Annotated in this window: 40 protein-coding genes (1 of these 40 running past the window's edge); 23 read left to right on the forward strand and 17 right to left on the reverse strand. The window is 43.2% G+C overall.

The genetic code is table 11. The features are described 5' to 3' along the window. The first annotated feature begins 358 nt into the window (after positions 1-358). Both J7545_RS17475 and J7545_RS17480 read left to right on the forward strand, forming a co-directional pair. Positions 359-625 carry a hypothetical protein gene (locus J7545_RS17475; protein ID WP_318719926.1) on the forward strand — a complete coding sequence of 89 codons (267 nt, stop codon included), beginning with the start codon at positions 359-361 and terminating at the stop codon, positions 623-625. 30 nt (positions 626-655) lie between these two features. Continuing rightward, entirely contained in the window at positions 656-1,240 is a 585-nt protein-coding gene (locus tag J7545_RS17480) for a Uma2 family endonuclease (RefSeq protein ID WP_318699275.1), read from the forward strand. A gap of 146 nt (positions 1,241-1,386) precedes the next feature. Here the strand turns inward: J7545_RS17480 and ileS are convergent, their stop codons facing one another. Beyond that, positions 1,387-4,896, reverse strand: a complete 3,510-nt coding sequence (ileS, locus tag J7545_RS17485) for an isoleucine--tRNA ligase (protein ID WP_413039295.1) — start codon at positions 4,894-4,896, stop codon at positions 1,387-1,389. Between the two features lie 118 nt (positions 4,897-5,014). Next, positions 5,015-6,457, reverse strand: coding sequence for a Ycf66 family protein (locus J7545_RS17490; protein WP_318719929.1), 1,443 nt, complete (start codon positions 6,455-6,457; stop codon positions 5,015-5,017). Positions 6,458-6,629: 172 nt separating this feature from the next. Between J7545_RS17490 and gnd the strand changes: the two genes are divergently transcribed. From gnd to J7545_RS17505, 3 genes are all read left to right on the forward strand, one after another. Next, positions 6,630-8,048, forward strand: coding sequence for a decarboxylating NADP(+)-dependent phosphogluconate dehydrogenase (gene gnd, locus J7545_RS17495; protein WP_318699269.1), 1,419 nt, complete (start codon positions 6,630-6,632; stop codon positions 8,046-8,048). 282 nt (positions 8,049-8,330) lie between these two features. Next, on the forward strand, positions 8,331-13,718 hold the full coding sequence (locus J7545_RS17500; protein WP_318699268.1) for an AAA family ATPase: 5,388 nt from the start codon (positions 8,331-8,333) through the stop codon (positions 13,716-13,718). A 53-nt stretch (positions 13,719-13,771) separates the two neighbouring features. Continuing rightward, positions 13,772-14,533, forward strand: a complete 762-nt coding sequence (locus tag J7545_RS17505; RefSeq protein ID WP_318699267.1) for a Uma2 family endonuclease — start codon at positions 13,772-13,774, stop codon at positions 14,531-14,533. A gap of 28 nt (positions 14,534-14,561) precedes the next feature. Here the strand turns inward: J7545_RS17505 and hisA are convergent, their stop codons facing one another. Both hisA and J7545_RS17515 read right to left on the reverse strand, forming a co-directional pair. Then, a complete protein-coding gene (gene hisA / locus J7545_RS17510; protein ID WP_318699266.1) occupies positions 14,562-15,335 on the reverse strand; it encodes a 1-(5-phosphoribosyl)-5-[(5-phosphoribosylamino)methylideneamino]imidazole-4-carboxamide isomerase in 774 nt (257 codons plus the stop codon). Positions 15,336-15,471: 136 nt separating this feature from the next. Further along, positions 15,472-16,323 (reverse strand): Npun_R2479 family HD domain-containing metalloprotein, encoded by an 852-nt coding sequence (locus J7545_RS17515; protein ID WP_318699265.1) that lies wholly within the window; start codon positions 16,321-16,323, stop codon positions 15,472-15,474. Positions 16,324-16,744: 421 nt separating this feature from the next. Here J7545_RS17515 and fbp point away from each other — a divergent pair, with 421 nt between their 5' ends. The 3 genes from fbp to opcA all read left to right on the forward strand — a co-directional run bounded on the left by fbp (position 16,745) and on the right by opcA (position 20,842). Further along, entirely contained in the window at positions 16,745-17,785 is a 1,041-nt protein-coding gene (gene fbp / locus J7545_RS17520) for a class 1 fructose-bisphosphatase (protein WP_318699264.1), read from the forward strand. Between the two features lie 59 nt (positions 17,786-17,844). Beyond that, positions 17,845-19,374, forward strand: coding sequence for a glucose-6-phosphate dehydrogenase (zwf, locus tag J7545_RS17525; RefSeq protein WP_318699263.1), 1,530 nt, complete (start codon positions 17,845-17,847; stop codon positions 19,372-19,374). 133 nt (positions 19,375-19,507) lie between these two features. After that, on the forward strand, positions 19,508-20,842 hold the full coding sequence (gene opcA, locus J7545_RS17530; protein WP_318699262.1) for a glucose-6-phosphate dehydrogenase assembly protein OpcA: 1,335 nt from the start codon (positions 19,508-19,510) through the stop codon (positions 20,840-20,842). Positions 20,843-21,012: 170 nt separating this feature from the next. Here opcA and J7545_RS17535 read toward each other — a convergent pair whose 3' ends face one another. Further along, complete coding sequence (locus tag J7545_RS17535) at positions 21,013-21,417, reverse strand: thioesterase family protein (RefSeq protein ID WP_318699261.1); 405 nt, start codon at positions 21,415-21,417, stop codon at positions 21,013-21,015. A 12-nt stretch (positions 21,418-21,429) separates the two neighbouring features. Further along, a complete protein-coding gene (locus J7545_RS17540; RefSeq protein WP_318699260.1) occupies positions 21,430-22,260 on the reverse strand; it encodes an ATP-grasp domain-containing protein in 831 nt (276 codons plus the stop codon). 303 nt (positions 22,261-22,563) lie between these two features. Here J7545_RS17540 and pcrA point away from each other — a divergent pair, with 303 nt between their 5' ends. From pcrA to J7545_RS17555, 3 genes are all read left to right on the forward strand, one after another. Next, complete coding sequence (pcrA, locus tag J7545_RS17545; protein ID WP_318699259.1) at positions 22,564-24,942, forward strand: DNA helicase PcrA; 2,379 nt, start codon at positions 22,564-22,566, stop codon at positions 24,940-24,942. Positions 24,943-25,144: 202 nt separating this feature from the next. Continuing rightward, a complete protein-coding gene (locus tag J7545_RS17550; protein WP_318699258.1) occupies positions 25,145-26,026 on the forward strand; it encodes a hypothetical protein in 882 nt (293 codons plus the stop codon). A gap of 70 nt (positions 26,027-26,096) precedes the next feature. After that, complete coding sequence (locus tag J7545_RS17555) at positions 26,097-28,802, forward strand: SMC family ATPase (RefSeq protein ID WP_318699257.1); 2,706 nt, start codon at positions 26,097-26,099, stop codon at positions 28,800-28,802. A gap of 37 nt (positions 28,803-28,839) precedes the next feature. On the opposite strand, the gene J7545_RS17560 is transcribed toward J7545_RS17555, so the two are convergent. Then, on the reverse strand, positions 28,840-29,283 hold the full coding sequence (locus J7545_RS17560; RefSeq protein ID WP_318699256.1) for a heavy metal-responsive transcriptional regulator: 444 nt from the start codon (positions 29,281-29,283) through the stop codon (positions 28,840-28,842). 198 nt (positions 29,284-29,481) lie between these two features. Between J7545_RS17560 and J7545_RS17565 the strand changes: the two genes are divergently transcribed. Beyond that, positions 29,482-30,795, forward strand: a complete 1,314-nt coding sequence (locus J7545_RS17565; protein ID WP_318699255.1) for an ATP-binding protein — start codon at positions 29,482-29,484, stop codon at positions 30,793-30,795. Continuing rightward, entirely contained in the window at positions 30,788-31,492 is a 705-nt protein-coding gene (locus J7545_RS17570) for an RloB family protein (RefSeq protein WP_318699254.1), read from the forward strand. The genes J7545_RS17565 and J7545_RS17570 overlap by 8 nt, the downstream gene beginning before the upstream one ends. Positions 31,493-31,522: 30 nt before the next feature. Here the strand turns inward: J7545_RS17570 and J7545_RS17575 are convergent, their stop codons facing one another. From J7545_RS17575 to J7545_RS17585, 3 genes are all read right to left on the reverse strand, one after another. Continuing rightward, complete coding sequence (locus tag J7545_RS17575) at positions 31,523-33,985, reverse strand: ATP-dependent helicase (RefSeq protein ID WP_318719930.1); 2,463 nt, start codon at positions 33,983-33,985, stop codon at positions 31,523-31,525. 49 nt (positions 33,986-34,034) lie between these two features. Beyond that, positions 34,035-36,116 carry an ATP-binding protein gene (locus J7545_RS17580; protein WP_318699252.1) on the reverse strand — a complete coding sequence of 694 codons (2,082 nt, stop codon included), beginning with the start codon at positions 36,114-36,116 and terminating at the stop codon, positions 34,035-34,037. A gap of 225 nt (positions 36,117-36,341) precedes the next feature. Next, on the reverse strand, positions 36,342-37,463 hold the full coding sequence (locus J7545_RS17585) for a TRAP transporter substrate-binding protein DctP (RefSeq protein WP_318699251.1): 1,122 nt from the start codon (positions 37,461-37,463) through the stop codon (positions 36,342-36,344). 11 nt (positions 37,464-37,474) lie between these two features. Here J7545_RS17585 and holA point away from each other — a divergent pair, with 11 nt between their 5' ends. The 3 genes from holA (at position 37,475) to J7545_RS17600 (ending at position 40,939) form a co-directional block, all read left to right on the forward strand. Then, positions 37,475-38,458 (forward strand): DNA polymerase III subunit delta, encoded by a 984-nt coding sequence (holA, locus tag J7545_RS17590; protein WP_318699250.1) that lies wholly within the window; start codon positions 37,475-37,477, stop codon positions 38,456-38,458. A gap of 152 nt (positions 38,459-38,610) precedes the next feature. Continuing rightward, complete coding sequence (locus tag J7545_RS17595; protein WP_318699249.1) at positions 38,611-39,120, forward strand: DUF4168 domain-containing protein; 510 nt, start codon at positions 38,611-38,613, stop codon at positions 39,118-39,120. A 325-nt stretch (positions 39,121-39,445) separates the two neighbouring features. Further along, a complete protein-coding gene (locus tag J7545_RS17600; protein ID WP_318699248.1) occupies positions 39,446-40,939 on the forward strand; it encodes a sugar transferase in 1,494 nt (497 codons plus the stop codon). Here J7545_RS17600 and J7545_RS17605 read toward each other — a convergent pair whose 3' ends face one another. From J7545_RS17605 to J7545_RS17620, 4 genes are all read right to left on the reverse strand, one after another. Then, on the reverse strand, positions 40,940-41,746 hold the full coding sequence (locus J7545_RS17605; protein WP_318699247.1) for a WecB/TagA/CpsF family glycosyltransferase: 807 nt from the start codon (positions 41,744-41,746) through the stop codon (positions 40,940-40,942). Further along, the gene (locus tag J7545_RS17610; RefSeq protein WP_318699246.1) at positions 41,747-42,823 is read right to left on the reverse strand and encodes an NAD-dependent epimerase/dehydratase family protein; all 1,077 of its coding nucleotides are present in this window, start codon (positions 42,821-42,823) and stop codon (positions 41,747-41,749) included. Positions 42,824-42,856: 33 nt separating this feature from the next. After that, positions 42,857-43,990, reverse strand: a complete 1,134-nt coding sequence (locus tag J7545_RS17615; RefSeq protein WP_318699245.1) for a glycosyltransferase family 4 protein — start codon at positions 43,988-43,990, stop codon at positions 42,857-42,859. A gap of 61 nt (positions 43,991-44,051) precedes the next feature. Continuing rightward, complete coding sequence (locus J7545_RS17620; protein ID WP_318699244.1) at positions 44,052-44,939, reverse strand: glycosyltransferase family 2 protein; 888 nt, start codon at positions 44,937-44,939, stop codon at positions 44,052-44,054. An 83-nt stretch (positions 44,940-45,022) separates the two neighbouring features. Here J7545_RS17620 and J7545_RS17625 point away from each other — a divergent pair, with 83 nt between their 5' ends. From J7545_RS17625 to J7545_RS17640, 4 genes are all read left to right on the forward strand, one after another. Further along, positions 45,023-46,669 carry a glycosyltransferase family 39 protein gene (locus J7545_RS17625; RefSeq protein ID WP_318699243.1) on the forward strand — a complete coding sequence of 549 codons (1,647 nt, stop codon included), beginning with the start codon at positions 45,023-45,025 and terminating at the stop codon, positions 46,667-46,669. A gap of 10 nt (positions 46,670-46,679) precedes the next feature. Then, complete coding sequence (locus J7545_RS17630) at positions 46,680-47,612, forward strand: hypothetical protein (RefSeq protein WP_318699242.1); 933 nt, start codon at positions 46,680-46,682, stop codon at positions 47,610-47,612. Between the two features lie 4 nt (positions 47,613-47,616). Then, positions 47,617-48,603, forward strand: a complete 987-nt coding sequence (locus tag J7545_RS17635; RefSeq protein WP_318699241.1) for a glycosyltransferase family 2 protein — start codon at positions 47,617-47,619, stop codon at positions 48,601-48,603. A 354-nt stretch (positions 48,604-48,957) separates the two neighbouring features. Next, the gene (locus tag J7545_RS17640) at positions 48,958-49,719 is read left to right on the forward strand and encodes an LEVG family PEP-CTERM protein (protein WP_318699240.1); all 762 of its coding nucleotides are present in this window, start codon (positions 48,958-48,960) and stop codon (positions 49,717-49,719) included. Between the two features lie 103 nt (positions 49,720-49,822). Here the strand turns inward: J7545_RS17640 and J7545_RS17645 are convergent, their stop codons facing one another. Together J7545_RS17645 and J7545_RS17650 are read right to left on the reverse strand one after the other, a co-directional pair. After that, entirely contained in the window at positions 49,823-52,135 is a 2,313-nt protein-coding gene (locus J7545_RS17645) for a polysaccharide biosynthesis tyrosine autokinase (protein WP_318699239.1), read from the reverse strand. Between the two features lie 32 nt (positions 52,136-52,167). After that, entirely contained in the window at positions 52,168-53,700 is a 1,533-nt protein-coding gene (locus tag J7545_RS17650) for an SLBB domain-containing protein (RefSeq protein WP_318699238.1), read from the reverse strand. Positions 53,701-53,843: 143 nt separating this feature from the next. On the opposite strand from J7545_RS17650, the gene J7545_RS17655 reads away from it, so the two are divergent. The 3 genes from J7545_RS17655 (at position 53,844) to J7545_RS17665 (ending at position 57,626) form a co-directional block, all read left to right on the forward strand. After that, on the forward strand, positions 53,844-55,232 hold the full coding sequence (locus tag J7545_RS17655; protein ID WP_318699237.1) for an O-antigen ligase family protein: 1,389 nt from the start codon (positions 53,844-53,846) through the stop codon (positions 55,230-55,232). A 54-nt stretch (positions 55,233-55,286) separates the two neighbouring features. Then, the gene (locus J7545_RS17660) at positions 55,287-56,606 is read left to right on the forward strand and encodes a flippase (RefSeq protein WP_318699236.1); all 1,320 of its coding nucleotides are present in this window, start codon (positions 55,287-55,289) and stop codon (positions 56,604-56,606) included. A 96-nt stretch (positions 56,607-56,702) separates the two neighbouring features. Next, entirely contained in the window at positions 56,703-57,626 is a 924-nt protein-coding gene (locus J7545_RS17665) for a hypothetical protein (protein ID WP_318699235.1), read from the forward strand. A gap of 2 nt (positions 57,627-57,628) precedes the next feature. On the opposite strand, the gene J7545_RS17670 is transcribed toward J7545_RS17665, so the two are convergent. After that, positions 57,629-57,671: the end of a hypothetical protein gene (locus J7545_RS17670; protein WP_318699234.1), read on the reverse strand. It continues 1,085 nt past the right edge of the window; 43 of the gene's 1,128 nt are visible here — the last part of the coding sequence; the start codon falls outside the window, past its right edge — the gene reads right to left on this strand; its stop codon occupies positions 57,629-57,631.

Consider the following 57,671-nt stretch of genomic DNA (forward strand, 5'->3'; position numbering starts at 1 on the left):
CAGATTTGAATAAAATTGAACACTTTTGGGAGCGGCTGAAGAAGGAGGTGGGAAAACTCAAGAACCAGTGTGAATCCCTTTATGATGCCATCATAGAAGCTTTTAAGATACTGTCCTAACGCTCCCTTTCTTTGCTATACAACAAAACTGTTCTCGCTCTCCTCAAAGTCTCAAAATTTGGATCGTCAGTTTTATCCTCTGCAATAGCCTACTCTTTATCTGGGGCCCAAGCCAATGGCGCACCTGGGCAAAAATCCAGGACTATGACCAATTTGTAGAAGTGCGACGCGATACCATTTACCAAAACTTTCCCCCCTCAAGCACCACTGTTCTTTCTAGTGGTCATTATGCACGATTAGTGTCCTATTATTTTCGCGACTATTTCTCTGCGACTTTGGGGATGATACTTACTGACGATTTTGCTCTCCTCGATCCGAGGGTAAATACCTTAGTCCTCTTTGATTCTAGGATCTTAGGGAATCTATCACCGGACATTGAGGTGCAAGAACTTTCCCTACCCCAGGGCGATCGCGCCAGCGATGCAGAGCATTATCGCTTGCGGTATATTCAATGGCAACCGTCCCAGGAAGTCAAGGTCAGTAACCAGAGCCTGATTATAAAATAAAGTCAGACGTAAGGAATAAGGAGTCAGAAGTTGGTTATTGCGACTGAAAAATTAACGTTTGCCGAATATCTCCAGTATGACGATGGGACAAATAGGCGCTATGAATTGGTTGAGGGGGAATTAATTGCGATGAGTTTAGGGACTGGGAAGCATGGGGCGATCGCTGAATTTATTAATGATTGCTTTAAGGCAGAAGTTTCCCGACAGGGACTTCCTTGGACATCTAAAGATATGAGAATTGGAGTGCGTTCTCCCCGTGGTGGAAGATGGGATACTTCGCGTATTCCAGATGTAACAGTCTTACCCCTAGAACAGTGGGAAGATTTAGCGAACCGAGAAGCGGTGATTGAATTAGATGAATCTCCCCCTATTTTGGTCGTAGAAGTCGTCAGTCCTTCAACTCAAACAACTGACTATCGCCATAAACGCTCAGAATATGCAGTATTAGGAATTCAGGAATATTGGGTCGTCGATCCCATTGGAGAAAAGGTGACGATCTTAACCTTGGTTTCTGGCTTTTATGATGAAGCTGTATTTCAACGAGAAGAGGAGATTGAGTCCAGGGTTTTTACTGAATTAAGGTTCACGGCTAATCAAATTTTATCAGCACGCTAAATGTCCTTAACCAAAACTGAGATTACCGTTACAGCTTGGTAGAACTCACTGATTTCACTGATATCCCTCTTTTGTCACTCTGGGAAGAGTACAATAAAGAAAAAAGGCTGACGACCCTCCCCCCATCTCCTAGATTTAGGTGTACCTTAAAATTCCCCATCTAGGGCAGAAACACACCGTTCGCATAAAGTAGGATGCTCGGCACTTTCGCCGACGTGGGTGGAATAATTCCAGCAGCGATCGCATTTTTCGCCCTCTGCTTTCACGACACCAATACCCAAATTATCCACAATTGCTTGATGCTCTAGCCCTTCTATAGCCTTGATATCGTCCACCAGTTCCACCTGGGACGTGATGAACAGATAGCGCAATTCATCGACTCCATTGCCAATGGTGACTGCTTCTGGAGTCTCAGAGGGAGCTTTTACAGCGGTAACTTTTTCGGGTTTGGCAACTGGCGAGACATCCTCCACCAGTTCGGAGGTTTTTTCTGTGCCCATAAACTCTTGTACTGCGGTATTCACCTGACTCAAGAGGGCAGAGCGCTCTTGTGCATAGAACAACCGTTGACGTACAAACCAGATGGTATAGATAATACCGACCAATTCGAGCAGTAAGGAGACAATAGGCAATTTAAGCATGGTGTAAGCCGTTGTCCAGCCCACATTTAAGGTTGCTGCGCTACCGAGTAAGGTGAACAGGATTAGGAAGGCGCGGGGATAATCTTTTACCCATTGCCGCCATTGATTCCACCATTGGATAGCAAGTTGCAGGAATTCGCCCAACGATCCCTCTGCTGGAGGGGTGGCAGAGGAAGCATCCGATCCGACAGGTTCTGTAAGGGCAGGTTTATGAAATGTTTGGTCTTCCAAGCTAGATCTTGGTGAACCTGCCCCTACCGCGCTCTCTGGTATTTCTGCCACCGGTTTCACCTGGGGTTTGAGGGCGACGGATAATTGAGGATTAAAGGCTTCTAAGTCTTCCTTGATCTTGTCATCCGACACATAGAGCAAGACTTTAGCTTCTAGAGCCGAGCCGATCGCCTTGGCATTGCGTGCCCCTTCTAACACCTTATTGACTTCTGTACGAATTTGACGCAGTTTTGTCCATTTTTCGGCTAATGGAGGATTGTGCCAATAGGGTTCAGTCACCAACCATCCGGACTGGAATACGGACTCATGGGACATTTTGTAGGGCAGATTTTGCCAGATGTCTTCTGCCATGTGTGAGAGAACCGGAGCGATCGCCCGTGCTAAGTTTTCTATAGCGATCGCCAATACCGTCTGACAACTGCGGCGACGTTTTCCCTTTTCGGCACTGATATAGAGCCGATCCTTAGCAATATCTAGATAGAAGTTGGACAAGTCCACCACGCAGAAATTCTGCACCGTTTGGAAGAAGCGGAAAAACTGATAACTTTCAAACGCTTCAGTGACTTGGGCGAACACTTCCCCCATGCGATGCAACATATACTGGTCTAATTCTGGCATTTCCTCATAGGGGACGCGATCGCGTTCTGGATCGAAATCATACAAATTCCCCAACAGGAACCGGGATGTATTGCGAATCTTGCGATAGACATCCGCCAACTGTTTCAGAATTGTCTTCCCAATGGGGACATCGGAAGAATAGTCCACCGAAGACACCCACAGACGCAGCACATCCGCTCCATAGGGAGGAGCCTCCTTCTTATTCTTACCCCCGTTAATAATATCCAACGGATCGACCACATTTCCCAGGGACTTACTCATTTTCCGTCCCTGTTCATCCAAAGCAAACCCATGGGTGAGAACATTTTTATAGGGAGCCATTCCCTGAGTTGCCACACTGGTGAGCAAACTGGACTGGAACCAGCCCCGGTGTTGATCGGAGCCTTCCAAATACAAATCCACGGGATACTTCAACTCTTGGCGTGCCGCTGCCACACCTGCCCAGGAACAGCCAGAGTCAAACCACACATCCATGGTATCCATACCTTTGCGGTAATTCTTCGCCTCTTTCCGGTATTTGGGCGGTAATAACTCTTCTACGGAAAGATTCCACCAGGCATCGGAACCCTGCTCGCGGATAATCTCCTTCACATGAGCGATCGTTTCTTCCGTTAACAGAGCTTCTCTGGTTTCCTGATGGTAGAACACGGGAATAGGCAATCCCCAACTCCGCTGTCTGGAAATACACCAGTCCGATCTCTCTTGCACCATGGATGTAATCCGGTTTTCGCCAGAAGACGGAATCCATTTCACCGACGCGATCGCCTCTAAAGCCGTTTCCCGGAACTTATCCACCGACGCAAACCATTGCTCAGTTGCCCGGAAAATCGTTGGTTTTTTGGTGCGCCAATCATAGGGATACTTATGCACATAGGGCGATTCTTTGATTAATGCACCCGCTTCAGTCAGCGCTTCAATAATCGCTGAGTTCGCATCCTTTAGCACATTTAATCCAGCAAACCTACCCGCCAACTGCGTCAAATCGCCCGCGTCATTCACTGGCGACAACACAGGCAAACCATAGCGTTGACCCACAATAAAGTCATCTTGACCATGGCCCGGAGCCGTATGAACTAAGCCTGTCCCAGACTCCGTAGTCACATAATCGCCACCAATCACAACCGGTGACTCGCGATTAAACAAAGGATGTTGATAGGTGCAATGCTCCAAATCTTTCCCCTTCACCGTTGCCTTCAGCGTCAGTTTAATCTCGAGTTCTTCACAGAGGCGGGCGATCGCCCCTTCTGCCACCAAAATATACTTCGGCAGCGTCCCCTTACCCGTAGGTTCCGGTTCTGCATCACTCCCTTTCCCAAACCCCTTACTCCGAGTCTTGCTCGTTGGCGCTTTGCCCCAAGGCGTTTCTACCACCGCATAGGTCAACCCTGGATTCACCGCTACTGCCAAATTTCCGGGAATTGTCCAAGGTGTCGTTGTCCAAATCGCTACCCCCAGATCCGGCATAAACGGATTGAGTTCCGAAAACACCCCATCATTCAGATGCACCATCCGGAACGCCCCATAAATACTATCGGACGTATGCCCCTCTGGATACTCCAACTCTGCCTCAGCCAGAGCCGTGCGAGAACTCGGACTCCAATGTACCGGTTTGAGACCTCGATAAATATAGCCCTTGAGTACCATTTGCCCAAACACCTCAATTTGGGCAGCCTCATATTCGGGAGTCAACGTTAAATAAGGATTCTCCCAATTCCCCCAAACCCCGTAGCGTTTAAAACTTTCTCGTTGTTCATCAACCGTTTTTTGGGCAAACTCAGCCGCTTTTTGCCGTAACGTAATAGGAGTCAACTGCTTGCGCTCCTCCCCTTTCATCGCTTGAAGCACCTTCAGCTCAATAGGCAGCCCATGACAGTCCCACCCCGGTACATACCGGACTTTATGGCCTTGTAGCAACTTGTATTTATTAATAATATCCTTCAGGATTTTATTCAAAGCATGGCCCATATGCAGAGAACCATTGGCGTAGGGCGGCCCATCATGGAGAATAAACATATCCCCTGGATTCTCCTGGGAAAGCTTTTCATAAACCTGATGTTCTGCCCAAAATTTTTGCAGTTCAGGTTCTTTTTTCGGTGCATTTGCCCGCATATCAAAGCCAGTTTGGGGCAAATGGACGGTAGTTTTATAGTCTTTTGCTGCTGTCACGGTGCTATTGGGAAGGGTTAGGGACAAAAGGGTTATGAGTCTGTAGTCAGATTTTAACAGGGAAGTTTATCGAGTTTGCACCACAATAGTCTTCCCCGAATTAAAAGTTTATCAGCCGTTATCTGCGTTTTTTACGTCTTGAAGACCGAGAACGAGAGGGTTTGCTCACCTGAGAGTCTGTCGATTCGGGTTCGATTTCTTCATCGGTTTCTGGTTCAGCTTCAGTTGCCGCTTCTATAGAGTACTCCAGTCCTTCTTCTTTCGTCTCCTCAGAAGAGTCTGAAACAGTCTCCGGCAAGTCCGAACCTGAAGGAGGTGGAATTTCGTCATTTTCCGGTTCAGAAGGCTCTTCTGAGGGAATTTCCTCGTCTGGGACTGGCTCCGGTTCAGCCGAGGAAACGGATGCGTCAGTCTCTTCTGTGGGCTGTTCTTCCGGTGCTTGCGCTTCTTCTGGACTGGGAGGTTCGGGCGTTTCCGGTGCTTCAGCAACGGGTTCCTCTACACTTTCGGCTTCAGGAGGTTCTGGCACTTCAGCGACGGTTTCCTCTACACTTTCGGCTTCTGGCGTTTCTGGCACTTCAGCGACGGTTTCCTCTACACTTTCGGCTTCAGGAGGTTCTGGCACTTCAGCAACGGGTTCCTCAGTTACGGGTTCTGAGGCTTCTGGTATTGGCGTAGATAACTCTGGCTCTTCTTCAGCCCAAGTTTGTGCATCTGAAGCAGGCATTTCCGAAGGCTTCGACTTTTGGAATCGACTTTTGAGACTATCAAAGAAACCGAACAACCCCGATAGAGTTTTCGATTTCGGTTGTGGAGGAGTCGGAGACGATGAAGTAACGGGCGTTTGTGCAACGACGGGTTCAGAGGATTCCTCAAATTCATCAGGCTCAGGCGCAGATTCTATCGTACTCTCATCTGGAACATCTGGGGCGATCGCCCCTTGACCCTCGATTTCCTCAGTCGCCTCTATCTCCTCTATCTCTTCATATTTCGATTCAGCTCCCCCTTGCGCCACCTCTAGTTCTGGCTGAGATTCAGGTTCTGGCGAAACCGGTAATTCGGCAGGTTCAGGCTCCGAAACGGGAAATTCCTCCACACTCAGTTCCGATTCAGTCACCGTTTCCTCACCCCCGACAGGGATAGGAGTCTCTGGAGACGTTTCTTCTTGGGTAACAGGAATTTCAGATTCTGGTGTTTCAGGGGTAGGCACAGCAACCTCTGGAGCAGGAGACCTCTTCAACAAACGATTTAAAGCACCTAAGCCATTCTGCTTTAACTGTTCCCCCTCCACAGGAGTTTGTTGACCAGCAGGAGTTAATTGGCGACGTAAGGTTAAAGTTTCCCAACCTAGATACAACAGCAGGGGAACAGCAGCCATTTGGCCGAGCATCACCGCACCCGTAAACCGTCCAGCACAAAACCATAGGGTTAGAGCATAGAGAAAGCCTAACCCACTCCAGATAAAATCACTTTTACGCCGATAAACCTCTGGAAAAAAGAAGAATGCCATATAAAAGGCGAAACTTCCTAAGCCAACGGCTAGTGCCAGAATTCGTGCCATGTCTGCTGAACCCTCTGTTTCTAAATTCTTTGTCTACAGCCTACAGGGTCATTTTACCGTGACGGCCCAGACTTAATCTCTTCTTTACGGGACAATTTTAAAGATCGGGCTAACCTTGTAGGTAATTTGCTGTTATAGCAAGCAATTGTTGGTTACGCGAGTACATAATCTTATGACACAGCCAAGTTTTGGTCTAATTGGCCTTGCGGTTATGGGTGAAAACCTGGCCCTGAATGTGGAACGCAATGGTTTTCCAGTAACGGTTTATAACCGAACTTATGCCAAAACTGAAGAGTTTATGGCCACCAGAGCCAAGGGGAAAAATTTCTTAGCTGCCCAAACTCTGGAAGAATTTGTACAAAAACTCGATCGCCCCCGCAAAATTTTGATTATGGTGAAAGCGGGTAAACCGGTTGATGCCGTAATTGATAGCCTCAAGCCCTTACTTGATGAAGGGGATATGATTATCGATGGCGGAAACTCCCTTTATGAAGATACCGAACGCCGCACCAAAGATCTCGAAGCCTCGAAATTAGGATTTGTAGGCATGGGAGTCAGTGGCGGTGAAGAAGGGGCACTCAATGGCCCCAGTTTAATGCCAGGGGGAACTCCAGCAGCTTACCAAGAGTTGGAACCCATTGTGACCAAAATTGCGGCTCAAGTGGATGATGGTCCCTGTGTCACTTTTATTGGTAAAGGGGGCGCAGGTCATTATGTGAAAATGGTTCACAATGGCATTGAATATGGCGATATGCAGTTAATCGCTGAAGCCTATGATTTGCTAAAAAATGCCGTAGGTTTAACCAATCCTGAACTCCATGAAGTGTTTAAGGAGTGGAATGAAACTGAGGAACTCAATTCCTTTTTAATTGAGATTACCCGGGATATCTTTAAACAAATTGACTCGGAAACCAACCAGCATCTGATCGATCTGATTGTAGATGCAGCCGGTCAAAAAGGAACGGGACGGTGGACTGTCGTCACTTCTTTAGAGTTGGGGGTAAGTATTCCCACAATTACCGCAGCCGTAAATGCTCGCATTATGTCTTCCTATAAAGAAGAACGGGTAGCTGCGTCTCAGGAATTAACCGGGCCAAGTGGTCAGTACGATGGAGATCTCAAAGCATTTATTCCTAAAATTCGAGATGCTCTCTATTGCTCTAAAATTTGTTCCTATGCTCAAGGGATGGCTCTGCTGAGTAAGGCTTCTCAAGAGTTTGGCTATGAGTTGAATCTGAGCGAAATTTCCCGTATTTGGAAAGGCGGATGTATTATTCGTGCGGGCTTCTTAGATAAGATTAAAGTGGCATTTAAGGAGAATCCCAGTTTACCCAATTTGTTGCTTGCTCCTGAGTTCAAGCAAACTATTTTAGACCGTCAGCAAGCTTGGCGGGAAGTGTTGGGTTTGGCTTGTCAGTTAGGGATTCCAGTTCCGGCATTTAGTGCGTCTTTGGACTACTTTGATAGTTATCGTCGCGCGACTTTGCCCCAGAATTTGACTCAAGCGCAACGGGATTTCTTTGGCGCTCATACCTATGAGCGGATTGACCGTCCGAGAGGGGAGTTTTTCCATAGTCAGTGGATGAGCTAGAATCCTCTTGTAGGGGCGAACGGCCGTTTGTCCCTACATCATGTCTAAATTTATGAATGGTTCAAGGAAAAAGCAAAACCAGCTTTTGCCTATTGCCTATTCTCTTCAACTTACAACCTTAACGGGTGACTTATTCCTATTCCCAGCGTGCAGGACTATATTTTGCTAAATTGGTGAGGTAATCTTGATCTAGAGTGGAGGCGATCGCTTCGGGTCGTCCGCTTCTTCTTTACCCAGGGTATCCTATCCGTACTTCCCCAAAGCGATTTAGAGTTTTTGATTATGATCAATCTAAGCGGCTACCAAATTCTTGCTAAGATCTACGAAAGTGACAAAACAGTAGTCTATCGGGGTTGTCAACAAAAAACGAATCTGCCGGTCATTTTGAAGGTACTCAAAGCAGATTATCCCACAGTAGAGGAGCGCAATCGATACCAGCAAGAGTTTGAACTGCTCAATCAGCTCAATCGAGAAAGTGTGGTTAAGGCTTATACTCTAGAAAGCTATCAAAACGCTTTAGTGATGATCTTAGAGGATTTTGGAGGAGAATCCTTAAAACAGTTATTAGCGTCTCAGAAATTTACACTTTTAGGCTTTCTCAACTTAGCCATTCGGATTGTCAAAAGCTTAGGCGATTTACATCAAGCGAGTATTATTCATAAAGATATCAATCCGGGCAATATTATCTTTAATCCCGCCACAGGAGAAGTCAAACTGGTCGATTTAAGTATATCTGTCACCTTTAACCGAGAATCTTCATCATCAGGTCATGCTCCGACGATTGAAGGAACCTTAGCCTATATGTCTCCTGAGCAAACCGGACGACTCAATCGGAGCTTAGACTATCGCACAGATTTCTATTCCTTGGGAGTCACCTTTTATGAGTTGCTCACCCACAAGCTTCCCTTTGAAAGTAAGGAAACAATGGAACTCATCCATTGTCACATTGCCAAGCAACCCATTGCTCCCCATGTCGTTAATTCTGAAATTCCCCCAGTTGTCTCTGACTTAGTGCTGAAGCTATTAGCCAAAAATGCAGAAGAGCGCTATCAAAGCAGTTGGGGATTACTGGCAGATTTAGAACAATGTTTAGTTAATCTGAAAGAAAATGACCAAATCGATCCATTTCCCTTAGGGGAACAAGATATTTCGGATACATTTAAAATCCCAGAAAAGCTCTATGGACGAGACAAGGAAGTCGATACGCTGTTAGCTGCCTTTGAGCGAGTCGCTGATGGTCATAAAGAATTCATGCTCATTAGTGGATATTCTGGAATCGGTAAATCTGCTTTAGTTCAAGAAATGTATAATCCCATTACCCATAAAAATGGCTATTTTATCTTGGGTAAATTCGATCAGTTCCAACGGAGTATTCCTTACTTTGCTATTGTAAAAGCGTTTTCTGAGTTAGTCAATTTATTGCTAACTGAAAGTGAAGAGAACTTAAGACAATGGAAAAAAAAGCTATTAGAAGCCTTTGGCCCGAATGGTCAAATCATTATTGATGTGATTCCGGAAGTAGAATACATTGTTGGCCCCCAACCTGCCGTTATAGAACTAGGACCAACAGAATCTCAAAATCGGTTTAATTTTGTTTTTCAGAATTTTATTCGTATTTTCTGCCGTCCAGAACATCCATTAGTGATCTTCTTGGATGATTTACAATGGGCTGATTCTGCAACTCTGAAGTTGATTGAACTTATGCTAACCGAAGCAGATGTTCAGTATTTTTTCTTAATTGGAGCCTATCGAGATAATGAAGTGAGTCCTAGTCATCCTCTGATGATGGTGGTTGATTCCTTGCGGATTCAGTCTGTGATTATTAACCATATTCATTTGGACAATATGAAGCTCAATCAGATTAGCCAATTAATTTCTGAGACTTTACATCAAAGGCAAGGATTAGTCAAGCCTTTGGCAGAATTGGTTCAAAATAAAACCGCAGGGAATCCATTTTTTGTGAATGAATTTCTCAAGACCTTGTACCAGGAAAACCTGCTAAGGTTTGTCCCACCTCAACCTGATATTATGGGTGGATGGTCTTGGGATTTAGAAGAAATTGAGTCCATGAGTATTACAGAGAATGTAGTGGACTTAATGATTGGTAAGTTACGAAAGCTACCAGAAGCAACGCAAGAAGTTTTACGGTTATCTGCTTGTTTAGGGAATCAGTTTGATTTAAATACTTTGTCTTTGATTTATGAAAAAGAATCCTATGGAACCTTTCAAGATCTGTTGCCCGCAATTGAAGAAAAAATGATCCGCCCCAATTCCGGTAAAGAATTGGTCGACCTGGATTTAGTTACGGCTCCGTTGTTAATTTTAAATTATAAATTTTCCCATGACCGAGTGCAGCAGGCAGCCTATGCTTTAATCGATGAATCAAATAAAAAGGCGGTTCATCTGGAAATTGGCAGAATGCTATTGGAAAGAACACCAATCGAATATCGTAGTGAACGAATTTTTGAATTGGTCGATCATATGAATGTTGGTCGAGCTTTGATAACAGAGCAGAATGAAATACTGGAGTTAGCTCACCTAAATTTGGAGGCAGGAAAACGAGCTAAAGATGCCACTGCTTTTGTGGCAGCTCTTCAATATTTAAAAGAGGCAATGAGCTGCCTGCCAGAAAATATTTGGGATCTCGATCATGAGTTTTCATTTTCTTTGTATAGAGAGCGGGCAGATGTGGAATATTTGAATGGAAATTTTGCTGAATCAGAAGCTTTGATTGCTGAGGTTTTATCTCAGATTGATTCAGATTTTGAGAAAGCAGAAATTTATAATATTCTGTTAATTCAAAATACCTTGAGAGGTCAGTATCAAAAAGCGCTAGAAATCGGGTGTACGGCCCTGGATGTATTAGGGGTGAATTTACCAACTGAAGGTTTAGATCAAGTGATTCCCCAAGAATTAGAAAACGCGAGTAAAGCGTTAGGGAATCGCCCCATTTTATCATTGCTGGATCAATCCAAAATGGAGAATCCACTCAGCGAAATTAAGGTGAAGTTATTGAATAATTTAGCTCCACCGACCTATATGCTCGATATTCAGTTGTGGACGCTGATTATTCTGAAGGGGGCAACGTTGGTTTTGGAGGAAGGATATGCTCCAGAAGTGGCATTCTTTTTGCCCACCTATGGCATTTTATTGGTGAATATTTTTGGACAGTACCGAAATGCCTATGATCTGGGAAAGGTGGCTTATCAACTCAATCAAAAATGGGGACATCCAACTTATAAGGCGGGTGTTTGTTTAATTAGCACTTTGAATTATTGGTTTAATCCCATGAAAGATTCAACATTGCTAGGAAATGAGGCGTATCAATCGGCTCTGGATTCGGGAGATTTGCTTTATGCAGGTTATGTGCTGAATAATCAGTCAGTTAATTTCTTTGTCCAGGGCAAACCGATTGAACAGATTTTAGAAGAGATTCTTAAATATTTACCATTTGCTCAGAAAACGGAGAATCAATTAGTAACTTATGTTTTACTAGGTTTACAGTTGATTCTATTGAATTTAGACGATCAAACGGATGAGGCATTGAATTTTGATGGATCAAGTTTAACCGAAGAGGAATATGTTGAGCTTTGTGAGCAAAATCAGAATAATTTTGCTCTGTGTATTTATCAGGTTTTCAAAATGCAAACGTTATATTTGTATGGAAATCTAGAGGCAGCTTTAGCCCTAAGTGAGACGATCGCGGATAAACTCCAGTTCATACTGGGTACTGCACCTGTGCCTGAGTATAATTTCTACACCTCTTTGGTCTGTCTGTCTGCGTATGATATGACAGAAGAGACTAAAAGAGTAGCCTTATTAGATAAGGTAAGAGCGAATCAAAGTCAATTAAAGATTTGGTCTGAAAACTGTGTAGCTAATTTCTTACCTAAGTATTTACTAGTAGAAGCAGAATTAGCTCGTGTGCAAAATCAACTGGAATTAGCGATTGATTTCTACGATCGCGCGATCGCCGTAGCCACAGAGCATGAATTGATTTCTGTTCAGGCGATCGCCAATGAACGGGCGGCTGATTTTTGGCTGCAAAAACATAAACTCTCCTATGCTCTAGTCCATTTGCGAGAGGCTTACTATCATTACGAGAAATGGGGAATAAAGCGCAAAGTCGCATCTCTGAAGTTAGCCTATCCTCAATTAGAGGCTAAATTTAACCAACTAACCGATAAATTGGATGTGAATACCACAATTCACACCTCTACTAATTCAATTTCCAATAGCCTGGATTTAAATACAGTTCTCAAAGCATCTCAAGCCATTTCTAGTGAAATTGTTTTCGATAAACTCTTGGGTACTTTAATGAAAATCCTGATTGAAAATGCAGGAGCGCAATCAGGATTTTTATTGCTTCCTAAAGAGGGTAAATTGCTAATTTCTGCCTCTGCTTTTGTAGATGAGGAAGCGATTATTAACGAGGAATCAACAGCCGTTGAAACCAGTGAAGAATTACCCATTACGGTCATTAACTATGTGGAGCGCTCTCTCTCCGATGTGGTTTTAAGTCATGCCTGTCGAAATGGACAATTTACCAACGACCCTTACATCATTAAACGCCAAGTTAAATCACTCCTGTGTATCCCCATTGTTAATCAAGGACAACTGATTAGTATCCTGTATTTAGAAAATAACCTAACGACTGATGCCTTCACTGCCGATCGCATTGAAGTGCTGCAAGTCTTATCCTCTCAAGCGGCGATCGCCCTGGATAATGCCCTTCTCTATGCATCCGTTGAGCAAAAAGTACAAGAGCGCACCCAAGAATTAAACCAGAAAAATCAAGATTTATCCCAAACCCTAGAAGAGCTAAAACGGACTCAAACCCAACTGATCCAAACGGAAAAAATGTCTGGTTTAGGTCAAATGGTGGCTGGAGTAGCCCATGAAATTAATAATCCCGTTAGTTTTATCTATGGTAACCTCGCCCCTGCGACGGAATATGTTGAGGCTTTGCTGGATCTGATCGATCTCTATCAAACTTATTACCCTGAACCAGATGAAGAAATTGAAGAGATGATTGAGGATATCGATCTCGACTTTATGAGTGAAGATTTGAAGAATCTCCTCAATTCCATGCAGGTGGGAGCCGAACGTATCCGTAAAATCATCCTTTCTCTACGAAACTTCTCCCGACTGGATGAAGCCGATAAAAAACCAGTTAATCTTCATGACGGATTAGATAGTACCTTGTTAATTTTGCAAAATCGTTTCAAAGAGTCGGGGAATGAGAAAGAAATTAAAATTATTAAAGAGTATGGCAATTTACCCCGAGTTAATTGCTACGCCTCCCAACTCAATCAAGTGTTCATGAATTTATTAACCAATGCGTGTGATGCAATGCAAGATCAACGCAGTACTGAACTTTCCAAAGATCAACAACCTTCGATTACAGTCCGGACTCACGTAACAGATCGCCAATCTGTGGAAGTCATTATCGCTGATAACGGCCCAGGAATGACTGAGGAGACGATCCCAAAAATCTTTAATCCCTTCTATACGACTAAACCCGTTGGCTCTGGAACCGGTTTAGGGTTATCTATCAGTTATCAAATTGTAGTGGAAAAACATAGCGGCAATCTCAGTTGTGTTTCTGAACCGGGAGAGGGAACTAAGTTTATTGTGGAAATCCCTTTACGTCCGGTAGAGGAGGAATAGGAAATAGTGCGATAAACTAAAGAGAAACTTCTTGTGAATTTGCTGGTGAATTTATGGTACTCCAATACTATCCCAGAAATGACTTACCCTTGGCAATAGATTTACCTGACTCTGACGAGACTCCCGTGGATAATGAACTGCAAGATTTAATTCCCACTTTACTCAAAGCTATGCTGGCCTTAATTTGGTCAGAGCGCATGGATTGGTTTTTTGGGGTGGATATGGGAATTTATGTTGATCCGAGCCAAGCGGCTATTGTCCCGGATGGATTTTTGAGTGTCGGAGTCCCCAGAATTATTGATTCAGATTTACGGTTATCTTATGTTCTTTGGGAAGAGCAACAAGTGCCGACGTTAGTGTTAGAAGTCGTCTCGAAAACCAGAAGAGGAGAATATACCCAGAAAAAAGAACAATATGCTCAACTGGGAGTTCTCTACTATCTTATCTATAATCCCCTGCGGAAACAGCAACCGAAGCTAGAAGTTTATCAACTTGAAGGGGGTAAATATCAATTATTATCCGGGGAACCCGTATGGTTATCAGAGTTAAATTTAGGCATTGGTCGAGCGGAAGGAACGTATCAAGGGATTGCTAGAGAATGGCTCTATTGGTATGATGAAATAGGAGAGCGTTATCTGACTCCAGAGGAATGCGCTCAGAAGGCTGAGTTAGAGCGCGATCTCGAACGCCAAGAAAAAGAGCGCCAACAACAAAGAGCCGATCGCGCCGAAGCGGTTGTCGATGAGAAAGACCGGAAGATTCAACAGTTACGAGAACGCCTAGCGCGATTGGGTATTGATCCCGATACTAATTAATAGAGGTGCCCTTAATTATTCATTGGTTTTACGCCATCGCCGACGAATCCAAATCAGGGGGAATATCCTGTAAACGACCTGGTCCGATCGCCTGTAGCGCTTCTTTCAACACCACATCCCCTGTATAGAGTGCCTTACCCACAATCACTCCAGTTACCCCCAAACGCTCTAGGGACAACAAACTGAGTAAATCTGTAACACTACTGACTCCACCAGAGGCAATCACCGGTACATCCACCGCTTCTGCAACTTCTCGCAAGGCTGGAATATTCGGTCCCTTCAGGGTTCCATCCCGATAAATATCAGTATAAATAATGCCATAAACTCCCATCTGAGCGCATTGTTGGGCCAATTCAATCCCAGAAATTTTGGAGGTTTCCAACCATCCCCGCGTCGCCACCTTGCCATCACGGGCATCAATACCCACCATAATTTGCCCTGGAAACTCCTGACAGAGCTGTTGGACAAGTTCCGGATTTTCCACTGCCACCGTTCCTAGAATCGCCTGTTGGACACCGGTAGAGAGCAAATTGGCTACCCCTGCATAGTCGCGCAAGCCGCCTCCCACTTGTACCGGCATGGGGATGGATTGGGCGATCGCCCGAATCACCTCTAAATTCACCGACTGTCCTGACTTTGCGCCATCGAGATCCACCACATGCAAGCGCGTCGCTCCTTGAGCAACCCATTGTTGGGCGATCGCCACCGGGTCTTCATCAAACACCTGACTTTGCTCATAATCTCCCTGATACAAGCGCACACAATTGCCCTGGAGCAAATCAATCGCTGGAATCACATCCATAACCGGTATTCTCCTAACACCTTAAATCCCCTCTATCCTACAGCTCTTTGAACAGCTATGAGGTAAATGATCAGAACCATCAACCGATAGGTTTATTCGGGTTATCTCCCCTATCTTCCCTGGCAATACCCCTCCCTCAAACAAAGCGATCCGTTTGCGCCTCATGTTCAACTCGAAAAACATTCGCATACAAATTCGCAATCACCTGCTTCCCTTCCTGAGTCAACTTCAAATGATTCAACGAAGGCTGAATATAATGAGAAACCACATTCCAGAAAAATGCCGGATAATTATTCCGTAAATCCCCAGGATTTTCATACCCTAACTGTTTATTCGCCCCATTTTCCTCAAACTCATAAAACAGAGCCGGAATCTTCTGTAAATACTGCGGATCGCTCAACTGCCCAATCAAATCCGCCCCTCGAATTAAACCCGGATAATTCATCGTATCCGCATGATCGTCATCCTTGGGAACCGGAAAACGAGTTAACTCAATATTGCGCTTAATTTCCTCTGCATCAATTAATTTATGACCCCCAAACCGCTCCTCAATAAACCGCTTACCCCGGTCTACATGATAAGGCGTAAGCGCCGCATCCGTTGCCCCTGGCAGCAACTCAACCCTACTGTTTTCAATCCCCGAATCATATAAGCGATCTGAATGCTTATCCTCACGACAAACACCCTTAATATACCCAATATCATGACAGAGCAAAGAAATCATAAAATGGAGCCAATCTTCTGCCGAAACTCCACCCTCACGAATATGTTTTCCACGAAGAATTTCTTGTCCCACCAACGTAACAAAAATCGTATGTTCCACATTATGATAAAGGGCATCACTATTGGCAATATTCTCTAGGGCCATACTCCCAGCCCAAACGATAATATCCGCATAATCCGGTTTATAGCCACCATACGTTCGGCGATAACCATCCCGGAGCTTCACCAAAAATTCATTAATGACAACAGAAGTCAAATTTAACATTAGAGTCTTTGAGGAGGTGCCTTCATCTGGTGTTGAACCTTTTTAATTATAAATTATAAAGGATAACTTCAAATCCCGGTTACAGCGTTTTCAACTCCATCAACGCCCCGCCCCCTCATCTTGTCCTCTTAGCGATCGGGACACGATTAGCCTTTTGAGTCTAGAATTGATCGCCTTTTTTAATCCTCAATTTTCCCAATCTTTACCCCAAAGTTTACACCAACTTCTCCCTGATAACTCTCCTGAGAGTTGATTGGCTCTCCAGCTTCTGGGGCAGCCATTTCTGCAGCCATTTCTATAGTTCACCTTAAGCTTAGAGCCATTGCGTAACCCCATTCCTTAACATGATCAACAAGCCCATCTCAATCCGTTAAGACCCTTGCGGTCAACCCTGTCCATTGCTCTAGGAGGAACCTAATCCATGGCTGATGCCCATGTCGAAGTTGCCCAAGAACATACCCTTGACCGGGATTGTACCACCCTATCTCGTCATGTTCTCCAACAACTGCAAAGCTTTTCCCCAGATGCTCAAGACCTCAGTGCGATTATGAATCGCATTGCCCTAGCCGGAAAACTCATTTCCCGTCGCCTGTCCAGGGCTGGACTGATGGAGAACGTTTTAGGCTTTACTGGCGAGACCAACATCCAAGGTGAATCGGTCAAAAAAATGGATGTCTACGCCAATGACGTATTCATCAGTGTTTTTAAACAAAGTGGCCTCGTCTGTCGCCTCGCCTCCGAGGAAATGGAAGAGCCATACTACATCCCCGAAAACTGTCCCATCGGTCGCCAAACCCTGATTTACGACCCCATCGATGGCTCATCGAATGTCGATACTAACCTCAACGTCGGCTCTATCTTCTCCATCCGCAAACAAGAAGGCATGGATTTGGATTTGAGCGCCTCCGACCTGCTCCAAAATGGACACAAACAAATTGCGGCTGGCTATATCCTCTATGGCCCTAGTACTATGCTGGTCTATTCTGTGGGAAACGGAGTCCATTGCTTCAACCTAGACCCCAGCTTAGGAGAATTCATCCTCAGCCGAGAAAATATCCAAATCCCCAGCCATGGAGCTATCTACAGCGTCAATGAAGGGAATTTTTGGCAATGGGACGAATCCATCCGCGAGTATGTGCGTTATGTTCATCGCCACGAAGGATACACCGCCCGCTATGGTGGAGCCTTAGTAGGTGATTTTCACCGCATTTTATTCCAGGGAGGAGTCTTTTTGTATCCTGGCACGCTGAAAAAACCAGAGGGTAAACTACGATTACTGTATGAATCAGCGCCCTTAGGTTTTCTCGCCGAACAAGCAGGAGGCCGGGCAAGTACAGGTACTCAAGATATCTTGGAAGCGATCCCCAAAGAGCTACACGCCAGAACGCCTCTGATTATTGGCTCTCCAGAAAATGTGGCTTTGGCCGAATCTTTCCTGAAGAATGCCTCAGAGAGCAAATAATCCTACACCAACTTTTTGTAAATCTAGACTTACACTCAACTATTGCTAGTTAATTCTCTATGGTTACACTCACAGAAAATCCTCTGCGCGTTGGACTGCAACAAGACCGCATTCCTGAACCCCAGATTTTAATTATTTTTGGTGCATCTGGAGACCTCACCCAACGCAAATTAGTCCCGGCGCTCTACCAAATGAAATTGGAGAGACGACTGCCCCCAGAATTAACCATTGTGGGGGTTGCTCGTCGTCAATGGAGCCATGACTTTTTTCGAGAACATATGCACGAAGGCGTGGAAGAATTTGGGGGAGGACTTCAGTCTGAGCAATTGTGGAAAGAGTTTGCTGAAGGTCTATTTTACTACCCTGGAGATATTGACAATCCGGAAAGTTATCAAAAACTCAAAAGCTTTCTAGCGGAATTAGATACGAAACGAGGAACTCGTGGTAACCGGGTCTTTTATCTGTCTGTTGCCCCTCGGTTCTTTGGAGAAGCAACTCAACAATTGGGCAATGCGGGGATGTTAGACGATCCCACTAAGCAACGGTTGGTGATTGAAAAACCGTTTGGCCGAGATTTGGGTAGCGCTCGGACTCTGAATCGGGTGGTGACTCAAGTCTGTGATGAAAAGCAGGTGTACCGCATTGACCATTATTTGGGTAAGGAAACGGTGCAAAATCTGTTGGTGTTTCGGTTTGCTAATGCTATTTTTGAACCCCTGTGGAATCGCCAGTTTATCGACCATGTGCAAATTACAGTGGCGGAAATGGTGGGTTTGGAAGGACGGGCGGGTTATTATGAAACGTCTGGGGCGCTCCGGGATATGGTGCAGAACCATTTGATGCAGTTGTTTTCCCTGACCGCTATGGAACCGCCGAATTCTTTGGATGCGGATAGTATTCGTAATGAGAAGGTAAAGGTGGTGCAGGCGACCCATTTGGCGGATTTGAGCAATTTGGATCGATGTGCGGTTCGGGGTCAATATACGTCGGGTTGGAGTAAGGGTAAGCAAGTTCCGGGATACCGAGATGAGGAGGGTGCGAGTCCGGAGTCGGTTACGCCGACCTATGCGGCGCTGAAGTTGAATATTGATAATTGGCGCTGGAAGGGGGTTCCGTTTTATTTGCGGACGGGGAAACGGATGCCGAAAAAGGTGTCGGAGATTGCGATTCAGTTTAAGGAAGTGCCGTATTTGATGTTCCAGTCGGCGGCGAAACAGGCGAACCCGAATGTGCTGGCGATGCGAATTCAGCCAAATGAGGGGATTTCGATGCGGTTTGAGGTGAAAACGCCGGGAAGTTCTTTGCGGACGCGATCGGTTGATATGGATTTTCGCTACGATCGCGCCTTCGGTCAAGCGAATACGGATGCCTATAGCCGGTTGTTGATTGATTGTATGTTAGGCGACCAAACTCTGTTTACCCGTGGGGATGAGGTGGAAGCCTCTTGGCAAGTATTAACCCCAGTGTTAGATGTTTGGGATGCTCCCGCTCCTCCGGAGGTGATTCCTCTCTATGAGGCGGGAACCTGGGAACCGGTTGAGGCAGAGTTGTTACTGAATCGAGATGGTCGCCGCTGGCGGAGGCTTTGACGTAGAGACACGGAGATGGGGGGATGGGGAGATGGGGAGATGGGGAGATAGGGGGATGGGGAGATAGGGGGATGGGGGGAGATATCCTATTGTCCATTACCAATTACCGATTACCGATTACCAATTACTAATTATGACTACTACTCCAATTGTTACTTTACAAAAGCCGAAGGATATTTCTCTGGGTGAGATTGAGGCGGAACTGAATAAGATTTGGTTGAGCCAAAATACAGGCAAGGCTAGCCCAGTGGCCACGCGAGCGGCGACGTTTAGTATGGCGATCTATGAGCCGGAAGAATTTCAACAGTTGTTGGCTGGTTTGGGCTTCTATAGTGACTGCATTGATGGTATTAATGGTCCGATGATGAAGGAGGCGGTTCGTGAGGCTCAGATGAGTTATGGTCTGAGGATTACGGGACGCATTGATGGCCAGACGCTGCACGGTTTGCGGGAGAATTATGAGAAGATCTCGCCCTCCCAGGTTGCTGATATTAGTAATGTGGATTTGAGGGGATCGAGTGTCAGTGAGGCGATCGCTTCCCAAAATCCCTGTAGAGTGATTACCCTTTGTCCTGTTTTAGGCGAAGATCGAGGGGTAAGTGCCCAAGTTTCTGCCTATTGTCCCATTCAAAAAAGCAGTAGCAACAGCACCCTCATCTGTTGTGAATACATTACTCTGCGAGGGACAAAGGAAGCCCTAGAGCGAGTCAAAGACCTGATTTCTTCCCTATTAATCCCCGATTTACCCAAATTTGTTTGGTGGAAAGCAACCCCCAATCGCGAACAATTGTTGTTTCAACATTTAGCTCAACAAGCCAATTGTATTGTCGTCGATTCCTGCTATTTTAGTGACCCGGATTCCGAACTTCTGAAAATTCACGATCTCATTGAGTCAGAAACCTATATTGCCGATCTTAATTGGCATCGCTTGTATCCTTGGCAAGAATTAACTGCCGCCACCTTCGATCCCCCAGAACGTCGAGATTCCCTAGGCGATATCGATCGGGTCACGATTGACTATGAAAAAGGCAATGATTCTCAAGCCTTTATGTTTTTGGGATGGTTAGCCAGTCGTCTCGGTTGGCAACCGGTTGGTTATCACGATGAAGGAGGAGATTATGATATTAAACGGATTGAATTTTCTGGCCCTGAAAATAAAACAATTCAGGCTGAATTAGCTGGTATTCCGACTGCTGACTGGGGCGAAATTCCAGGGGACTTAGTCGGGGTTTTACTGAATTCGAGCAATCCCGAGGCTAATTGTTGCACGATTTTATGTTCGGAAACCATCGGATGTATGCGGATGGAAGCGGGAGGAAGTGCCAGTAATAGTCGCACTGAACAGGTGACTGCGGTTTCCGATCAAAAGGCGGAAGAAATGATGAGTCAACAGCTACAACGCTGGGGACGAGATGTTTTATACGAGGAAAGTTTGGCCGTAACTGCCCAGATTCTGAAGTTGCGATAAGGTATAGCGCTGCGCGCTAGGGAATAGGGAATGGGGAATAGGTTATGGTAGCTAGGTTTCAGTATTGAGCCGGAGTCCTAACCGACTCTTTCTCTGCTATAGAAGTTGAAAAACATGGCTTAATTCTCCTCCCTACCCTACCCTACCCACTACAATCATCTTTTCAGTGATTAATTAGACCATTTATGAAGCCAGTTCAGCAAAACTTTTGGTAGAGGTTGCCTAGTGCGCTGGTGAGCATCGATACAGACATGGCGAGTGGTGGCTTTGGCGACAGCGCGATCGGCCACTCTTATCTTATAATTAATTTCATATTCATCTGGTGGACAAAACACCGGAGTCAGTTCAATATCCAAACAATCCCCACAAGTTAGAGGTCGATAAAAATCGGCTTCGCTATGAATAATGGGAAAAGCTATTTTCGGCTGACAAAAGAACTCCTTTAAGTCAATTCCCGCCGTAGCTAAAGAGGCTTCATAGGCTTCATGACAAAACTGAAACAGATTGGCAAAATAGACCACACCCGCAGCATCTGTTTCTGCAAAGCGAACCGTTCGAGTATAGGGAAATGGCATGATATCTGTCCTTTAATGTGACTTCATCAGAGATTTTAAAAGTTTCTCAAAGACTTCTACGGCAAGCTTCTCTGGATTATCGCGAATGAAAATCTTATAATTTGGATTAGAGTTAATTTCTATTAACCATAACGCTCCAGACTGATCCACTGCAATATCAAATCCTCCATAGTCAATTGGTAATCGCTCAAAGATAGGTTGAATAAACTCTTCTAGTTTGTTTATCGTATCTTCATCCGTCACGTGAATGGCTTGCGCGCCATCCCAATGGAGAGGACTTAAATTCCCTGTAAAGGTTGCATTTTGGATGTTTTTTTCGTAGAGCAAAACCAAAGATTTATTCAGAAAAATAGCCCGATATTCCCTCTCAATTTCAATCACCTCTTGGGCTAAGGCCATATAGTCATAATCTTTGTCATGCAGATTAAAAATAGTCTGTAAGGACTCTTCAATCTGAGCTTTTTTATCACAGAGAAATACATTTTCTCCCCCCGATCCAGTATTTTTCTTGACAATTACCGGTAAGCTAAACGTCTCTTCAATTGCCGCAACTATTTCTGGAATACTCTTATGGATAGCATAGTTTTCGTAAGTAGAAACATAGGGATCGACATAGGCAACAGTTTTCGGCATTAATACCCGATCTTTGAGCAAATGATAAGTATAGTCTTTATCTTTTACCACTTTTAGGATAGCCCCAGTTAAAATCGGAGTAAATCCATTAACAAACAAATAGGGCTTATCGAGATTAACTTGGATTACATTTTCGTTAGGATGAACGATCTCATAATCCAGGTTTAAGGAGTTACAAGCTTCCAATAAAAGACGAATATTGGTAAACATTAGGAGTGTTTAAAGAGTGAATTTGAAGCGGTAGAGAACAATCTGGATAATCTGAGACGATCTAGATCTCCCTTCATCTCTGAATACCGCAATTGATGATAGCACAAGGTATAGATTTTGCCAAGATGTAGCTAAGAAACAGGCGATCGCGAACTGCACACTACTTCAAGAGAACACATCAAAACTCACCTGACTTATTACAAATAATTCACACTTCTAATTTAGTTCTGATTTCCCTGAGCTACACAAGTAATGTTATAATGTCCTCTTTGATTTGCCGTAGATTCAGCCTTGTTCCAACTCATGACCCAAACTTCAGATTTTCTCAGTGTTCTCAACCCTTCGCAACGAAAGGCGGTGGAGCATCTGTGCGGCCCGATGTTGGTGGTTGCAGGTGCAGGTTCCGGAAAGACTCGTGCCCTTACCTATCGGATTGCTAATCTGATTCTACAGCATCGGGTGAATCCAGAACAGATTCTGGCGGTCACGTTTACGAATAAGGCGGCTCGGGAAATGAAGGAGCGCATTGAGAGCTTGTTTGCCCAGCAGTTAGCTCCGAGTTCTACGGGTCGAGATTGGGATGATTTGGGGGATGCCGAACAGGTTCGGTTGCGATCGCGCATCTATCAAGATTATATTAAGCCCCTATGGGTGGGGACATTTCACGCGTCCTGCGCTCGAATTTTACGCTACGACATCGATAAATATCAGGATGAAGCAGGTAGAAGGTGGGATAAACAGTTCTCTATCTTTGATGAATCGGATGTACAAGGACTGGTGAAAGAAATTGTTACCAAAGACTTAAATCTAGATGACAAAAAGTTTAATCATAAATCCGTTCGTTACGCCATTAGCAATGCCAAAAATCAGGGATTATCGCCCCAGGACTTTCAGCGAGAACAACCGAATTATCGGGGACGGGTAATTTCCGAAGTTTATGAACTCTATCAAAAGCGGTTAGCCGAAAATAATGCCCTCGATTTTGATGACTTGATTTTAGTCCCGGTGAACTTGCTGCGCAAAAACGAGCAAGTATTAGCCTATTGGCATAACCGCTTTCATCATATTTTAGTCGATGAATATCAAGATACGAACCGCACCCAATATGATTTAATTCGTTTGTTAGCCACGGGAGGAGTCCAGAGCCGTGATTACAAAGATTGGCAAAATCGCTCTATTTTCGTCGTTGGAGATGCCGATCAATCGATTTATAGCTTCCGCATGGCAGATTTTACCATTTTGATGGATTTTCAACAAGATTTTGGCGATGGTTTATCAGACCAGAAAAGCGAGACCATGATTAAATTAGAAGAAAACTATCGCTCGCGAGAAAATATTCTACAAGCAGCGAATGAGTTGATTCAAAATAATAAAGAGCGAATTGATAAAGTATTACGCCCCACTCGTGATTCTGGAGTGCCAATTACTTGTTACCAAGCTGATAATGAAATCGACGAGGCGGAATTTGCGATCCGTCAGATGCGTCAACTGGAACAAAAGTATCCGGATGTCAATTGGGGTAGCTTTTCCATTTTGTATCGGACCAATGCCCAGTCTCGTGCCTTTGAGGAAGTATTGGTGAGACAAAATATTAAATATCGGATGGTTGGGGGATTAAAGTTTTACGATCGCAAGGAAATCAAAGATGCCATTTGTTATCTCAGGTTATTGATCAATCCGGCTGATACTGTCAGTTTATTACGCATCATTAATGTTCCTCGTCGCGGCATTGGTAAATCTACCTTAGATCGGCTCCTAGGTGCATCCTCAGAACTGGGGATTCCCCTATGGGAAATCATCAGTGATGAAACTTCCGTGCGTACATTAGCCGGACGCTCAACTAAAGCAGTAATGGGCTTTTATAAGCTGATTACTCGTTGGCAAGAACGTCTCGAAACTGAAAAAGCCTCTACCATTGCCCAAGGAATTTTAACCGACTCTGAATATCTCAAAGATTTAAAATATCAAGGAACTGACGAATCCGAAAACCGCTTACAAAACTTGCAAGAGTTATTTAGTGCCATTATCCAATATGAGGAAGAAACTGGCGATACCCATTTATCCAGTTATCTCAATTATGCCCCCTTACAATCGGAGTTAGATAACCTGGAAGAAGGGGAAAATGCTGTTACCTTGATGACCCTTCATGCAGCGAAAGGTTTAGAATTTCCAATCGTATTTTTAGTGGGATTAGAAGAGGGTTTATTTCCTAATTTCCGCAGTATGGATGACCCCGCAGCCTTGGAAGAAGAGCGGCGCTTATGTTATGTAGGAATTACCCGCGCTCAGGAACAATTGTTTTTAACCCATGCCCAAGAAAGACGGTTATGGGGAAACCGGGAACCGGCAACTGCATCTCAATTTTTAGCTGAATTACCCCGCGAGTTATTAAAGGGGACTACCCAATATCAAGCAAGAGTGACTTCCCCAAGTACCGCCCCTCAAAAAACAGTGAAAAAGCCGGTTAAGAAATCCGAAGCTAAGGTGGGAACGAAGGCTAAAATCCCTAAAGGAAACAACAAGGGTTGGCAAGTTGGCGATCGCGTCCTTCATCGCAGTTTTGGAGTCGGACAAGTTACCCATGTTTTTGGCAAGGGAGAACAGCAATCTGTAGCGGTTCAATTTACAGGTTTAGGGCGCAAAATTCTGAATCCAAAAGTTGTTCCTTTGCAAAAGTTATAAGTTCTTGTCGTTAGGTTAGAATCGAATCAGAAAAACTTCAACATAGGAGTCCGGTTGCTCTATACTTGCCATACGCTAGGAAAATCAGGAAGTGGGAGCAACAAACTAAGAATTTTTGCTTATTGCCTAGCCCGTAGCCCTATATTGACGCATTGCAGGGATAGACTTCAGAATAGAGAAAGTCTTCAAGTAGGAACGAAAGATGGCTGATTCAATTATTGAGTTACTTGATGAATTACCGTCGGATAACCTGACGGTAAAGATGCTCAACGCTCTGGATTTTGTTGTCCCTGGAGAGTGGGAGAATGTGGTGGGTTGCGATCGCACGATTGAAGTCGTAACCGGGGAAACAGACGGCGATCGCATCCGGGATATCCGCAATCGGGCGATCGAGCTGTACAATGATACCAATAATGGCTATCAAGGGGCTATTTGGTTTTATAAAACCATCGATAATGCAGACAAAGCACTCGGTGCGGCTGCCATGGCGAATAAAGTGGGCGAAAAAATTGGCTTATTAGGATTTTTAAATCGATTAACTCCCAAAGCCGATACGACCCAATCGGTGGATTTATGCTTAAAATTAGTCACAGAATTGATTGCGTACAGCAAGCTGAATGGACTGCCTGTTCTCAATCCAGGTGAATTTGTTACCGAACTGACGGAGCATTATCACGGAGCATCCCTCATGCGGATGGCAGCATTAGTCTCCGTCGATGGTTTACTCCCTTTGGGACCAAATTTCTTACAAAAAGTTCACTCAACCTTAGATGAGCAAGGTGGCAGTGTTTTGACCCGGAATCCGGTTTTTGGAGCCATTGCTAACTTCATTCCGGGTGATGATAAATTAGGGTTTATTAACGAAACGTTTGGTGCTGTTGAAGGATGGATGGGGAATTTAGTCGGTTCCGTTGGCTTAACCCCTGAAAGCGTTTTTGACCACATCGGAGGATTTATTGACTTCTCGGATGATGCTTTAGATTTAGTCGGGGCTTTTCTTGACCAATCGACAGACTATTATCGCCATACCGGAATTCAAACCGTTGCTCGTAAATTATTCCTGCAAGCGGCTGAAGACGTTTAGATATACCCAATTTTGACTGATGATTGTGGTTGGGTTATTGCTAACCCAACTTAAGTTAAATAAATTATCCATGGAAATTCTATCTGTCAGTCTGAAAAACTTTAAGTCCCACGCCGATCTCTATTTAGAGTTTGAAGTGGGAAGTAATGCTATTTGTGGAGAAAATGGCGCAGGGAAAACGTCAATTTTAGAAGCGATTGCTTGGGTACTATTTAACTCTTGTCAATATCAGCGAGAAGAGTTGATTCGCAAAGGAGCTAAAAGTGCCCAAGCCACAGTACACTTCATTTCTAATCGCGATGGCAGAACCTATCAAGTGAAACGCTGTACCCGTCGCGGATATGAGCTTTACGATCCACAGATTAACTGTAAGCTCGATCCGACTAAAGTGAATGATGTGTTGCTCTGGTTACAGGAACATTTGGGCGTTCCGAAAGATACGGATTTAGCAAAACTCTTTTCAGAAGCAATTGGAATTCCCCAAGGAATGTTTACCAGTGATTTTCTCAAAAATCCAGGAGAGCGGAAAACTGTATTCGATCCTATTTTACGAGTTGAAGACTACAAAAAAGCTTATCAAGCTTCGCGGGATTTAGAACAATTTGCACAGGATGAAGTGACAACCTGCGAACAGCATTTAGAGCGATTCGATCTGCAATTGGAAGATTGGCAAGTCCTGCAAGATCGGCATCAAGAGATCAATGAGTTGCTAGAGCAAGGGGACTCAGAGAAACAGACGGTTATTGAGCGACTGAAAACTCTAGAGCAACAAGAACGCGAGTTTAAGCAACATCAGCAACAGGTGGAACACTGTACCCGCAATCTCCAACAGTTAGAGGCGGAGTTTCAAGGGATCGGTCAAGATTGCTATCATCGAGAAAAAGCTTATCAGCAAGCCCAAGAGAGCGCCCAAAAATGTGAGGAAAATCAAGCCAATCATCGCGCTTATGAACAAGCAGAAGCTCAGTTAAAGGAACGGGTAAAAACGCAGAAACTGCAACAGAAACTGTTGCGAGAAAAAGAGAAACAAGGACAAGATTTGCACAAAGTCCAGACTCAGTTAACAAAAGTGGAGATGCAACGGGAGAGTTATCAGGTTGCCGAACGGAAAATTGAAGAGTTAGTGCCTGCGGTAGAAGAGCAAAGTCGATTAGAAGAGAAACAGGAAAACCTGAACACTCAACTGCAAGCGATACGGGATTGGAGGCGGGAGCAAGAGGGCACGGAGCGGCAGTTATATGAGTGTTTAGAGCGGTTAAATGAGGTGAAACAGGAAGGCGATCGCCTAGAAGCTTTAGAACCTTCTGTGGCTCAAATTCCGCAGTTAGAGGGACAGTTGCAAAAGTATCAAGCTCACCTCAGTAGGGTGGCGGCTGCCGAGCAGTTTGCCCAGGAAATTGAGACGTTAATCGATTTAGGGGAACAACAGCACTCGTATTATCAGCAACTTCAGCCCATTTTACCTTCCCTAGATCCAGACGTGCAAACCCTGATTGATGCGGGGAAACATTGCCAGGATCAGAGTTTAGAGCGACTTCATCAGATGAGTGCTGACTTACAGCAACAGGTGAATGAGCAGGAATTAACGGCAACATGCGAGCAGTTAAGATCGCAATTGGAACTGGCGTATCAATGTCGGGCGGAAGTTAAAAATTTATCCGATAAGCGCAAACAGGAAGAGGAATTGAAGCAGGAAGGGCAGGAGCTGCGATCGCGCTTAATCGCCTTAGAGGGTAAAATTGACGGGGAAGAAGCGTTGAATTTAGAGTCGCATGAAATTGGCGATCGCCTGCAAGAGCTTGCCAACCCTAGAGCGCAACGTCATATTCTCGAACAACAACTTGCTCGTTCCCCCAATTTTGAACAGCAATGGCAGAAGTTAACAGAGGAAAAACGAGAGATTCAGCACGCTATTGATGGACTCAATGAGCAACTGGCTAATTTTGAAACCCTTGAAGCAGAGATCGCCCAAGTAGAACAGCTCAAACAAGAGCATTCCGCTGGCTATTTGCTCTATCTTCAATCGCATAAAGAAGCGCAAACCCTAGAAGAGCGACAACAGAAATTGACGGAAACCAGGGCAAAGTTGGAAGAACTGGAAATCGCTAAACAGAAACAACAAACTGAGCTGGATCGGCTTAATTCTACCTACAGTTTAGCAGAAATCCAACCAGTCGAGCAAGAGCTAAAAAACATGAATAATCGCTTGGCACAACTGGAAACAACTCTTTCATTCCAGCGCAAAGAATTAACCGAAATTTGTCAATCCTTAGTGAAAAAAGGAGAAATTGCTAAGAAGCGAGAGCAAACCGTAGTCGAATTGCAAAGAGCCAAACGAAACGGGCAATTTATTAAAGATGCTCGATTTTTCTTTAATCAAGCTTCACCCCGGATTACGAAATTCTATTTAGCCGAGATTTCCCAAGAAGCAGATTCAATTTTTCGGGAACTGATGAACCGGCAAAATGTAGCACTGGAATGGACCGAAGATTATGATATTGTGGTGCAAGAAGATGGCTATAAGCGCAACTTTAAGAGCTTATCAGGAGGGGAGCAAATGTGTGCAGCTCTGGCGGTGAGATTAGCTATTTTGCGGACGTTATCGGATTTGGATATTGCCTTTTTTGATGAACCGACGACGAACATGGATCTCCCACGCCGTCAACAGTTAGCGGAGGCGATTGGTAATCTCAAATCTTTCCGGCAATTGTTTGTGATTAGCCACGATGATACGTTTGAAAATATGTCGAATTTAATCCATATTCAGCGACCTTGAAATAGGGAATAGGGGGTTCTGATACAGGTATCACCTCTTATCTGGGAGATCTCTTCCCTGGGATTTGAGGTTGTTGGATAATGGGGCAAATAATGGGGGCTGCTGATGAATCGACTTGGGGAGAGGTTTGGACTAAATCGAGTAATTCTTGTTTTAACTGTTTTAATTCGGTAATGCGGCGATCAATCTCGGTAACTTTAACCTTAATATTGTGGCGTACTTGCTCGCAGGGAAGTTCACCTTGGTCGTGAATGTGTAAAATCTGCTTAATTTCTTGGAGACTAAAGCCTAAATGCTGCGATCGCCGGATAAATGCTAACCGAGATAGAACCTGGGGCGAAAATAGGCGAAATCCTCCCTCTGTGCGATCGACTGCTGCAATCAATCCCAACTGTTCATAATAGCGAATAGTCTTGATCGGAACCCCGCTTTGGGCTTTCACTTGTCCAATCAACAAGCGTTCAGATTGGGATGACAACATTGTTGAGCAAACCTCCAGGCATTACCTTTTCCCTTAGCTATAGCGTAGAGTATAGGGTAAAACCCAGAAGATGCAACGTTATACTTCCTTATACTTCCTTGCTCCTTTGGTGAGGAGGTCACTCATAGGCTAATATGGTGAGTACACGAGATTTGAGATTTTTTTTCCAATCTTTGATAGAAGTACCGAGAATCACCCATGCTTATCGAGTTTAGTGTTGGCAACTACAGATCTTTTAAAGAACCTGTCACGTTCAGTATGGTTGCGGCTAATCTCGTCTCTAAAAACAAACCAATTAATGAAGACAATAGTTTTAGTGTCGATAAAAATCTAAAACTGCTTAAGAGTTCAGCAATATATGGAGCTAACGCTAGTGGTAAAAGTAATCTGGTAAAAGCGTTAGGTTTTATGAAGTGGTTTATCATCAATTCATCAAAAGAAACTCAGAGTACTGAAAAAATAAAGGTAGAGCCGTTTAGACTCAGCACGGAAACGAAAACACAGCCGTCATTGTTTGAGCTAGTCTTTATCATGGATGGGACAAAATACAGATATGGATTTGAAGTAACTCAAGATAAGGTGATATCTGAATGGCTGTATTATGTTCCTAATCTTCGAGAAACTAAACTTTTTAGTCGTGAATTAGATAATATACAACAAACTAAAAAATACCAAAATAGTGGCTTAAAACAATTCATGCTGATTCAATTTACTCGCAGTAATGCTTTGTATCTTTCTGTATGCTCTCAGTTTAATATTGATCTAGCAGAACAGATATTGGATTGGTTAAGCAGAAAACTAAATATTGTATCTGGATTAAATGATACGGAGGATATGAGCTATACATTAAACTGCCTGGAAAAAAAAAATATCAACGATGATATTAAAGAATTAATCAAGAGACTTGATTTAGGGATCAGTGGTATTAAGATTAAAGAAAGAGATTTTTTCCCAGAGTTTAATATCTTGCCAGATGATATAAAAGAAGGGCTAAGGAATCTCATGGAAGAAGATCATATGAAAGAAGCCAAAATAGTTTCTGTGGGAACATATCACCAGGTTTTTGATGAGAATGGTAATCTTGAGTTTACTGAAGAATTCAATTTGAACCATCATGAATCTGAAGGTACACAGAAGCTGTTTGCTCTGGCTGGAAGGTTAATTATGGCTCTCAAAGAGAGTCAAGTTTTGATGATTGATGAGTTTGATGCTAGGTTGCACCCTCTGATTAGCCTGGGGATTATGGAACTGTTTAACTCAAAAGATAATAACCCAAATAATGCTCAACTTATATTTATTACCCATGATACTCACTTGTTGAACCATAAAAAAATTCGCAGAGATCAAATTTGGTTTACAGAAAAGAATAGATATGGAGCTACGGATTTATATTCTCTGGCAGAATATAAAGTCCGGAATGATGCTGGGTTTGAAAGTGACTATATTAAAGGAAGATATGGTGCAATCCCCTATCTTGGCGATCTAAGTTATGTCATGAACTCTAATGACTAAAAAAAGAAAGTCCCGCAGCCCTAAATATGAGAGGAAACAGGATGCCAGAAAACTTAAACAAAGATTTCTAATCGTTTGTGAAGGAACAAAAACAGAACCTAACTATTTTAGAAGCTTTCGTGTGCCTAAAGATGTGGTTAAAGTAAAAGGTTTAGGACGAAATCCTAGTCAATTGGTTGATTATGCAAGTCAATTAAATGATGAAGATGGGGATTACGATCGAGTTTGGTGTGTATTCGATCGGGATTCTTGGACATTACAAGATTTTAATTCTGCCCTATCTAGCGCTAAAAATAAAGGTTTTGAAATTGCCTACTCTAACCCAAAGTTTGAATTATGGTATCTCTTGCATTTTGATTATTGCGATAGTGCGATACCTCCAGAAAAATATGATTCTAAACTATCTTCATATACAGCGCTTTGCGCTGTTATGAGGGACAGTATTGAATCCTCAAAGCTATGTACCAAAAGCCTATTCCCTATTCCCTATTCCCTATTCCCTAGCGCAAAGCGCTATATGGGTAAAGCATATGAAAAAAACAATAAGAATATGTATGAACTTTTGCGTGATAGACAGAAGAAAGCGATTGAACGGGCTGAACAACTTTTGGAACAGTACGATCCTGTAAATCCAGCTAAAGATAATCCATCAACAACTGTACATCAATTGGTGAAAGCGCTCAATAAGTTTATTTGATTATACTGTTGAGTCAGGAAATGCTGTATTTTAATGTTTAATTGAAACACCAGATTCAGGAAATTGGCGCTTTAGGGCAGGGAAAATAGGACAGACGGGTTGAGATTGAAGTGTCATCTGACGATTGACATTGAACTTACTCCATGTAAACGGCGCTTTGTTTGCAGCAGACATCCATAAGAGGCGTTTGGCACGAGTCATGGCTACATAGAGTAAGCGATATTCTTCAGCGGTTTTTAACTGTTCGGCTTTTTCCCAAGCTTCATTGCCCTCTGGAATCGGATCGTCGTGTAAATAAGCGCGAATTTGGGCACGAGCGACTTCGGCTAAACTAAAGTCCCCTAAAAATCGGGTTTGGGGAGGAGTCCAGAAACTCCCAGGAATCATATTTTTATGTAAAAAGGGCAAAAAGACATAATCCCAGTCCAATCCCTTGGCTTTATGCATGGTAATAATGGTAAGCTGGCCTAGCCGCATATAAGGGGAATCATCGGCAGTATCTACTTGAACTGGCTCAAATCGTTCTGATTGCACAATTTCAGTTAGAACTCTCAACAGAGCCGAAAGGGACGAGTCACCTAGGGTTTGCTGGGTGACTCGTTCTGCTAATTTATCAGCCGTAGCGAGTTCGTTTTGCGTATAGCGTAGGGCAAGACCGAGAAAGGGAATGAGTTGGTAAGGGGGGAGATCTAATCTGGCTCGCAGGAGGGCGCGACAGTAACGCCGGGCGCTTTTGCTGGTTTCGCTTCCAGGAGAGTCGAGAGGACCGGGGTAGAGGAAGACTTCGGGTAAGCTGGCGAGGGCGTTGAGGTCTTGGGGCGGAATGAGGCGGCGGTTGGCGAGGACGGTGAGAGCTGCTTTGAGAGTGTCGGGAGAATGGGGACGTTCGAGGAAGTTAAGTAGGTTGAGTATTTCGGCGGGAACGTGGGAGTGGCGATCGCTTTCTGCGACTTCAAATAGGTTAATTTCGGTTCCGTATTTCTCCCGCAGTTGATGGGCAACAAATCGCCCTTGATCGTTGGTGCGTACTAGGACGGCGGCACTGCGATAGGGGTCTTGGGTAAATAGGGTTTTAATGCGATCGCCGATCCATTCTACACTTTGGAAGACATCACGGGGAGTATAGAGTTCTAAACCTTTGCCTTCAGGGGCTGGGTTCGCGTCCGGTTGGGGGTCTTCCGGAGGCACGGGTTGAATCCGTTGTAGGCTGAAGGGTAAGGGGGCGGGTTGATTTTGCTGTTGAATATGCTGGTTTACCCATTGGAGCATAAAATTAGCTGCTTGGAGAATAATGGGACTAGAGCGCCCGGCACAGTCAAGGGAGATCAGTTGGTTTTGGTTTCGCAGGCGATCGCAAAATTGGCGAAAATAAATGGGGTCGGCTGGGGTAAAGGTGGAGTTAATGGCTTGGTTGGGATCTCCCACTCGGATCAGGTTGATGGTGGGTTTATTGGCACTTTCGCTAGCAGTAGGGGCGGGTTTATTGGCATTTTCGCTAGCAGTAAGGGCGGGTTTATCTAAATTTTTGTCTATAAGCCTAGATCTTGATAAACCCGCCCCTACAGAACCCGCCCCTACAGAACTCTGCTCCTTTTGGGCTAAAATTTCTAGCAATTTCGCCTGTAGAGGACTCGAGTCTTGGGCTTCATCTTCAAAGACGGCAAAGACTTGATTTTGCCATAACCGTCTTGCGCCCACATCTTCGAGAACTCGTAAGGCTCCGAGAATCATGTCATCATAATCGATTAAAGAGCGCGATCGCAGTTGCTGTTGATAGGTTTCGTAGAGTCCCGCCGCAATGCGTAAAATCGGGTAATGCTCTCCAGACGTTTGACTCTCCTGAATTTGTGCCAGTTCAAATAGATCGGAGGGCAATAAACCAGAGCTTTTAGCTTCGTGGATCGCCGTATAACCTAAGTGGGGTAAAACTTCAGTACGCAGCACGCCTTGACGGCGCAACCGTTCCGTTTCTTCTCCGTCCGACTGGTTGCCCTCCAAGAGTCTTTTGTACAGTCTGGGGTGGCTATTAGCCCAGTGTTCGACACTTTGGCGCAGCAGTTGGTGCGATCGGTTGGGAGAAATCAGTGTGAGTGCATCTAAACTCAAGGTGGACAACTCTGGATGGCGCGTTGCAATTTGTAGGGCTAACCCATGGAGCGTATGCACCACAAAACCCGTGGACGGTAAACCCAGGGTTTGCAGATGGCGGCGAATTTTGCCCTTCAGACTCGCCGCAGCCGAACGAGTAAACGTCACTACCACCAGTTGATGATGAATATGGAGACGATTTTGGGCAATGGCGATCGCCGCTGCACCCGCCATCCCCGTAGACTTCCCCGATCCCGGTACAGCCGAAACCGCCAACTCTCCCCCTTCCCAGTCCGCCATCTGTCTTTGCCCGTCTCGTAACTGGTTGCGGATCGAGTTTAATCCGGTTTGCAAGCGATCGGAAATCGGCTGTTCAGGGGTTGTTCTTGAGAGAAAACTAACCATAAATTTAAATCTTAATCCTCTATTCTCTATCGCCCTTTTCAGCTAGGCTTCATGCACTCAATCTCTGATCTTCATGGGGGAGTGATGTCCAGCTTTGATGAGCTGGAATTTCAATTTCAAACCTAGCGCCTTGACCTAGTTCTGAATAACATTTTAACATCCCTTGATGATGTTCTGTAATAATTTTATAACTAATCGATAGTCCTAAACCAGTGCCTTCACCCACCGGTTTAGTTGTGAAAAACGGATCGAAAATTTTCTTTGCAGTTTCGGCATCTATCCCTGGCCCATTATCCTGAATTTGAATGGATATCCTGTCCGTTTCTTCCTGATATTCAGTATGAATCGTTAAGATTCCATCCTCCAAGTCTGCATTGCCATTTTCTCCTTCCACCATAGACTCTAAAACATCTATGCCATTAGCTAAAATATTCATAAGGACTTGATTGAGTTCCCCCGGGTAACATTCCACCAAAGGTAAATCACCATATTCTTTGTTGATCTGAATTATTCTTCCTTGATTACTAGCCGATTTTAAACGATGTTGTAAAATCAACAATGTGCTTTCAACACCTTCATGAATATCCGTTTCTTTTAAGTTGGCTTGATCGATTCTCGAAAAATTCTTTAAAGATAAGACAATATCATAAATCCGATTGGCTCCCATCTCCATGGATTCAACTAGTTTAGGTAAGTCTTCCTCAATGTATTCTAAATCAATCTCCTCTATCTTTTTGGACATATTCATATCATCTGGATAAAATTCTCGATAAGATTGGACTAAATCGAGTAAATCTTGACAATAGGTAGTTAAGGGCGAAAGGTTACATTGAATAAAACTAATGGGATTGTTGATTTCATGGGCAATTCCAGCCACCATTTGTCCCAGACTTGACATTTTTTCCGCTTGAATTAGATGGGATTGAGCTTGCTTCAAGTTATGCAAGGTTAATTGCAGCTCTGTGTTTTTTACACGGAGTTCTTCAGTCCTTTCTTCTACCAGTGACTCTAGGTTTTTATTATACATTTCTAATGTGTCCAGAGAAAGCTTAAGAGAATCCGTCATCTCATTAAAAGTCTGGGCTAAAATTCCAATTTCATCACGAGACTCCACTGAAGCTTTGACCTCAAGATTTCCCGATATTACTGAATTGGTCACTTCTGTTAATCTCTGGATAGGATCGGAGATTTTACGCTGCAATATTAGCGTCATAATAAACCCTAAAATTAGGATCAATAGGGAACCTATTAAGGTTTGTAGTTGAGCAGAATTTAAGCTGGATATACCGGATGTTAATTCGGATCTAAACTGTTGTTTTTGGGTCTCGACAATATAATTCAATATAATCAGCATTTCTTTGGCGATCGGTTCAGCTTTGCTTTGATATATATACAGATCTTCTCGATAGCGATCGCTCTCTATAATTTCAACAGTATTTTCTATAATAACTTCTATTTCAGTAAAACCTTCAATAATATCATTCAAAGATTCTTGTTGACTTTGACTCAATAAATATGACCTAGATTGAAGATTTTCTAGGCTGGCTTTACTCTTCCGATAATGTGCTGTATAATCGAAACGATATTCATCTTGTCGTGTACTAATGTAATTCCTGATATCAGCTACCAATAAGGAAAATAAAATTTTAAAACTAATCGTCTCTTGGAATAACTCAAGATCGGATGAAAATCTTGGATTTTGCTCTTGGCTTATTTGATCAATATTGGCTAAAATATGAATCGCTAATAGTTCTCCTTCTTGTTCCCAAAGACGAAACCCTGGCTCACTCTTGAGGCGATCATCTTTTAAGTCAAAGAGGTAAGGAGGCAACTCTGACCAAATTTCATAAAATCGGCGCAAGTTTTTCAACTGTTCTAGTTGTATCGGCACATTCCACCGTTGAAATAGCTGCTCCATTTCATAAAGATTTTCTTCAAAAGCATGTCGAGATTCCTGATATTGTTGTCGAAATACAGTATCTCCAGTTACCAAATAACCGCGTACATTAGAGAGCATTTTTAGCAAATTACTTTGTGCTTCTGAAGACGATAGAGCGATCGGCATTCGCAATTCCTCAGTGCGATTAATATTCAAAGTGGCTTGGACACTATTCCAATAATTAACTCCCATAATTAAAAAAGTAACTCCAATCAAACTACCAAAAGCTAAGTTCAGCTTGTTTTTAATGGTAATCTTCCTGTTTTTTGTAATCTTTAGGATATTGGATAGTGATGAATTGAAAGATCGGACAATTGGATTCAACATGATCGATTGAAGGGAGATAGCGGTGTGTTTTGCTACACAAAATTAGTCCCAGAATTCAGGGTTTTACCGGAAAAATGAATGTATAAATGGTTAATTGATCGGGGAAATTCCAGAGATAAAATCAGAATAAGTTAGGTCATTAATTGGATACCATTTATAAATACGAGATTGAAATTGTTTCCCTTGTTGATAGATTCTAGCAAAGTCATCACTTTCTGAGGCATACTCTTCATAGAGTTCTAAGGCCACTTGGTAGGCATTTTCTAAAATGTCTTGGCTGTAGGGACGTAACTCTGTACCACTTAACACCATTCGTTCTAAGGCTTCTCCATTAGCGGCATCATATCGACTGATGGTTAAGAAATAAGCTTCAAGAGCAGCAGAACGAAAAATTTCTTGGTATGTTTTGGGAAGCTGATCCCATTGCTTTCGATTGACTAAGGCAATCAGTACAGATGAGGGTTCCCACCAACCTGGATAATAATAATAAGGAGCAATGCGGTTGAGTCCAAGTTTTTCATCATCATAGGGCCCAATCCACTCAGCAGCATCTATTGTACCTTGCTCCAATGCTGGGAAAATTTGATCCCCAGGCAAAACTTGGACTTCACAGCCGAGTCGTTTCAGTATTTTACCGCCCAGGCCAGGAATTCGCATTTTTAGGCCCTTGAGGTCATTAATGGTATTAATCTGGCGACTAAACCATCCTCCCATTTGTAGCCCTGTGTTACCAGCAGGAAACACATTCACGCCAAAATCTTGATAAATTTTTTCCATGGCCTCTAGTCCTCCCCCATAATAAAACCAGGCATTATGCTGTTGAGTGTTCATGCCAAAGGGGACACCCGAAAGGAGTCCGAGGGCCGGATTGCGGTCAAAGAGATAGAGAAGATTGCTATGGCCACATTCTACGGTTCCTGCAATTACACCATCGAGAATTTGTAGGGGAGAAATAATTTCATTGGCAGGATAGGGGGTAATCGTGAAGCGGCCTTCAGTCATTTGTTCGACGCGGCGACAAAGGATTTCTGCGGCTCCAAAGATGATATCTAGGGATTTGGGCCAACTGGTGGCCATGCGCCAGCGAATGAGGGGTTGGCTGGGAGTAGGTTCGGGGTTAGGTTGAGGAGGGTTCGGGGATTGACAGGCGGTGATACTATAGGTGCTGGCTGCGCCTAGGGCAATTTTATGGAGTAGGTTTCGACGTTTCATGGTTTAGGTTAATGCCAATTTATGTGTATTGGGGAGATGATGAGTTTGCTATGCAGCAGGGGGTTAAGCAGTTACGCGATCGCCTCCTCGATCCCAATTGGATTTCGTTTAATTATACTGAGGTCTTACCGGATCAGCCGGGGAGTGTTATGGAAGCTTTAAATGAAGCGATGACTCCTCCATTTGGTTCTGGAAATCGGTTGGTTTGGTTGGTGAATACAGGTCTATTTCAGCAGGCATCTGGCAGTCTATTGGCTGAGTTAGAGCGGACTTTACCGGTTCTGTTAACCTCATCAGTGCTATTACTAACGGTAGCCGGAAGACTCGATCAACGGTTGAAAGTGACGAAACTGATGCAAAAGTATGCTGAATTCCGGGAATTTTCTTTAATTCCGCCTTGGAAAACTGATTTACTCTTGCAACGGGTTGAGGAAATGGCAAGTCAACAGGGGGTGAAATTAACCAAACGAGGAGCGGAAGTTTTGAGTCAGTCTGTAGGTAATGATACTCGTCGGTTGGTGAATGAGTTGCAGAAGTTGGTGTTATATCATCCAGATGGTGAGGTTTTGAATGACGAGGATGTGGAGCGGTTGGTGGTCTCCAATACGCAAACGAGTTTAGAATTGGCGCAGGCGATCGCTAAAGGCCAGGTAGACCGGAGTTTAACTTTGATTGAGGGTTTATTGCACAGGAATGAACCGGCTTTAAGGATTGTTGCTACTCTGGTGGGTCAGTTTCGCACGTGGTTATGGGTTAAATTGATGATTGAGAGCGGAGAGCGCGACGATCGCCAAATTGCCCAAGCTGCTGAGGTGGCTAATCCTAAACGAGTGTATTTTCTCAAACAACAGGTGCGATCGCTCCCTTTTGCCTCATTACAGCGCACTCTACCTCTCTTGCTTTCCCTAGAGTGGGGACTCAAGCAAGGAAGAGCTGAACGGGAAATTCTCCAGACTCACATTATCCAAATCTGTCAGCTATATCGGAAATCTTGACGTACAATTGGAGATTATCTCCCATTACTGATTAGCTCTTACCAGGAACCACTGCCAAGCGAGTAGAGCTGACAATCTGAGATAGATATGGAACTTCATCTTCCTAAAAGAATTCAAAAGAGTTGATCGTCTTGTGTCTTTAACGTGCCATCATGAATCATTCATTTAATTTTCAAGTTCAACTGCGCTCTTCTGGTGGATTCTGTTTGGATTGCCCATGGATCGGCCGGACGTTAATTGCGAGTGTATTATCTTTATGTGGATCGTTAGCGGGAGCAAGCACTGCACAAGCTCAATTTAATTCTCCTGTACAAATGGCCAATTTTGTCCAATCGGTTTTGGAGATTGAATTGGCTCGGGAAACGACTCTGCAAAATACTCAAGGATTGGTTCCCATAGGAAATAAACCCATTTTTGATTGTAATTTAGAGGCAGGGACTGTAAGTAATACAACGGGGATTTCTCAAGATATTATTAGTCATTTACAAAGCTTTTGTAGTCAGTCACAAACTGTTTTACAACAGCATAATTTATCTCCAGAAGAGTTTCATAAAATGAGGGTGATGTATGGTCAAAATCCCCAGCAGTATCCTCAAATTACTCAGTCGTTTCAACAATTGTGTCAAAATAACCGATATTCAGAATTACAGATCTGCCGTTAAGAGATTGAAATAGGCGATCTCTGATCGGATCAAGATCGCCTTCCAGAGATTATCTTCGAGGTAAATAAAAAATAGACATAAAACCCAAATTATGGGCAGGGGATACTTAACCTTTGGACAACCCATGGGGAGAATGCTAAAATTAACCCACTTCCGGATATCATCAGAAGTAAGCACCATTTCAGGCTGGAAGACCATCTGAAGTCTCAGAGAGTATCAAGGTGTAGTGCCAATCTACTGTAACCCTATTTCTAGCCTGGGAAGAGATCCGATCAGGGTTGAAATTCAAGATTCTACCTGCGATCGAGGCAGCAAAGGTTAAATTATGTCAGATAATCTGCCCCAAACCCCTTACAAAACCCATAAATCACCCCATAATCATGTTGATTTGCGGGTTCCCACCATTGTGGGCCTGCGACGAGGACTGATCGTTGCTTGGCTGAGAATTCTAGCCTTTCTGTGCTTAGATACAGTGATGATTGCCTTGGCTTGGAAGACGGCTAAGGTTATTGTTGAACGGGTTGATTGGTTAAAGCATGTTCCCTCTTTTCACCTATTAGCCTATACTCCAGAGCAACCTGGATTTTTGTTTCCGATTTTATGGATTACCCTAGGGATGATCGCAACGGGGGGATTATATGGCAATCGTCGCAATCGTCGCCAATTTAGCAATTTACTTAGAAGTATTACCTTCGCTCAAGGCGTTTTAATTGTTATTGCTTTTATCTATCAACCGGGTCTGATTATTTCCCGGTCAATGTTTTTTCTCTCCTGGTTATTCGTGATTTTATATGTCGGTATAGGACGGTTAATTGCTGAAGCTACCATTACCAATCTGCGTCGCCATGGTCGAGTCCCTCGGCGCATTTTTCTGATTGGAAATCCCAAAGATACCCTGATTGCCAAAATTGCCTTGAAATTAGATAGCAACAGAGAGTTTGCTATCGCTGGGCAACTTGATCTATCTCTACAGAAAACGACCAATCAGTGGTCTCATGTTCTGGAAGAAATTCAATCTCTTGATGTTGGAGAAGTGTTTTTCTGTTCATGGAATGTAGTGGGTAATATTATGCCCCTTTACTGGAGTTTGAAAAATGCGGGTATTGCACTAAGAATTGTGCCGATTGGTCTAGAAGTTCCCCATCACAATCCCAAAATTGAAATGATTGGAGGAATGCCCAGTATTCAATTTCAGCCTCCAGGTTTATTGGGCAGTGATTTTTGGTTAAAGCGGGCATTTGATTTAGTCATATCTTCGCTGATTTTACTCTTAGGTAGCCCTCTGTTTATTGCTCTAGCGATCGCTATTAAACTGGACTCCCCTGGCCCAATCTTTTTTAAGCAAACTCGCATGGGTCTTAAAGGGAGACATTTTAAAGTCTGGAAATACCGCACTATGGTGGTTAATGCCGATGATTTCATGAAGGAACTGGAAGCCAAAAATGAAATTAAAGGTGGCGTTTTATTCAAAATGAAAGATGACCCCCGAATCACCAGAGTAGGTAAATTTTTACGGCGCTATAGCTTAGATGAACTACCACAAATTGTTAATGTTTTAATTGGAGAAATGAGTTTGGTAGGCCCCCGTCCTCTCCCCCTGCGTGATATTGAAGGATTTGCCGAACACCACTTTATGCGCCACAACGTTCTACCTGGAATCACTGGACTTTGGCAAGTTTCAGGGCGGTCAGATATCACAAACTTTGAAGATGCCTTTAAGTTGGATATGTCTTATATCAATAATTGGTCGTTAGCTCTTGATTTTGAAATTTTATTGAAAACGGTACAAGTGGTTTTAGGGCGCAGGGGAGCATATTAATTAACCATACCGTAATTCTTGTTCTGGAGGTGTTGTACTCTCTGGATCGAATTTACGCAAGCCCAAAATTTGTAAACTTAATAGCCAAACATAATAGGGATTGAGGAACACATAACGTCTCCAGAGTCGTTTGGGTTCTTGAATAAGGCGATAAAACCATTCTAAACCTACAGCTTGTAAAGAGGGTGGGGCTTGGGGTAAGAGTCCTGCATGGAAATCAAACGCTGCACCTACGGCTAAAAGGGGCATGGAAAGGCTATCACGGTATTCATAAGCCCACACTTCTTGGCGGGGGCATCCTAAACCGACTAAGGTAATGGCAGCTCCACTATCTTTTATGGTTTGGGCAATTGCCTGTTTTTCTTCTGTAGTCGTTTGCCGGAAGCGAGATGGCTGAGAGCCAGCGATTTTGAGCTGAGGATAGCGATCGCACAAATTCCGAGAAAAAGCACCTAAAACTTCTTGCCGCGACCCGTACAGGTAAATGGGTAGCCCCTCCTGAGCCGCTCGCTCGCATACCCTCAAGGTTAAATTCGGGCCATATACTCGGTCGGATAATCCCGCTTTATGAACAAAATTCAGCGCCCAACGCACGGGTTGCCCATCAGGACAAATTAAATCCATATGATTGAGCCGGAAGCGGTGGGTGTTATCGAGAACTCCCGTCATCACTCCGTGAACAGCTAGGGCAGAAACTGATAGTCCTTGTTTTTCTTTTGCGGCTTGAATAATTCGAGTAACGGCTCCCTCATAATCAATACTATTGATGAGAACGCCCAAAATATTCCGCTTTCCGGCATCAATCATTTAGATAGTCTCCTTTTCCCAGCGCTCTTGATTAAACTCGTAAATTTCCCGCAAGATTTGAGGGACATCATACTGGTGTTTCCAATTGGGATAATGGTGGGCAAATTTAGCATTATCACTAATCCACCAAATATGGTCGCCAATGCGGTTGGTTTCAGAATACGTCCAATTTAACGCTTTGCCCGTAATTTCCTGACAAATTTTAATCGCTTCGAGCATGGAACAGTTGCTATAGCGCCCGCCACCGGTATTGTAAACTTCGGCAACCCGTGGCGCTTGGAAGAAGGCATCAAAGGCGTTAATTAAGTCTGCACTATGGATATTATCCCGAACTTGCTTACCCTTATAGCCAAAGACGGTATAGGGTTTGCCAGTAACTGTACATTTCATCAAATATGCTAGAAACCCGTGCAGTTGGGTTCCGGAATGGTTAGGTCCAGTGAGACATCCGCCCCGAAAACAGGCTGTAGGAATCTGAAAATAGCGACCATATTCTTGCACCAACACATCGGCTGCAACTTTAGACGCACCAAATAAACTATGAGTGGTTTGGTCAATGGACATATCTTCCCGAATACCAGTGTGATAGGTATGTTCGGGGTCAATTTCCCATCGGGTTTCTTGTTCGATGAGAGGCAGACGGTTGGGAGTATCGCCGTAGACTTTGTTGGTAGAAGTGAAGATAAAGGGCGCTTTCGGGGCAAAGTCGCGGGTAGCTTGGAGTAAGTTGAGGGTTCCGTTCGCGTTTACGGTAAAGTCCATGTGGGGATCGCGAGCAGCCCAGTCGTGGGAGGGTTGGGCGGCGGTATGGACAATGAGGGCAATATCTTTACTGTAGTCTTGGAAGAGTGTAGCGATCGCCTCTTGGTCGCGAATATCTAAATCTAAATGTTTGTATTGCTTCCCTAAAGAACTCTCTAATCTCTGGCGGTTCCAAGTGGTGGAAGCATCATCTCCAAAGAAGATCCGGCGCATATCATTGTCAATACCGACAATTTCTAGGCCCTTTTCAGCAAAGAACTTGGAGGCTTCAGAGCCAATTAAACCAGCAGAACCTGTAATAATAGCGATACTCATAAGTTACTCCTAGAGGGAATCTATGTAATGGGTTTATTTGGCCATGATTGAGTTTATGGCTTCTACAAATTTTGAAGCCACAAATTCTGGAGTCATACTCTCAATTCTTTTTCGAGATTGTATTCGCATCTGCTCTAAAGTTTCTGGGGAAGTAGAGAGTGCTCGGTCGATGGCCTGATAGATTTCTGAGGGGCGATCCGGTTGAAATACCCAACCCGTTTTTCCTTCGGTACATAATTCTTCGACGGCTTGAGATCCCAAACTGCCTAGAATGGGAAGTCCAGAGGCCATGGCTTCATTTACCACTTGCCCCCATTCATCAGCTAAGGTAGGAAAAACAAACATACCGGCTTGGGCATAAAGCTCTGGCAGTTGGTCATAAGCTATGTTACCGAAGAATTTGAGATGTAGGTTTTCGGGTACGGGTTGGGTTTCTAGAGGCGATCGCTCACTGCCATCTCCGACTAACCAAAATTCCAGCGATCGCTCTGGATGATTTTCTGTCCATTTTATCAATTCTCCCAGAAACCGTTGCATATTTTTACGTTCAATTAACTGACCCACAAATAAAAGTCGATAGGCTTCTTTCTGGCTTTTTTCCAGTCGAACACCCGAAAAATTAGAAGTATCTGTAGATTGAAAAGCTCGAAAAATTTTTTCTAAAGGAATACCAAATCGGCGAATATATCTGGCTCCACTATCACCATTTACTACAATACCATCTGCTTGAGGGATCAGCCAACGGCGCAACATTTCCCGCAGTTTACCCCGGCCTTGTTCAGTAGACTCAGAACATTTAGCCCAGATAATAAACTTGGTTTTTTTTCTCCATTTGCAATACAGAGCTGCTTGCAGCGTTCGCATTCCCAGCTCGTGGGAAATGACAATATTTGGCTGGTAGCTTCCCAGCACCCAAAACGTATCATAGGGGACATGAACATATAAAGTTTCTGCGAACCCTTGGGGGTGATTCCAAGTGCGAATCAACGTAAATTTTCGTTGCACTTGAACCGTTAGATCTCCCCAGTTTGACTGCCAAGGACGATTGGGTTCCATGGGAGTAGAAACAAAAATTTTCAAGTCCTGTAACTGGGCGGCAAGAGACTGATACAGAGGTAGCCGGTAGGGGGCGATAAAGTGGGTAAGAAAAGCAACTCTTTGACTCATAATAGCCCTAATTTTAAGCATTTACACGATTGCTTGCATTGCTCAGAGCAGTCCTAATCAATTATTTTTTGCTCAATTTAAAAACAGAAGACAATAAGAATCTGCGATAGGGTAGAACTGAGTAAATCGGCCACAGAATTCCCCCATGGCGTTTCATTAACAGTTTCCATTCTTCCCAGGGCTGTAGTGTAACACTCTCTAGAGCCAATCCTTTGGGTCGATTAATATTTTTTAATCCTTGTTCCCAGTTAGGAGTGCTTCCAGGAGCAGGTTTGGGGTTGCGAGCGCAAGTTCCTTGGTATCCAGGAGCTACCCAGATGCTACACCCCTTTTGTTTCGCCCGTAAGCCATAATCCCAGTCTCCAGCATAATGGGTTAAGTGAGGATCGAGATTACCGACTGCCTCAACTACACTTTTTGGAATGAGGACAAAGTTACCACACATTAAATCGCATGGTTGTGGCTCTGATTGAGGAACGACTTTTTTGCATTTGAAGGGAGGATAAAACCAGCCTAGTTGTCGATAACCTCCATAGGTCCATTCTTGGCTTTCAGGGTCTTGAGTAGAACCAGTAACGATTGCCTTTTCTTGCTGTTGAGCTGCTAATTGTTGATGAGTGGTCAATAGGGTTTCTAGCGCTGAGGGATATAGTACGGTATCATCATTGAGCCAGAGATAATAATCGGGCTTGTCTTTCATCGCTTCGGTAAAGGCCAGTCGCATCCCTCCATTCCAAAATAGGCTACCATTTCCTTTAAAGATCTTCACTTGTGGATAAGTCGCAGCGATCGCCTCTGAAGTGCCATCCGTACTTCCATCATTGATTAAATAGACAACTAGAGAAAAATCAGATGACAAATCTTGAGGAAATAGTGAGCCTAAGCTCTCTAAAGTTTTGTCTTTCCGATTATGGCAAGTCAGCAAGACAGCAATTGTTTTACAATTCATAACATTTGGAGCAGTAGCTTGCCAGTTTAGGGATATTACCACTATTATAAAACTATTCTAGTAAGATTGTAAATTAATCATTTATGAAAAACAAGATTAAATTAGGAATTACAATCCTTCTAATAGTAGGCGTGTTTTTTCGATTTTATAATCTCGACTACAAAATATATTGGCTGGATGAAACTTTCACTGCTCTTAGAGTTTCAGGCTATTCAGCACCTGAGTTAGCTGAAGTTATCCCTAAAAACCAAATTCTTACCATACAAGATATTCAAGGCTATTATCACCCTAGTCCCGATCGCCCTTTTTCAGATGTTGTTCAAGCTCTAGAGAATAATGCTGAACATGCCCCTTTATATTTTGTGATACTTCGCTTTTGGCGTGAATGGTTTGGTAGTTCAGTTGCCGTAACCCGTAGCTTATCAGCATGGATCAGCTTATTGGTATTCCCTGGTGTTTATTGGTTGTGTCTGGAGTTGTTTAAATCTCCCCTAACTGCATGGATAGCAATGGGTTTACTCGCCATTTCTCCCTTTCAAGTATTATATGCACAAGAAGCCAGACAATATAGTTTATTTGCAGTGGTAATTTTATTCTCTAGTGCTGCTCTATTAAAAGCTATACGCTTACAAAATTCATCCTCTGCCTCAATCAAACAGAATGGGTTCAGTTGGAATATTTATGCAGTGAGTATTGTGTTTGGATTGTATACTCATCTTCTGTTTGTTCTAGTATTATTTTCACATGGGATTTATTGCTTGTGGTTAGAGAGATTTAGATGGACTAAAATAGTCAAGCACTATATTATAGCTAATATCATGGGCTGGGTTGCTTTTATTCCCTGGATTGTGGTGATTATCCAGAAGTTAATTAGTGTTTTACAAAAAAGGTTAAATACAATTGAAACTATTCAAAATACAGATATTTTGCAAGCGAACATTTTGCAATCTCAATCTGGGAAACCACCCCTAAGTGTGTATCTAGAAAGTTGGCTTGTAAATACCGCTAGGCAGTTTGTTGACTTTGGCTGGAGTTCAGCTACGCCATCTCTGACTATGAAATTATCTCTTCCCCTTCTACTAAGTATCGTTGTTCTAGTTATTTATGCTTTGTACTTTACTCAGAAAACCACAGATAGAAAAACGTTTTTATTTGTAATTACGATTGTGTTTATTCCTTGGTTGATTCTGGCAATCCCCGATTTAATTTTTGGATCTACGAGATCGAATCTTCAACGCTATCTTATTCCCTCATCTCTAGGAATGCAAATAGCAGTCGCCTATCTTTTCTCAGTTCAGATTAATTCCCGAAAGCGATATCCAGTTAACCCATGGAAATTGATTACTCTCGTATGCTTTATGCTGGGTATTGTATCTTGTGGCTTAAGTTCTCAATCTCAAGATTGGTGGAATAAACGCCCCGATTCTCATAGTTTAGAAGTGACGGCTATGGTCAATAGGAGTCCGAATGCTCTGCTGATGACTAGAAGTTATACAGCCATGCATTTAGGGTCTCTTAGCTATAGACTAGATCCGAACATAAAAGTATGGTTAATAGACGAGAGTTCGATCAAAATTCCCCAAGGATATGAAGAACTCTTTCTCTACGATCCTTCTAAAGAAATGATTCAACAAATTCAGTCAGTTTATGAATTAAATTTAGAGCCAGTCAGTGAAAGCAAAAATCGTCGGACTGATCTCAATTGGTTATGGCGTTTAAATCTGGTTTAAGTTAGATAATATGAAACGTTTTCTTGAACGCTTAGTCTCAACTCTGAAACCTTACCTACGATGGTTTATTGTGGGGCTGGCGTTGTTTTTTCTGGCCAAAGCCTTCAAAGATCATTGGCAGGAGGTGCTAGCGATCCGCATCAGTGGGTGGGAATGGATGAGTTTGACGATCGCCCTTCTGATTACGATCGCTGCTCATATTTGGTCAGGTTGGATTTGGGGTTGGATTTTAGCCGAGTTTAACCAACCCGTTAAAGCCGTTTGGAGCATTCAAACCTATTTGATCACCAATATTGGTAAATATTTGCCCGGTAATGTCTGGCATTTCTATGGTCGCATTCGAGCCGCTCAAAGTGTGGGTGTTCCAGGGGCGATCGCCATCCTCAGCACCCTAATGGAACCCTTACTGATGGCAGCTTCAGCCCTAATCCTAGCCACAGGTGCGAGTCCCCAAAGTCGAGGACTAGTGCAAAGCGTGATTTTAGTTATTGTCTTGATTGGAGTTCATCCTCGGATCTTAAACCCCATTCTTATTTTTCTCTCTAAAAAGAAAGCTAAAGGAAAGCTAGCAGCTCAGGATCGAAGCTCAACGCAGTTAAAACGCTATCCTTTAAAACCCTTACTCGGTGAAATGGGCTTTTTGTTGATTCGAGGACTAGGATTTTTATTTGCCCTGGCAGCGTTATCGACGATAGAAATGGCGCAAGTTCCCCAACTCTTAAGTGCCTTTAGTTTCGCCTGGTTACTCGGTTTAGTGATTCCTGGCGCACCCGGAGGACTGGGAGTCTTTGAAGCCACGGTGATCGCCCTCTTGGATGGAGTCTATCCACCTGCTATCATTCTCAGTGGAGTAGCTTTATATCGGGTTATTAGTGTATTAGCAGAGGCGATCGGCGCTCTACTCGCCTGGCTTTATCAACAGTTTAGTCTCAAGAACCCCTAATCCTATGAATGCTTCCCCAACTCTGCCCACCGTTGAAACCGCTCCTAAGCCCGAAATTTCCGTGATCGCTCCCATTTATAACGAAATAGAAAGCTTGCCGCTATTGGTAGAGGCGATCGCCAAAATACTCCCCCAAACCCAACGCACCTACGAACTCATTTGTGTAGATGATGGCTCCAGCGACGGCTCCACAGAACTCTTAACCGAACTCGCTCAGAAAACCCCTCATCTTAAAGCCGTTATTCTACGGAGAAATTATGGTCAAACCCCAGCAATGGCTGCTGGATTTCAATATGCCCAAGGAAATATTTTCATTACCCTCGATGCCGATCTTCAAAATGACCCCGCCGACATTCCCCTCCTCCTAGAAACTATTGAAGAAGGATACGATCTCGTCAGTGGTTGGCGCAAACAACGCCAAGATGATGCACTCACTCGGCTCCTACCCTCCAAAATTGCCAACTGGATCATCGGCAAAGTCACAGGAGTCCAACTCCATGACTACGGATGCTCCCTAAAAGCCTATCGCGCTGAAGTCGTCGCCGATATGAACCTCTATGGAGAACTCCACCGCTTTTTACCCGCTTTAGCCTTTATCGAAGGAGCCAGAATCACCGAAATTCCCGTACGCCACTATGCTCGGCAGTACGGCAAAAGCAAATATGGCCTAGGGCGCACCTTCCGAGTCTTAATGGATCTCCTAACCGTTTGGTTTATGAAGAAATTTCTCACCCGGCCCATGCATATCTTTGGCTCCATGGGCCTACTCTCCATGTTTGTCGGATGTCTATTGGGGATCTACCTCACGATTCTCAAGTTGGGTTTTGGCGAAGAAATAGGCGGCCGTCCCCTACTGATTTTAGTCGTAGTTCTTCTCTTGACTGGAATACAGCTATTTTGCTTTGGTCTAGTTGGAGAACTTCTTATGCGAACCTACCATGAATCTCAAAACCGCCCCATCTATAGAGTTCGAGCCATTATTCACCAGTAGTAATCATCCTTTAAGACTTATCCCATAACTTTCCGTATCTTCCCAGCCTCCTCATGGCCATGACTGGGTTCCTAATGGCTTGTTCTCGTCTGTCTATTGATTATTCTCTCCTCATTTATACGGATAATTCCAAGCGATATAGGGAGATCCACCTCTCACCTCAGTATTTTTCCCAAATCACTACTTAAGCACACTCAGAAACCAATCGACTTCTACATGGGAACTTCAAATCAAAAATCCTCAATCTCTCTGATGCGAAGACATATACCAGGGGACTATCGTGGAGAAAAGCAAAGAAATAGAGTATACAAACTTAATCAACTCACAACTCACACCGTTCTAGGAGACACAATTATGACCTCTCAATCCCTATCTCAAATCACCAAAAGAGTTAGTACAGTAGCAGCTGGAGCAATAGCGTCCAGCCTAGTTGCAGGAATGTTCGCTCCCTCAGCCTCTGCCAATCCTTTCAACGGTGTTGAAGGTGAGTTTGAAACCGGTTTTGGGTGTATTGAAGAATGCCTGGATATGCCAGTTGGATATATTGGAAGTGTAGAGAGCCTAGCATGGGATGATGCTGAAAATCCCGGAACTCCTCAGCGCAGCCGCTTGTTCTTGGATTGGATGGGAACTGCTAACGAGTACACCAATGGCACAGAAACGGTTAGCTTTGGCGAGAGCGACCTAGGAACCAACACCACAGGATACTGGTTCCGTGCTGCTGCTCCCAATGAAGAACAGGGACAAACAGAAGTTGGCGACTTCAAGTTCAACTTCACCGAAACTATTGACAAGCTGACGATTGATTTCTTCGATGTAGAAAGCTGGAGGACAACTGGTATAACTCACGTGAACGGTCAGGCACTTGGAAATGAGTATCTAGTTTCTAGCGGATTGGGCGATTCTAGCTTGCACAGCTTTACTCTCTTCGATGTTAACTCGATCACTCTCTCAGTAGGACGCGATTTTGCCAACAACACGGGTGACGGAGTAACCTTCCGGTTCCAAGGATTTGAAGAAGCGATCGCTCAGGATGTCCCCGAACCTTCTGCTGTCCTTGGTTTAGGATTCTTAGCTGCGGCAAGTGCTTTAGGGCTTCGCAAGCATCGTAGCTAATCGATTAGCTCCTTTGGAGTCAATGCTAATTTGAACTAAATTATAAGGCTCAACGGTTGATGACTGATGCCATTGAGCCTTTTTATTGTCTACTCAAAAGTGATTATAACCTGGTTATATCTTCATCTAATCGTGTAGAGTAAGGAGAAGAATAGTAATGTTGATGATGAACTCTGGAGGTTTTTGAGATACTATCCTGCACATCATTCGCTACAATACCAAGGATGTTAGTTTTAGACGTTCTTAGTTCTTCTAGGGCTTGGGAGATCGCAGAACGCTCAGTTTTTCCAACTCGAACGACGAGTATCATACCATCAGTATAATCGGTAAGGATGTAGGGATCGGCTAATCCCACTAATGCAGGAGTATCGTAGATGACGAGATCGAAGAATCCCTGCAATTGTCCCATCAGGTATTGCATTTTCTGGGAGGAGAGAAGTTTAATCGGATCGGGAGAAATTTGACCGGCGCTGAGGAACAATAGGTTGTCTTCGATAGGGGAGGCTTGGATGACTTCATTGAGGCTCAGGTAGTTCACCACAGTATCACTGAGACCCTGTTTGTTCTGTAGGCCCAGGGATAGATGGAGTTGAGGAGAACGTAGGTTGGCATCAACTAGCAAAACTCGTTTACCAATGGCAGCAGCGGTTTGAGCGAGATTGAGCGCAACGGTAGATTTGCCATCTTCAGGACTAGCGGAACTGACGATAAGCGATCGAATTGGGTGATTTTTAGAACCGAGTAAGTTAATATTGGTATACAAAGAACGGAAAGACTCTACGAATAGAGCACTATATTCTGGTTGATACCACTGGCGATCGCCATATTTAGAGTTGACAAATAGGTTATAAAATCGCCGTCGTTTTTTCTGACTCTCTTTCATTTGACGATCAGTAGGAATAACTCCAAGAATTTTTGTTTTTGTATCAATTTTTATCTCATCAGGGCTATGGAATACTGGATCTAAAATTTCTATAACTAATCCAATTGCAACTCCCAGTAACATACTCAAGATTAAAGCTAGGGCCAGTTGCTTTCTGGTACTTACCTGAGATGTAGGTCTTAATTGTCCATTCGAGTATCTCAAGAGTTTAGGGGGAGAAATAATTGACCAAGGAAAATCTCTTTGAGAAGCGTTTAATCTAAGCGTCTCTCGCTTTTCTAAGAATTCTTTAAGCGTATTTTTTTTGATTTCTAGAGAGGCTTCTATTTCCGAATACTGTCGGAGAATATCTGGAAAAATTTTTATTTTGCGATCCACTTCTTTCTGAGATTCTTCTAAAGCTTTAATTCGGGATTCTAAAACTTCAATTTCGCTACTTGCTGTCTCCAATTCTACTTGAGCAATATCCTGTACAGTGTTCATTACTCTTTCTTGTTGCTCTCGTAAGATTTGTATAGGAATACTATCTTCTCTAAATTGACTGAGTTTAAGTGAAAGTTCCACTTCGATTTTCTGATAATCTTCTAATATAGATTTATAAGCTTGATCCTTAAAGGTCAAAACACTAATCGGGTTACCCCTCTCAATTTGTCTTTTAAATGTTTCATGAAAACGCTTTTTACCCTCTAATTCTGCTTGATATTCCAATTTTCTCTTTTTAATTAATAGTAATTGTTCTGACAAATTACCAGCTTCTATATTAGGAAAGTTTATCCCATATTTTTGGCGAATATCTTGCAATTGCAACTGATAATAGTCCACTCTTTGTCTCAGTTCAGGCAACTGTTCATCGATAAAATCAACCCCCTTTTGTAGAGCATCAATTCGTTCATCTAAAGAATATTGTAAAAATGCTTCGCTAACCTTATCTAAGACAAATAAAATTTTATCAGTATCACTATCTTCATATCGAACTAACATGATTTTAGTTCCTTCTTGCTTCCCATCTTTTTCATAACTTCTGCGACTAAGAACGAGTTTCGACTGTAAGTTATTGTAATTGATTTCAGGGTACTCCTGTTGTAATTCCTCAATTAAAGGCTCCATCACTTTCGGGCTTTTCAGTACCCTAATCATCGTTTCATAATCAACCAAATCAGTGCTTTCAATGCGAAGCTTACCTGTAATATCAGCTAAGTCGGTATCTCCACCTGATTCACCTAGCAATAAAAGTCGAGCTGAACGACCTTCTGCCGTTACTGGTTCGAGCAACAGTTGCAACCAACCCTCATAGGAGGGTACAGTTTGACGAGCCACCCAGATAATGCTTCCTCCAGATAATAGGCTTAATATGAAAATTGCGGTGGCCATAATCCACACCCGACGACGCAATACTGATAACAACCAAGCGAGATCGATGGTTTGTTCTTCGGGAAACTCATCAGCAGTAAAAGTTGATACACCATTGATGATTTCTATTTCACTGCGCCCATTTTCTGAATAGGATGTAGGTTGTTTTTTCGAGTTCGTCATAATCGATAAATTGCCGATTAATTATTGCTAATTTAGTTGGATTCTTGTTGAATAACGCCAATTCTAGCGAGAACCTCAAGAGTGCGTAGTGGGATACTCCATAATGAAAAAAGGCGATTGGCAGGAGAGAGCGCTAGCTCGAGTGTATCAGAAAAGCGGGCTATCCCAGAACGACTGACCACAACAATATCGTTGTCTTGTAGGAATGGATTAGTTTGTTCATTGATATCTTGATTAAGATTGATCGAAATTTGGCGACTGACGACTGTTCCATTGGAATTTAAGCGCAGGAGTTGTACTCGACTAGTTTTGGCTCGGCTTCCATTAAAACCACCGGCACGCAGCAATACTTGATTGAGAGAAGTGTTAGAGGGCACATCAAGGGAGCCGGGCGATCTCACTTCTCCAATCACACTGACTGTAATTGACTCCCGTGCAAAGTTGACTTCTGCTAATTGAGCCGCTTCTGCATTCGATATTTCCGCTACTCTAGGAATAATGATTGAGTCTCCACTTTGAACAATGGTATCTTGAGTAATATCTCCATTATGCAGCAACTCCCAAAAGTCTAGGGGAATAATTAGCTCAGAACCCGTTTGAGTCTGGCGACGTAGCTTAATATTACGGAGGTCTGCTAAGGGTTTAATTCCTCCTGCTTCCTGAATTGCTGAGGAAATCGTAGGCAAGCTAATCACTGGGCTACCCGGTATGGCTAAGGTAATATGGTAAGAACCTGGGTTATGAACTTCGCCGACAACAACAATAGACTGCCTCTGATTGCGATCGGCTGAGAAATCAACTCTCGCAAGTTGCCATAGTTGTCTCAAGTTAACTTGAAACTGAGTGGGTACGAAGATTTTATCTCCACTTCGTATAGTTATATCTGTGGTGGAGGGATTGCCTTGAATCAACTGTTGCAGATCAACATAGAAGGTTATTTCCTGCTGCTGGTTATTTTGCCAAATGGTGCGGGTAATCTTAATTTGACTGATATCTGCTGCTAGAGTTATTCCGCCTGCTTCTTTAAGCACCTCGATCACGGTAGGGTATTGGATTCCTGGATTACCACCTTCTCCACCAATGAGACTCACTGTGAAAGCACCGGGATTGGTAACTTCTCCAGCAACGACTACGCTCAATGGACTAGGAGAGACCAATCGAATCGCGATCGCTGGATATCTCAGCACATCACTGTATGCCTGAACTAGGACTTCCCTAGCTTGAGCTAAGGTTAAGCGTCCAAGGCGTATTGAACCAATCAGAGGAAGTTCGATCAGGCCATCAACTGGGATTTGGTAGTCGCCGCTATATTCGGGGAGTTCTAAGATATCGATTTGGATGCGATCGCCACCAACTAGAACATAAGCATTATCGGTGGCGATCGATGAATTTTCTGTTGATATAGGACTATTTCTTTCCTCAGAAGATTCCTGGATCGGCCAGTTCCGTTGTGTACCGGTCTGTTGGGCAACTGCTGGTAAGATGAGGGGAATGATTAATCCACATCCGATCCCCAAAGCAAACAGGGGGCGACAAAACTGAAAGTTTCTTGTACAAGTACCCATAGTCGTTCTCCCTCAGTTTATAATTGATCTCAATAATAGCCTAATATAATCTCTACTATATTCTAGTCCTAATATTTTCCATGTAAATAATATCAAATATTCGCTATGAGTGACTTGCCATATTTCGGTTCCAATATTGAAAAATGAAAGAAGTTATAAAATCACTACTCGCTAATCCATTAATTGCACTCATGGTATTAGCCACAGGGCTGATCTATGTAGCTGTTTTTTTTCATTATGTCAACAAGAGTAAAAAAAATTCAGAATGGTTTGAAAAATTGGTCATTGGTGGTTTTATATTTGCACTGACTGATGTATCTATCTTGCCCTTTGATAAATTAACTCCTAAAATATTAGCGGATAGAAAAGTAGGAATGATGACCGTATTCCTCCAGTTAGCAATCTATGGAGTTGTTTTATTTTTATCCTGGTCTCGATTTCGATCGACCTTAAGAAATATTGGAGATGTATTTGCAGTTCTTTTAGCTACAGCTCCTTTTTTGTCTATTCTCTGTCTAATGATTGGGTTTTCTGCATTTTGGTCAAATGATTTTGTTCACACCTTGAAAAATAGTCTAGTTTATTTAGAAACAGCAATCGCAGCAGTTTATATCGGTAAGCAATACTCTTGGCCACAACTATATGGTTTCATGCGTTGGGTAAACCTTGCAGTTTTGTTGCCTAGTATCTATTATGCCAATGTTGTTCCTTCAGTAGGGATTAATTCCAAAACTGGAGCATGGCAAGGAATTATGAAACATAAAAATATATTCGCTTTTGCCATGTCATTTACCATGGTAATGTGGCTAATTTATGGTATTTATAATCCCAAATATCGAAAGCAATCATTTGTGATTGCACTACTATCTTTGTATGCAATGGACGGAGGCGAAAGTGGTGCTAGTAAAGTCTTATTCGTATGCATGATGTTTTTGACACTATATTTGAATTTTGTAAAAAAGTTATCTCCAAAATGGGCATTTACTTCAATTGTACTCTTTTTGATCGTTAGTACAAGCATAATGATTGTTGTGGTAGAGAATTTAGAATATATTGTCGTTGATACTCTCAATAAAGATTTGACACTTACGGGAAGAACCTTATTTTGGCCGCTAGTCATCGATGCAATTAACGAAAAACCCATATTAGGCTATGGAGTAGGGGGATATTGGCAAAGTTGGAAAAGTACAGCAGAAAACCCAGCAGGCAATGTCATTAATCCCAATGGTTGGATTCCTCCTCATTCCCACAATGGTTTTCTGGATATTGCAACGGATTTAGGATGGTTGGGAATGACGTTATACATCTTTGCTTTTGTCAATACTTTGGCTAAAGCTGTAAGCTATTTAAGTAAAGATAAAATGCCGGAAGCAGGAATCCCAATAATTGTCTTGACTTTTACTTTGCTGACTAACTTGACAGAAACAGGTTTATTGGGAGTTAATCCTACTTGGTTTTGGTTTGTGGTTACAATAACTCGGTTGAGTTTAGACATGACGAAAAATGTCCAGAAAAAGAATAATAGTTATTAGCTTTGTTTAAGCTAAATATTGTTGCAGTATCTGAAGACAAATATTTACAAATAAATGTTCAATAAAATTAGTCAATTAACTCAAAATTTAAGTCCGAAATTACGGCAAATGATTGGCAATGCTAGTTGGTTGGCTTCAGAAAAATTGTTGCAAATGTGTTTAGGCCTATTAATTGGTGTTTGGGTCGCTCGTTATTTAGGTCCACAGAAATTTGGACTATTGAGTTATGCACTAGCCTTTACCAGTTTGTTTGCCCCCCTAGCTACTCTAGGCTTAGATAAAGTAGTTGTCCGGGATTTGGTGCAATATCCATCTGAGAAGAATCGGATTCTTGGTACTGCTTTTGCCATTAAGTTAGTAAGCAGTATCTTGGCATATCTGTTAGAAATTATGATTATATCCTGGATACGCCCTGACGATAAGTTGACTCATGTTCTAGTTGCAGTTGTCGGTTTGAGAATGTGTTTCCAAGTATTCTACACTATAGATCTTTGGTTTCAATCACAAGTTGAATCTAAATATACGGTTTGGAGTAAAAATTCTGCCTATTTATGTGCTAATGGAGTGAAAATTTTACTCATATCTTTACAGGCACCAGTAATTTTCTTTGCGTGGAATTCTTTGGGAGAGATTGTCTTAGGAGCAATTGGACTATTAATCCTCTATCAATTCAAAGGAAATGCGATCGCTGCTTGGCGTATGAGTCTATCTTGGGGTAAGAGGTTACTGAAAAATGGTCTACCATTAATGTTTTCTGGCATCGCTGTTATCATCTATTTACGGATTGATGCGATTATGTTGGGGCAAATCTTTGGAGATGAGAGTGTGGGCATTTATTCTGTTGCTACAAAGATTTCTGAGCTGTGGTATTTTATTCCCACAGCTCTGGTTTCGTCAGCATCACCAGCCCTTATCGAAGCTAAAGGTATCTCGATATCATTGTATGAGCAGAGGTGGCAAAAGCTGTTGACGATGATGACAGGTATTTCCTATGCGATCGCTATTCCTATGGTATTCTTAGCAAAGCCAATGATTACCCTCATGTACGGGCCCAATTACGCCGCTTCTGGCTCGGTATTAGCTATTCATATATGGGCTACGGTTTTTGTATCGTTAGGTATTGCTAAATCAGTTTGGATTGTTACAGAAGGTCTGACTCATCTTGCATTAGTTAGCACGTCCTGTGGTGCTGTGATTAACATATTACTTAATCTAGTTCTCATTCCCAGATATCAAGAAGTTGGTGCGGCAATTGCTACTGTAATTTCCTATGGATGTGCTGATTATTTAGTGTACATTACTTATCCCAGATTCCAACAAATTGGTCGGTTGATGACTAAAGCATTAATCTTAGAAAATTTATGGAAACGATGAGTTTCATGGAATCACTAAGTGCGATCGCTGTTGGGAAAGATTATAATGTGGCTGTAGTCGCTGGTTACTTGCTCCAGAATCTAAGGACTCGTTGATATGGATTTAGCACCGATCGCCTTTTTTGCTTATAAACGCCCGGAACATACCCTCAGAGCGCTCTCATCCCTAGCTCAATGCCATTTAGCTCAAGAGAGCAAGCTGTATATATTCTGTGATGGAATTAAATCTCCTAGCGATCGCGATCGGGTGATGGAAGCCAGAGCAGTGGTCAAAAGTCAACAGTGGTGCGGCGAAGTTGAAATTCTTGAAAGAGAAAAAAATATTGGTCTAGCGAAATCTATTATTGCTGGAGTAACTGAACTGAGCAATCAGTACGGCAAAGTCATCGTTTTAGAAGATGATTTACTGCTACATCCCCAATTTTTGGAATACATGAATCACGCCTTAGAACGCTACCAAAATGAAGAACGGGTGATGCAAATTTCCGGTCATATGTTTCCGGCTGATTTTTCTTGTGATACTGATAGCTTTTTCTTACCTTCTATAACTACATGGGGTTGGGCAACTTGGCAACGAGCATGGCAATATCTCGATCCTAAGCTGACTGGTTACGATCTCCTGAAAAAAAATCGGCAACTCCGCTATCAATTCGATCTGCACAACTCCTATTATTACTTTGAACTGCTCGAAGACTTAATCGCGGGAAAAATAGATGCCTGGGGTATTATCTGGTATCTGAGTGTATTTATGCAACAAGGACTAACCTTATTTCCCAGATACTCTCTCGTCGATAATATTGGTCGGGATGGGAGCGGAACTCATTGTGGAAATCAAGCTATTCCCATTGCCGAGCCTCCCGATAATTTCCAAGTTCTCACTTATCCAGATAGCATTGAAGTCACTCCTCATAAAGCCTTAGTTTACCAGGGTATTGCTAAAGCTAATAACGAGAACTCTTGGACTCGTTTCAAACGCAAAGTAAGGATTAGAAGCAGATTACGAGCGCTGCTAAAACGGTGATTTTATTCCTGAACTTGCATCATTTCTTCTACAATATCAATAAGT

It is taken from the genome of Roseofilum sp. SBFL (assembly GCF_017746885.1).
GTDB lineage: Bacteria > Cyanobacteriota > Cyanobacteriia > Cyanobacteriales > Desertifilaceae > Roseofilum.

What these genes read in the sequence shown, in the direction of transcription:
- J7545_RS17575 (WP_318719930.1), bottom strand. Translation starts at nt 33,985, where the DNA reads ATGGTTAGTTTTCTCTCAAGAACAACCCCTGAACAGCCGATTTCCGAT.
- J7545_RS17665 (WP_318699235.1), top strand. Translation starts at nt 56,703, where the DNA reads ATGGATTTAGCACCGATCGCCTTTTTTGCTTATAAACGCCCGGAACAT.
- J7545_RS17600 (WP_318699248.1), top strand. Translation starts at nt 39,446, where the DNA reads ATGTCAGATAATCTGCCCCAAACCCCTTACAAAACCCATAAATCACCC.
- holA (WP_318699250.1), top strand. Translation starts at nt 37,475, where the DNA reads ATGCCAATTTATGTGTATTGGGGAGATGATGAGTTTGCTATGCAGCAG.
- J7545_RS17620 (WP_318699244.1), bottom strand. Translation starts at nt 44,939, where the DNA reads ATGAATTGTAAAACAATTGCTGTCTTGCTGACTTGCCATAATCGGAAA.
- J7545_RS17635 (WP_318699241.1), top strand. Translation starts at nt 47,617, where the DNA reads ATGAATGCTTCCCCAACTCTGCCCACCGTTGAAACCGCTCCTAAGCCC.
- J7545_RS17585 (WP_318699251.1), bottom strand. Translation starts at nt 37,463, where the DNA reads ATGAAACGTCGAAACCTACTCCATAAAATTGCCCTAGGCGCAGCCAGC.
- J7545_RS17555 (WP_318699257.1), top strand. Translation starts at nt 26,097, where the DNA reads ATGGAAATTCTATCTGTCAGTCTGAAAAACTTTAAGTCCCACGCCGAT.
- J7545_RS17515 (WP_318699265.1), bottom strand. Translation starts at nt 16,323, where the DNA reads ATGTTAAATTTGACTTCTGTTGTCATTAATGAATTTTTGGTGAAGCTC.
- J7545_RS17605 (WP_318699247.1), bottom strand. Translation starts at nt 41,746, where the DNA reads ATGATTGATGCCGGAAAGCGGAATATTTTGGGCGTTCTCATCAATAGT.
- J7545_RS17650 (WP_318699238.1), bottom strand. Translation starts at nt 53,700, where the DNA reads ATGGGTACTTGTACAAGAAACTTTCAGTTTTGTCGCCCCCTGTTTGCT.
- opcA (WP_318699262.1), top strand. Translation starts at nt 19,508, where the DNA reads ATGACTACTACTCCAATTGTTACTTTACAAAAGCCGAAGGATATTTCT.
- J7545_RS17570 (WP_318699254.1), top strand. Translation starts at nt 30,788, where the DNA reads ATGACTAAAAAAAGAAAGTCCCGCAGCCCTAAATATGAGAGGAAACAG.
- J7545_RS17560 (WP_318699256.1), bottom strand. Translation starts at nt 29,283, where the DNA reads ATGTTGTCATCCCAATCTGAACGCTTGTTGATTGGACAAGTGAAAGCC.
- gnd (WP_318699269.1), top strand. Translation starts at nt 6,630, where the DNA reads ATGACACAGCCAAGTTTTGGTCTAATTGGCCTTGCGGTTATGGGTGAA.
- J7545_RS17535 (WP_318699261.1), bottom strand. Translation starts at nt 21,417, where the DNA reads ATGCCATTTCCCTATACTCGAACGGTTCGCTTTGCAGAAACAGATGCT.
- fbp (WP_318699264.1), top strand. Translation starts at nt 16,745, where the DNA reads ATGGCTGATGCCCATGTCGAAGTTGCCCAAGAACATACCCTTGACCGG.
- J7545_RS17655 (WP_318699237.1), top strand. Translation starts at nt 53,844, where the DNA reads ATGAAAGAAGTTATAAAATCACTACTCGCTAATCCATTAATTGCACTC.
- J7545_RS17500 (WP_318699268.1), top strand. Translation starts at nt 8,331, where the DNA reads ATGATCAATCTAAGCGGCTACCAAATTCTTGCTAAGATCTACGAAAGT.
- J7545_RS17660 (WP_318699236.1), top strand. Translation starts at nt 55,287, where the DNA reads ATGTTCAATAAAATTAGTCAATTAACTCAAAATTTAAGTCCGAAATTA.
- J7545_RS17550 (WP_318699258.1), top strand. Translation starts at nt 25,145, where the DNA reads ATGGCTGATTCAATTATTGAGTTACTTGATGAATTACCGTCGGATAAC.
- hisA (WP_318699266.1), bottom strand. Translation starts at nt 15,335, where the DNA reads ATGGATGTGATTCCAGCGATTGATTTGCTCCAGGGCAATTGTGTGCGC.
- J7545_RS17540 (WP_318699260.1), bottom strand. Translation starts at nt 22,260, where the DNA reads ATGTTTACCAATATTCGTCTTTTATTGGAAGCTTGTAACTCCTTAAAC.
- J7545_RS17580 (WP_318699252.1), bottom strand. Translation starts at nt 36,116, where the DNA reads ATGGGAGTTAATTATTGGAATAGTGTCCAAGCCACTTTGAATATTAAT.
- J7545_RS17615 (WP_318699245.1), bottom strand. Translation starts at nt 43,990, where the DNA reads ATGAGTCAAAGAGTTGCTTTTCTTACCCACTTTATCGCCCCCTACCGG.
- J7545_RS17645 (WP_318699239.1), bottom strand. Translation starts at nt 52,135, where the DNA reads ATGACGAACTCGAAAAAACAACCTACATCCTATTCAGAAAATGGGCGC.
- J7545_RS17640 (WP_318699240.1), top strand. Translation starts at nt 48,958, where the DNA reads ATGACCTCTCAATCCCTATCTCAAATCACCAAAAGAGTTAGTACAGTA.
- J7545_RS17630 (WP_318699242.1), top strand. Translation starts at nt 46,680, where the DNA reads ATGAAACGTTTTCTTGAACGCTTAGTCTCAACTCTGAAACCTTACCTA.
- J7545_RS17565 (WP_318699255.1), top strand. Translation starts at nt 29,482, where the DNA reads ATGCTTATCGAGTTTAGTGTTGGCAACTACAGATCTTTTAAAGAACCT.
- zwf (WP_318699263.1), top strand. Translation starts at nt 17,845, where the DNA reads ATGGTTACACTCACAGAAAATCCTCTGCGCGTTGGACTGCAACAAGAC.
- J7545_RS17490 (WP_318719929.1), bottom strand. Translation starts at nt 6,457, where the DNA reads ATGGCACGAATTCTGGCACTAGCCGTTGGCTTAGGAAGTTTCGCCTTT.
- J7545_RS17595 (WP_318699249.1), top strand. Translation starts at nt 38,611, where the DNA reads ATGAATCATTCATTTAATTTTCAAGTTCAACTGCGCTCTTCTGGTGGA.
- J7545_RS17610 (WP_318699246.1), bottom strand. Translation starts at nt 42,823, where the DNA reads ATGAGTATCGCTATTATTACAGGTTCTGCTGGTTTAATTGGCTCTGAA.
- J7545_RS17505 (WP_318699267.1), top strand. Translation starts at nt 13,772, where the DNA reads ATGGTACTCCAATACTATCCCAGAAATGACTTACCCTTGGCAATAGAT.
- J7545_RS17625 (WP_318699243.1), top strand. Translation starts at nt 45,023, where the DNA reads ATGAAAAACAAGATTAAATTAGGAATTACAATCCTTCTAATAGTAGGC.
- pcrA (WP_318699259.1), top strand. Translation starts at nt 22,564, where the DNA reads ATGACCCAAACTTCAGATTTTCTCAGTGTTCTCAACCCTTCGCAACGA.